Source organism: Streptomyces sp. NPDC051576, assembly GCF_040681835.1.
Taxonomy (GTDB): Bacteria; Actinomycetota; Actinomycetes; order Streptomycetales; family Streptomycetaceae; genus Streptomyces.
Genome location: NZ_JBFAZO010000007.1, coordinates 1 through 57,671 on the forward strand (window position 1 = coordinate 1; position 57,671 = coordinate 57,671).

46 protein-coding genes and 2 pseudogenes (1 of these 48 running past the window's edge) are annotated in these 57,671 nt (G+C 71.1%); 26 read left to right on the top strand and 22 right to left on the bottom strand.

The window, feature by feature from the left end; all coding sequences use genetic code 11:
• Both AB0M63_RS23290 and AB0M63_RS23295 read left to right on the top strand, forming a co-directional pair.
• Positions 1-1,041, top strand: a 1,041-nt coding sequence (locus tag AB0M63_RS23290) for a cbb3-type cytochrome c oxidase subunit I (protein WP_366020713.1), incomplete at its 5' end; no start/stop codon positions are given.
• Positions 1,042-1,046: 5 nt separating this feature from the next.
• Entirely contained in the window at positions 1,047-1,388 is a 342-nt protein-coding gene (locus tag AB0M63_RS23295; RefSeq protein WP_366020714.1) for a hypothetical protein, read from the top strand.
• 397 nt (positions 1,389-1,785) lie between these two features.
• On the opposite strand, the gene AB0M63_RS23300 is transcribed toward AB0M63_RS23295, so the two are convergent.
• Entirely contained in the window at positions 1,786-3,744 is a 1,959-nt protein-coding gene (locus tag AB0M63_RS23300) for a ricin-type beta-trefoil lectin domain protein (protein WP_366020715.1), read from the bottom strand.
• Between the two features lie 188 nt (positions 3,745-3,932).
• Between AB0M63_RS23300 and AB0M63_RS23305 the strand changes: the two genes are divergently transcribed.
• Positions 3,933-5,159, top strand: coding sequence for a glycosyltransferase (locus AB0M63_RS23305; protein WP_366021012.1), 1,227 nt, complete (start codon positions 3,933-3,935; stop codon positions 5,157-5,159).
• On the opposite strand, the gene AB0M63_RS23310 is transcribed toward AB0M63_RS23305, so the two are convergent.
• Positions 5,156-5,554 carry a VOC family protein gene (locus tag AB0M63_RS23310; protein ID WP_355911353.1) on the bottom strand — a complete coding sequence of 133 codons (399 nt, stop codon included), beginning with the start codon at positions 5,552-5,554 and terminating at the stop codon, positions 5,156-5,158. The two genes, AB0M63_RS23305 and AB0M63_RS23310, sit on opposite strands and share 4 nt — an antisense overlap.
• A 101-nt stretch (positions 5,555-5,655) precedes the next feature.
• Here AB0M63_RS23310 and AB0M63_RS23315 point away from each other — a divergent pair, with 101 nt between their 5' ends.
• Positions 5,656-6,633, top strand: coding sequence for a YafY family protein (locus AB0M63_RS23315; protein WP_366020716.1), 978 nt, complete (start codon positions 5,656-5,658; stop codon positions 6,631-6,633).
• Here the strand turns inward: AB0M63_RS23315 and AB0M63_RS23320 are convergent.
• Positions 6,630-7,283 (bottom strand): TetR/AcrR family transcriptional regulator, encoded by a 654-nt coding sequence (locus AB0M63_RS23320; RefSeq protein ID WP_355911329.1) that lies wholly within the window; start codon positions 7,281-7,283, stop codon positions 6,630-6,632. The two genes, AB0M63_RS23315 and AB0M63_RS23320, sit on opposite strands and share 4 nt — an antisense overlap.
• Before the next feature lie 319 nt (positions 7,284-7,602).
• On the opposite strand from AB0M63_RS23320, the gene AB0M63_RS23325 reads away from it, so the two are divergent.
• On the top strand, positions 7,603-8,373 hold the full coding sequence (locus AB0M63_RS23325) for an SDR family oxidoreductase (protein WP_366020717.1): 771 nt from the start codon (positions 7,603-7,605) through the stop codon (positions 8,371-8,373).
• Positions 8,374-8,391: 18 nt separating this feature from the next.
• Here the strand turns inward: AB0M63_RS23325 and AB0M63_RS23330 are convergent.
• Positions 8,392-8,564: pseudogene (locus AB0M63_RS23330) on the bottom strand (PPOX class F420-dependent oxidoreductase); the annotation flags it as partial.
• Positions 8,565-8,748: 184 nt separating this feature from the next.
• Here AB0M63_RS23330 and AB0M63_RS23335 point away from each other — a divergent pair.
• Positions 8,749-9,288 carry a GNAT family N-acetyltransferase gene (locus AB0M63_RS23335; protein WP_366020718.1) on the top strand — a complete coding sequence of 180 codons (540 nt, stop codon included), beginning with the start codon at positions 8,749-8,751 and terminating at the stop codon, positions 9,286-9,288.
• Positions 9,289-9,362: 74 nt separating this feature from the next.
• On the opposite strand, the gene AB0M63_RS23340 is transcribed toward AB0M63_RS23335, so the two are convergent.
• Together AB0M63_RS23340 and AB0M63_RS23345 are read right to left on the bottom strand one after the other, a co-directional pair.
• The gene (locus tag AB0M63_RS23340) at positions 9,363-11,219 is read right to left on the bottom strand and encodes a cellulase family glycosylhydrolase (RefSeq protein WP_366020719.1); all 1,857 of its coding nucleotides are present in this window, start codon (positions 11,217-11,219) and stop codon (positions 9,363-9,365) included.
• 85 nt (positions 11,220-11,304) lie between these two features.
• Positions 11,305-13,275, bottom strand: a complete 1,971-nt coding sequence (locus AB0M63_RS23345) for a translation factor GTPase family protein (protein WP_366020720.1) — start codon at positions 13,273-13,275, stop codon at positions 11,305-11,307.
• Between the two features lie 178 nt (positions 13,276-13,453).
• On the opposite strand from AB0M63_RS23345, the gene AB0M63_RS23350 reads away from it, so the two are divergent.
• Positions 13,454-14,554: an XdhC/CoxI family protein gene (locus tag AB0M63_RS23350; RefSeq protein WP_366020721.1), complete on the top strand. Its 1,101-nt coding sequence runs from the start codon at positions 13,454-13,456 to the stop codon at positions 14,552-14,554.
• 586 nt (positions 14,555-15,140) lie between these two features.
• Here AB0M63_RS23350 and AB0M63_RS23355 read toward each other — a convergent pair.
• Together AB0M63_RS23355 and AB0M63_RS23360 are read right to left on the bottom strand one after the other, a co-directional pair.
• Complete coding sequence (locus tag AB0M63_RS23355; protein ID WP_366020722.1) at positions 15,141-16,553, bottom strand: MFS transporter; 1,413 nt, start codon at positions 16,551-16,553, stop codon at positions 15,141-15,143.
• Between the two features lie 38 nt (positions 16,554-16,591).
• Positions 16,592-17,095, bottom strand: coding sequence for a metallophosphoesterase (locus tag AB0M63_RS23360; RefSeq protein ID WP_366020723.1), 504 nt, complete (start codon positions 17,093-17,095; stop codon positions 16,592-16,594).
• 87 nt (positions 17,096-17,182) lie between these two features.
• Here AB0M63_RS23360 and AB0M63_RS23365 point away from each other — a divergent pair, with 87 nt between their 5' ends.
• The 5 genes from AB0M63_RS23365 to rfbC all read left to right on the top strand — a co-directional run bounded on the left by AB0M63_RS23365 (position 17,183) and on the right by rfbC (position 22,439).
• Positions 17,183-17,644 (top strand): MarR family transcriptional regulator, encoded by a 462-nt coding sequence (locus AB0M63_RS23365; protein WP_355911302.1) that lies wholly within the window; start codon positions 17,183-17,185, stop codon positions 17,642-17,644.
• A gap of 74 nt (positions 17,645-17,718) precedes the next feature.
• Positions 17,719-19,041 carry an MFS transporter gene (locus tag AB0M63_RS23370; protein ID WP_366020725.1) on the top strand — a complete coding sequence of 441 codons (1,323 nt, stop codon included), beginning with the start codon at positions 17,719-17,721 and terminating at the stop codon, positions 19,039-19,041.
• 28 nt (positions 19,042-19,069) lie between these two features.
• Complete coding sequence (locus tag AB0M63_RS23375; protein WP_366020726.1) at positions 19,070-19,663, top strand: hydrolase; 594 nt, start codon at positions 19,070-19,072, stop codon at positions 19,661-19,663.
• Positions 19,664-19,810: 147 nt separating this feature from the next.
• Positions 19,811-21,778: a glycosyltransferase family A protein gene (locus AB0M63_RS23380; RefSeq protein ID WP_366020727.1), complete on the top strand. Its 1,968-nt coding sequence runs from the start codon at positions 19,811-19,813 to the stop codon at positions 21,776-21,778.
• A gap of 52 nt (positions 21,779-21,830) precedes the next feature.
• On the top strand, positions 21,831-22,439 hold the full coding sequence (gene rfbC, locus AB0M63_RS23385; RefSeq protein ID WP_355911290.1) for a dTDP-4-dehydrorhamnose 3,5-epimerase: 609 nt from the start codon (positions 21,831-21,833) through the stop codon (positions 22,437-22,439).
• Here the strand turns inward: rfbC and AB0M63_RS23390 are convergent.
• From AB0M63_RS23390 to AB0M63_RS23415, 6 genes are all read right to left on the bottom strand, one after another.
• Entirely contained in the window at positions 22,429-23,232 is an 804-nt protein-coding gene (locus tag AB0M63_RS23390) for a class I SAM-dependent methyltransferase (RefSeq protein WP_355911287.1), read from the bottom strand. The two genes, rfbC and AB0M63_RS23390, sit on opposite strands and share 11 nt — an antisense overlap.
• Positions 23,229-24,110, bottom strand: a complete 882-nt coding sequence (gene rfbD / locus AB0M63_RS23395) for a dTDP-4-dehydrorhamnose reductase (protein ID WP_366020729.1) — start codon at positions 24,108-24,110, stop codon at positions 23,229-23,231. Before rfbD ends, AB0M63_RS23390 begins: the two co-directional genes overlap by 4 nt.
• Positions 24,110-25,081 (bottom strand): dTDP-glucose 4,6-dehydratase, encoded by a 972-nt coding sequence (gene rfbB, locus AB0M63_RS23400; RefSeq protein WP_366020731.1) that lies wholly within the window; start codon positions 25,079-25,081, stop codon positions 24,110-24,112. Before rfbB ends, rfbD begins: the two co-directional genes overlap by 1 nt.
• The gene (locus AB0M63_RS23405; RefSeq protein WP_355911279.1) at positions 25,078-26,145 is read right to left on the bottom strand and encodes a glucose-1-phosphate thymidylyltransferase; all 1,068 of its coding nucleotides are present in this window, start codon (positions 26,143-26,145) and stop codon (positions 25,078-25,080) included. Before AB0M63_RS23405 ends, rfbB begins: the two co-directional genes overlap by 4 nt.
• 103 nt (positions 26,146-26,248) lie before the next feature.
• Positions 26,249-26,533, bottom strand: coding sequence for a hypothetical protein (locus AB0M63_RS23410; protein ID WP_355911276.1), 285 nt, complete (start codon positions 26,531-26,533; stop codon positions 26,249-26,251).
• Between the two features lie 81 nt (positions 26,534-26,614).
• Positions 26,615-29,059: a SpoIIE family protein phosphatase gene (locus AB0M63_RS23415; RefSeq protein WP_366020732.1), complete on the bottom strand. Its 2,445-nt coding sequence runs from the start codon at positions 29,057-29,059 to the stop codon at positions 26,615-26,617.
• A 207-nt stretch (positions 29,060-29,266) separates the two neighbouring features.
• Here AB0M63_RS23415 and lanKC point away from each other — a divergent pair, with 207 nt between their 5' ends.
• The 4 genes from lanKC (at position 29,267) to AB0M63_RS23435 (ending at position 36,996) form a co-directional block, all read left to right on the top strand.
• The gene (lanKC, locus tag AB0M63_RS23420; RefSeq protein ID WP_366020733.1) at positions 29,267-31,891 is read left to right on the top strand and encodes a class III lanthionine synthetase LanKC; all 2,625 of its coding nucleotides are present in this window, start codon (positions 29,267-29,269) and stop codon (positions 31,889-31,891) included.
• A gap of 60 nt (positions 31,892-31,951) precedes the next feature.
• Complete coding sequence (locus tag AB0M63_RS23425; protein ID WP_355911267.1) at positions 31,952-32,068, top strand: SapB/AmfS family lanthipeptide; 117 nt, start codon at positions 31,952-31,954, stop codon at positions 32,066-32,068.
• A gap of 90 nt (positions 32,069-32,158) precedes the next feature.
• On the top strand, positions 32,159-34,150 hold the full coding sequence (locus AB0M63_RS23430; RefSeq protein WP_366020734.1) for an ABC transporter ATP-binding protein: 1,992 nt from the start codon (positions 32,159-32,161) through the stop codon (positions 34,148-34,150).
• Between the two features lie 683 nt (positions 34,151-34,833).
• Positions 34,834-36,996 carry an ATP-binding cassette domain-containing protein gene (locus AB0M63_RS23435; protein ID WP_366021013.1) on the top strand — a complete coding sequence of 721 codons (2,163 nt, stop codon included), beginning with the start codon at positions 34,834-34,836 and terminating at the stop codon, positions 36,994-36,996.
• Here the strand turns inward: AB0M63_RS23435 and AB0M63_RS23440 are convergent.
• Positions 36,919-37,221: pseudogene (locus AB0M63_RS23440) on the bottom strand (LuxR C-terminal-related transcriptional regulator); the annotation flags it as partial. The gene AB0M63_RS23435 and the pseudogene AB0M63_RS23440 overlap by 78 nt on opposite strands.
• 565 nt (positions 37,222-37,786) lie before the next feature.
• On the opposite strand from AB0M63_RS23440, the gene AB0M63_RS23445 reads away from it, so the two are divergent.
• Positions 37,787-39,865, top strand: a complete 2,079-nt coding sequence (locus tag AB0M63_RS23445; RefSeq protein ID WP_366021014.1) for a SpoIIE family protein phosphatase — start codon at positions 37,787-37,789, stop codon at positions 39,863-39,865.
• A gap of 122 nt (positions 39,866-39,987) precedes the next feature.
• Here AB0M63_RS23445 and AB0M63_RS23450 read toward each other — a convergent pair whose 3' ends face one another.
• Complete coding sequence (locus AB0M63_RS23450) at positions 39,988-41,364, bottom strand: S1 family peptidase (RefSeq protein ID WP_355911258.1); 1,377 nt, start codon at positions 41,362-41,364, stop codon at positions 39,988-39,990.
• Positions 41,365-42,025: 661 nt separating this feature from the next.
• On the opposite strand from AB0M63_RS23450, the gene AB0M63_RS23455 reads away from it, so the two are divergent.
• The 4 genes from AB0M63_RS23455 to AB0M63_RS23470 all read left to right on the top strand — a co-directional run bounded on the left by AB0M63_RS23455 (position 42,026) and on the right by AB0M63_RS23470 (position 48,179).
• Complete coding sequence (locus AB0M63_RS23455; protein ID WP_355911255.1) at positions 42,026-42,241, top strand: type A2 lantipeptide; 216 nt, start codon at positions 42,026-42,028, stop codon at positions 42,239-42,241.
• 94 nt (positions 42,242-42,335) lie between these two features.
• Positions 42,336-43,142 carry an HlyD family efflux transporter periplasmic adaptor subunit gene (locus AB0M63_RS23460; RefSeq protein ID WP_355911252.1) on the top strand — a complete coding sequence of 269 codons (807 nt, stop codon included), beginning with the start codon at positions 42,336-42,338 and terminating at the stop codon, positions 43,140-43,142.
• Positions 43,139-45,361, top strand: coding sequence for an NHLP family bacteriocin export ABC transporter peptidase/permease/ATPase subunit (locus AB0M63_RS23465; RefSeq protein ID WP_366020735.1), 2,223 nt, complete (start codon positions 43,139-43,141; stop codon positions 45,359-45,361). The genes AB0M63_RS23460 and AB0M63_RS23465 overlap by 4 nt, the downstream gene beginning before the upstream one ends.
• 1 nt (position 45,362) lies before the next feature.
• Positions 45,363-48,179, top strand: a complete 2,817-nt coding sequence (locus AB0M63_RS23470; RefSeq protein ID WP_366020736.1) for an NHLP bacteriocin export ABC transporter permease/ATPase subunit — start codon at positions 45,363-45,365, stop codon at positions 48,177-48,179.
• Positions 48,180-48,183: 4 nt separating this feature from the next.
• Here the strand turns inward: AB0M63_RS23470 and AB0M63_RS23475 are convergent, their stop codons facing one another.
• The 3 genes from AB0M63_RS23475 to AB0M63_RS23485 form a co-directional block, all read right to left on the bottom strand.
• Entirely contained in the window at positions 48,184-48,711 is a 528-nt protein-coding gene (locus AB0M63_RS23475; protein WP_366020737.1) for an SRPBCC family protein, read from the bottom strand.
• A 6-nt stretch (positions 48,712-48,717) separates the two neighbouring features.
• Positions 48,718-49,059 carry a metalloregulator ArsR/SmtB family transcription factor gene (locus AB0M63_RS23480; protein WP_366020738.1) on the bottom strand — a complete coding sequence of 114 codons (342 nt, stop codon included), beginning with the start codon at positions 49,057-49,059 and terminating at the stop codon, positions 48,718-48,720.
• Positions 49,060-49,163: 104 nt separating this feature from the next.
• Positions 49,164-49,556 carry a hypothetical protein gene (locus AB0M63_RS23485; RefSeq protein WP_366020739.1) on the bottom strand — a complete coding sequence of 131 codons (393 nt, stop codon included), beginning with the start codon at positions 49,554-49,556 and terminating at the stop codon, positions 49,164-49,166.
• A gap of 123 nt (positions 49,557-49,679) precedes the next feature.
• On the opposite strand from AB0M63_RS23485, the gene AB0M63_RS23490 reads away from it, so the two are divergent.
• Positions 49,680-51,182 (top strand): MFS transporter, encoded by a 1,503-nt coding sequence (locus tag AB0M63_RS23490; RefSeq protein ID WP_355911234.1) that lies wholly within the window; start codon positions 49,680-49,682, stop codon positions 51,180-51,182.
• Between the two features lie 239 nt (positions 51,183-51,421).
• Positions 51,422-51,811: an STAS domain-containing protein gene (locus tag AB0M63_RS23495; RefSeq protein WP_366020740.1), complete on the top strand. Its 390-nt coding sequence runs from the start codon at positions 51,422-51,424 to the stop codon at positions 51,809-51,811.
• Positions 51,812-51,947: 136 nt separating this feature from the next.
• On the opposite strand, the gene AB0M63_RS23500 is transcribed toward AB0M63_RS23495, so the two are convergent.
• Positions 51,948-52,385 (bottom strand): protease inhibitor, encoded by a 438-nt coding sequence (locus tag AB0M63_RS23500; RefSeq protein WP_356060238.1) that lies wholly within the window; start codon positions 52,383-52,385, stop codon positions 51,948-51,950.
• 369 nt (positions 52,386-52,754) lie between these two features.
• On the opposite strand from AB0M63_RS23500, the gene AB0M63_RS23505 reads away from it, so the two are divergent.
• From AB0M63_RS23505 to AB0M63_RS23515, 3 genes are all read left to right on the top strand, one after another.
• Positions 52,755-53,306: a hypothetical protein gene (locus tag AB0M63_RS23505; RefSeq protein ID WP_366020741.1), complete on the top strand. Its 552-nt coding sequence runs from the start codon at positions 52,755-52,757 to the stop codon at positions 53,304-53,306.
• 80 nt (positions 53,307-53,386) lie between these two features.
• Positions 53,387-54,082, top strand: a complete 696-nt coding sequence (locus AB0M63_RS23510) for an alpha/beta fold hydrolase (protein WP_366020742.1) — start codon at positions 53,387-53,389, stop codon at positions 54,080-54,082.
• A 49-nt stretch (positions 54,083-54,131) separates the two neighbouring features.
• Positions 54,132-55,109, top strand: a complete 978-nt coding sequence (locus tag AB0M63_RS23515) for a 2-hydroxyacid dehydrogenase (RefSeq protein ID WP_366020743.1) — start codon at positions 54,132-54,134, stop codon at positions 55,107-55,109.
• Here AB0M63_RS23515 and AB0M63_RS23520 read toward each other — a convergent pair.
• Both AB0M63_RS23520 and AB0M63_RS23525 read right to left on the bottom strand, forming a co-directional pair.
• Positions 55,102-56,742, bottom strand: a complete 1,641-nt coding sequence (locus AB0M63_RS23520) for an RICIN domain-containing protein (protein ID WP_366020744.1) — start codon at positions 56,740-56,742, stop codon at positions 55,102-55,104. The two genes, AB0M63_RS23515 and AB0M63_RS23520, sit on opposite strands and share 8 nt — an antisense overlap.
• A gap of 388 nt (positions 56,743-57,130) precedes the next feature.
• Positions 57,131-57,671, bottom strand: the 3' portion of a protein-coding gene (locus tag AB0M63_RS23525) for an oxidoreductase (RefSeq protein WP_366020745.1). 323 nt of this gene lie beyond the right edge of the window; only the last 541 of its 864 coding nucleotides appear in the window; its start codon lies off the right edge, out of view; its stop codon occupies positions 57,131-57,133.

Sequence of the window (57,671 nt, forward strand, 5' to 3'; positions counted from 1 at the left end):
CTGACCGCCGTCCTGGTCCTGCTCGCCTTCCCCGTCCTGGCCGCCGCGCTCTTCGCGCTGGAGGCGGATCGAAAATTCGGGGCACACGTCTTCGACGCCGCAAACGGCGGGGCGTTGCTGTGGCAGCACCTCTTCTGGTTCTTCGGCCATCCAGAGGTGTACATCATCGCGCTGCCGTTCTTCGGCATCATCTCCGAGGTCATCCCGGTCTTCTCCCGCAAGCCGATGTTCGGCTACATGGGCCTGGTCGCCGCGACCATCTCCATCGCCGGCCTCTCGGTGACGGTGTGGGCCCACCACATGTACGTCACCGGCGGTGTCCTCCTGCCGTTCTTCTCCTTCATGACGTTCCTCATCGCCGTACCGACCGGCGTGAAGTTCTTCAACTGGATCGGCACCATGTGGAAGGGGTCCTTGTCCTTCGAGACCCCGATGCTCTGGGCCACCGGCTTCCTCATCACGTTCGTGTTCGGCGGCCTCACCGGCGTGATGCTCGCGTCCCCGCCCCTCGACTTCTCGACCTCGGACTCGTACTTCGTGGTGGCGCACTTCCACTACGTCGTGTTCGGCACCGTGGTGTTCGCGATGTTCTCCGGCTTCCACTTCTGGTGGCCGAAGATGACCGGCAAGATGCTCGACGAGCGCCTCGGCAAGATCACCTTCTGGACGCTGTTCATCGGCTTCCACGGCACCTTCCTGGTCCAGCACTGGCTGGGCGTGAACGGAATGCAGCGCCGGATTCCCGACTACCTGGCGGTGGAGGGCCTGACGACACTCAACACGGTGTCGACGATCTTCTCCTTCCTGCTCGGCCTGTCGATCCTGCCGTTCCTCTACAACGTGTGGAAGACGGCCAAGTACGGCAAGAAGGTCGAGGTCGACGACCCGTGGGGCTACGGCCGCTCCCTGGAGTGGGCCACGTCCTGCCCGCCCCCGCGGCACAACTTCCTCACTCTCCCGCGCATCCGGAGTGAGTCCCCGGCGTTCGACATGCATCACCCCGATGTCCCGGCGCTGGAACGAAAGTTGACGCCACGGTGACCGCCATGGACGAACACCCCCCGGACCAGGGGGCGTTCCTCAACGAGATCGAGGGGCACCTGCTGATCGCAGCCGCCCGCACGGAGAGCCGTATGGCGGCCGTGCGTTTCGCGGCCCGGCTCGACTGGCTCACCGACAGCCAACGGGACGAAGTGGAGCGGCAGTTCGAGGTGGAGTACCTGGCCCTCACCCGGCTGTCGTGGCAACGCACGGCTGAGCGGGGCCGTCAACTGCGGGACGAATATGAGGAGAGGTATCGGCGACTGCGGCAACGCGTCGTCGCCTGTTGCCTGTTGGCATGCGCCGTGCTCGTGGCGACGGGATTGGTCGTCGGCGCGTTCGCCTAAGCCGTTTCCTTCGAGTGGTGGCGTGATCACCGTCAAGTGATCGACACGATCGCGTTCAAGTACCGACAGGACCTCGATGCAGCCTTTGGCACAATGATCGCGTGCTGCCTCCTCCCCAGGCGCACGACCGCTTCTACCGAGGCGCGGCTTGCGGAGAGGGACCGCATCTTGTGGCTCTGCACTGTGAGGAGCACGGGCCCGAAAGCATGTGGCCACAGCCACTCACTCTGATGTTCCCGGGCGGTTTTGAGCCTCCGCTCAGCGAGGAGCAACTCCGCCGGCTGCAAGCAGAGTGGGATGCCACCCAGTCATGATCTGGCAGAGGCGCCCTGCGGCGCCTTCGTCCCGCCGGTCCTGAGGACCGGCGGGACGAGATGTCACACGGAAGCCGGTACGGCTAGGTCAGCGTCCACTTCTGGTTGTTCGCCGTACCGCAGGTCCACAGGATGAGCTGGGTGCCGTTGGCCGTGGCGGCGCCGTTGGCGTCCAGGCAGAGGCCCGCGTTGACGTTGGTGAGGGTGCCGTCGGAGTTGGCGGTCCACTTCTGGTTGTTCTGGCCGTTGCAGTCCCAGATGACGACCTTGGTGCCGTTGGTGGTGCCGTTGTTGTAGGCGTCCAGGCACTTGTTGCCGTACACCACGAGTTCCTTGCGGGAGGTGTAGGTCCAGGCCTGGTTCTGGCCGCCGTTGCAGTCCCAGATCTCGGCCTGGGTGCCGTTGGTGATGGTGTTGTTGTAGACGTCGGCGCAGCGGCCGGACTGGGTGCCGACGATCAGGGAGCCGTTCGTGCCCGGGATGGGCTGGACGTTGACCGCGCCGAGGGTGGGGAGTGAACTGCCGGTCAGGGTGAGGGAGTTGGCCGATCCCTTCGACAGGTCGGCCTGGACCGAGATCGTGCCGGGGCTGGAGCCGGTCGGCGGGAAGGAGACCGTCGTCGCGGTCTGGCCGTTGACCTGGAGGGTGCCGGTGACAGCGGTGGAGCCGGTGTTGGTGTAGGTGACGTCGACGACGTTCAGGCCGGTGCTCGCCGCGCTGATGCCGGTGTACTTGCCGGTGGAGGTGGCGGTGTAGTTGGTGCTCGCCGCCTCGGTACCGCCGCTGATCTTCAGGAACACGGAGCCGCCGGCTGGAACACTCGTCGTGTAACTCGTGCCGTAGGTACCGATGTTGGAGCGGGACCACAGGTCACGGACGGTGGCGGACGCGGTGGTCAGGCCGAGGTCGGACCAGCGGACGGTGATGTTCTGGGCGGAGGAGGTGCGGTTGAGGAGGGTGACCGCGCGGTTGCCGGTGCCGGACAGGACCTTGCCGTAGACCTGGAGTCCGGTGGTGTCCTCGGCGACCTTGACACCCTGGAGGCCACGCGCGTCCTGGTCGACGGCGATGACTTCGGGGTTGGTGAGGATGCCGGTGGTCTCGGAGGTGAGGGTCGTCAGGTCGTTGCCGGCCATGAGGGGGGCGCCGGAGATGGCCCAGAGCGCCATGTGGGTGCGGTTCTGCGCGGCGGTGAGGCCGGACATGCCGACCATCAGCATGTCGGGGTCGTTGTAGTAGCCGGTGTGCTGGGCGGCCGGGTGCAGACCCTGGTCGAAGTTGGAGAGCATGTTCGTCGTCGACGGCGAGTTGCCGTAGTAGATGATGTCCGTGCTCGTCCGGTACATGGGGGCCAGGCCCGGCGCCCAGTTCCAGGGGTTCTGATAGCCCCAGTTGCAGACCGAGAGGGTCAGTGCGCGACCCGTGGAGGCGGTGGCCTTCGTGACGGAGGCGCTGATCGCCTTGTACGCCGTCGCCGCGTCGAGGCCCTCGGCGTCGCCGCCGCACCAGTCGACCTTCACGAAGTCGAAGCCCCACTGCGAGAACTGGAGCATGTCCTGGTCGTAGTGACCTTCGCTGCCGGTGTTCGCGGCGGCGGGGCGGCCCGTCGGGTAGTAGTAGCCGCAGCCGTTCGCGCCGGCGTCGGTGTAGATGCCGGCCTTGAGGCCCTTGCTGTGGATGTAGTCGGCGATGGCGCTCATCCCGCCGGGCCACTCGCTGGTGTCGACGGTGATGTTGCCCGCGCTGTCGCGGGTGCCCTGCCACCAGCCCTCGTCGATGTTGATGTACTTGTAGCCGGCCGCCGGGAGGCCCGAGGCGACGAACGCGTCGACCTGTGCCTTGATGACGCTGTAGTCGATCTTCGCGGCGAAGCTGTTCCAGGAGGCCCAGCCCATCGGCGCGGTGGGCACGGCTATCTGACGGGTCGCTGAGGCGACGGGGGCCGCCTGGAGCGGGTCGGCGGGCGCGGGTCTGGTGAAGAGAAGCAGGGTGACTGCCGCTGCGGCCGTCGCGAGGGCGCGCAGGAGGGGGGTGCGGAACATGCGGCTCCTTTGCCGATTATCCGAAATATCGAACATGGATCGGTTAGCCGAACGAGACGGCGCGCTGAAAAGTAGAGCCGCCGGGGACGGAAGTCAACGGTTGTGACACACGCGGCAGTTGGAATCCCGCGCGTCCCGCCCACCAGCGGGATACCGGCGGGATACTGACCGTCGTGCGAGTAGCGATCATGACGGCGGGCTCCCGGGGCGACGTGGCCCCGTACACCGGTCTCGGGCATGCCCTGGCCCTGGCGGGGCACGAGGTCACGCTCGTCACCCACGGCTGCTTCGCACCGCTGGTCGCGGGGTCGGGTGTCGACTTCCACCCCCTTCCGGTGGATCCCCGGGCCGAGTTGGAGTCCTCGCGGGGGCGCGGGCTGCATCGCAGCTCCTCCGGGGCCGGCAAGTTGCTGCGGCTGGCGGGCATGGCGCGGGCGGTGGTCGAGCGCATGACCGACGACCTCCTGACGGCCGCCCGGGCGAGTGAAGTCCTGCTGGTGGCCGCCTCGTTGGGACCACTGGGACACGCCCTCGCCGAGGGGTTGTCGCTGCCCAGCATGGGTGTGTATCTCCAACCCGTGGCTCCGACAAGGGAGTTCGCGCCACCGCCGCTCGGTGGAGGTTCCTGGGGTGGGGTCGGCAACCGTATCGCCGGGCACGGGGTGAACCGGGCCGTGGAGCACGTCTTCGCAACTGCCGTACCCGATGTTCGGGCCCGTCTCGGCCTGCGGCACACCCGGTCCGGTTCGGCGCTCCGTGCCCGGGAGCGGCAGAACTGGCCCGTCCACCACGGCTTCAGCCCGCTCGTCGTACCCCGACCGGCCGACTGGCGGCCGGGGCTGACCGTGGCCGGCTACTGGTGGCCGTACGACGGCGACGCCCAACTCCCCCACGAACTACGGGACTTCCTCGACTCCGGGCCCGCCCCGGTGTTCGTGGGCCTCGGCAGCGCCACGGTGCCCGACCGGGAGCGGTTGAGCACCGAGATCGTGCGCGCCCTGCGCCGGGCCGGGCTGCGCGGGGTGATCCAGCGCGGCTGGGGCGGCCTCGAAGGGGCCGGTGACGATGTCCTGACCATCGGCGAGGTGCCGCACTCTGCGCTGTTCCCGCGGATGGCGGCGGTGGTCCATCACTGTGGGGCGGGCACGACCGCAGCTGGGCTGCGCGCCGGGGTGCCGGCCGTGCCGGTGCCGATCCAGTTCGACGAGGGGTTCTGGGCCTCGCGGCTGGTCGCCCTTGGCGTGGCCCCGGCGGTCGTACCCCTGCGCGACCTGACCGCCGACGCCCTCGCCGCCGCGCTCGTACGGGCCACTCGTGAACCGGGCTACGCCCAGCGCGCGCGGGTCCTCGGCGCCCGGGTACGCGCAGAGGACGGTGTCACACCCGTGCTGACCGCCCTGGACGAGCTGGTCTAGCGCTGCTGCCGTGCCACCGCCTCGGGAGTGACCGGCGTGAAGAGGTTGACCAGGTTGCCGTCGGGGTCGCGGAAGAGGAGGGAGCGGTTGCCCCAGGGCATCGTCGTCGGCTTCTGGACGAACTCGCAGTCCAGGGAGGTCAGACGCTCGTATTCGGCGTCCACGTCGGACACCCGGAACTCGGTGATCACCGAGCGGTTGGCGGCGGGCCGCGCGGAATCGGTGCCGAACAGTGCCACCGTGCGGGTGCTCGCGATCGCCACCGTGCAGGCGGGCGTGACGAGTTCGGCGAAATCAGGGGTCGACCAGGTGGCCGGGACGCCGGTGACCTGTTCGTAGAACCGGACGAGGCGGGCGACGTCGTCGGTGATGACGCGGATCGAGACGAAGTTCATGAGCGTTTCCTGTTCGGAGGTGGTGCCGGAGGCAGGGGCGTCTCTCACGCTAGGAGCAATACCGGGCAGGATCCGCCCGGTATCGGGGGCAGACTTTCCGGGTGACCACATCGACCGCGCGGGTGCTCGCCCTGCTGGAGATCCTCCAGGGCGGCGGCCTCCGTACCGTCCCCGACCTGGCCGCCCGGCTGGGCGTCGACGAACGTACGGTCCGCCGCTACGTCGGTCACCTGCTGGACCTGGGCGTCCCCGTCGACTCGGTACGCGGTCGCTACGGCGGCTACCGGCTCGCTCCCGGCTATCGGATGCCCCCGCTGATGCTCACGGACGAGGAGGCGCTGGCCGTGGTGCTCGGTCTGCTGGCCGGGCGAAAGGCCGGGCTGGTCACCTCGTCGGCCGCGGCCGGCGAGAGCGCCACGTCGAAACTGCTGCGCGTCCTGCCCGCCGCCCTGCGCCGACGGCTGGACGCCCTGCTGGACACCGCCGACTTCACCGCGCCCTCCCGCGCCGCCACCGCGCCCGAGACCGGGGTGCTGCTCGAACTCGCCGAGGCCGCACTCCACCGGCGCCCGGTGGCGATCGGCTACACCGACCGGAAGGGCCGCGGCAGCACCCGCACCGTCCTGCCGTACGGTCTCGTGGCGCATGCCGGACGGTGGTATCTCACCGGCGCCGACCCCGCCGACGGGGAGGTGCGCACCTTCCGCCTGGACCGGATCGCCGCTCTGAGCGTGCGGTCCGGCTCGTTCGACGTCCCAGCGGATTTCGACCCGGCGGCCACCGTGCTGGACGGTCTGGCGCGCACACCCTGGGCTCATGATGTGTCCCTGCGGATCCGGGGCAGTGTGCAGCACATTCGCGGGCATCTCCCCGCCGGGATCGCCACCCTGACCACGCCGCCCGACGGCGCCGCCGACTGGGTCCACGTCCGGATCCGGGCCGAGCGACTGGACTGGATCCCGCCCGTGCTGGCCGCCCTCGACCGCCCGTTCGTCGTCGAACACCCGGCCGCCCTGCGCGACCTCGTCCGCGCGCTGGCCCGCCGCCTGGACGAGTACGCCGGCGACGACTCGCCCTAGCCGCTCCAGCCCGGCGGCCGCATGATGCCGAGCAGTTGGCGGACCAGTTCGTCCACGACCTCGTCCAGCGTGGCGTCCACCCAGCCGGCGCTCCAGTCGTGGAGCAGGCCGTTGACGCTGCCGATGAACGCCGTCGCGGCGATCCGGTAGTCGCGCCGGGCCGCCTCCCCGCGCTCGGCGGCGGCCTTCGCCTCGGAGCAGATGAGGTTGATCCAGCGGGCGCGGCGGGCCAGCCGCTGTTCCTCGAGGCGCGGGCTGACCCCAACGATCTCGACGAAGGTCATGCGGATGCGGCGCGGGTCCACGGTCACGTTCTCGGCGTAGGCGTGGAAGATCGCGCCGGCCCGCTCGGCGAGCGGCAGCCCCTCGGCGGCGGTGAGCGCGGTCAGGACGGCTTCCTCGGCCCAGTCGTTGACCTGGAGATGGAGTGCGGCCAGGACGTCCTCCAGGCTGCGGAACTCCTCGTAGAACTGCCGGGTGGACAGGCCCGCGGCCTCACTGAGCGCGGCGACGGTCGTGCCGCGGTAGCCGGGGGTGTCGCCGAACAACTGGAGCGCGGCGTCCAGGAAGCGTCCGCGCCGCTCGGCCTGCCGCTCCTGGGCGGACTTGCCGCCGTAACGACCGGTCGGCGCCTTGAGCCTGCCCGTCACTGTCGCACCCCTGTCTCTTTGACCATCGGGCCAATCTTGTCGTGTCCGAGGTCTTACGGAAAAGGCTGCTCCTTCATCACTTTTCGTCAAGTAATGCGGCGGAGGGTGTCCGAGTGGGCGCTGACCTGCGCGAACGATCGGAGCGAGCGGAGAGGGTGCACATTGTGTGCGCATCGGCGCGGACAAAGTTAACCGTTGGGCGGCTGTGCGGCCTCCCCCTCCGGGTCCCAGCTTTCTGGACTTGCTAGTCCATTATTTGCGGCGCACAGTGGTCCGCGGCCCCACACAGGGGACGGCACGGACAAGGGACACATGAGCCATGACGGAACGGCTGCGGAACAAGACGGCGCTGGTCACCGGATCGACCAGCAACATCGGGCAGGCCATCGCGGAGGCGTTCGCCGCCGAGGGCGCCCATGTCGTGGTGTCCGGACGGAGTCAGGAGCGGGGCGCCGAGGTCGTGGCGGGGATCCGCGCGTCCGGCGGCCGGGCCGACTTTCTCGCGGCGGACCTGGACGGCAGCGCTGAGGCCTCCCGGGATCTGGCCGCGCGGGCCCGTCAGGCCCTGGGCGGGCGGATCGACATCTTGGTGAACAACGCCGGCGTCTACCCGGCCCCGAGCACCGTCGACACCGACGAGAAGACCTTCGACCAAGTCTACGGCGTGAACGTGAAGGCGCCGTTCTTCCTCACCGCCGCCGTCGCCCCGGTCATGGCGGAGTCCGGCGGCGGGGTGGTCGTCAACCTCGGCTCATGGATCGCGCGCCTGGCCGTCCCGCTCGGCGCGCTGTACAGCTCGACCAAGGGCGCCATGGAGACCCTCACCCGGGCCTGGGCCGCCGAGTTCGGCCCGCAGGGCGTGCGGGTCAACGCGATCTCCCCCGGCGTGATCCTGCCCCCGACGCCGGAGGGCGGCGAGCCCCACCCGGGCGAGATCATGATGAAGGGCACCCCGGCCGGCCAGGTCGGCACCCCGGACGCCATCGCCCACGCCGTGGTCTGGCTGGCCAGCGACGAGGCGGCCTTCGTCCACGGAACGGTGGTGGACGTCGACGGAGGCAGGACCGGCGTCGCGGTCGTCGCGGCCTAGGCGTCAACCGGTGAGCGGCTAGCCGTCGATGTCGAGCGCCGTGCCGTACAGGCGATCCGCCTTCAACCGGATGACCACCCGGCGTTCGGCGACCAACTGCTCCAGGAACGCGCCTCGCCCTCGGCGACAGCGAAGGACCAGACGTCGCCGCCCTGCACATGCGGCGCCACACGCGGGTTGCGCCGCACATGCCCGGCCTTGAGGGCTTCGTCGGACAGGGGGCGAGGTGCTGGTCCTTGGGCCCTGTCGTGGGCAACGGCCAACAGCGCCCGGCCATTTCACGGACGTGGACGCGGGTGGAGTGGGCAACAGGGAACACGGCGAGGAGGGCACCAGGTGAACCGGCCGCCTGCGCACACCAGTTAGCGTGCGTGGATGGAAGATCTGACATCCGTGGCCTGGCCGCCCGAGCCGACCAGGACCGAGCGGCTCGTGCTCCGTGAGTCCGAGAGCCACGACCGTGCGGCGTTCGTCGAGCTGTTCGCCTCGTCGGAGGTGCACACCTACCTCGGCGGCGCCCGGCCGCGTGACGACATTGAGCGCGAGATCCCTGAGGTACCCGGGCGCAGGCCCGGAAGTTTCGTCGTCGAGCGCGACGGGTCGATGATCGGCCTGATCCTGCTCAGGAGAACACCGGAGCAGAGTCGCCCTGCTGCTGCGGGGAAGGCCGATCTCGGCTATCTGTTCCTGTCGCGGGCGTGGGGATTCGGGTACGCCGCCGAGGCGTGCGCGGCGGCACTCGGCTGGCTCGCCGACGTCCTTCCCGGCGAACCCGTGATGCTCACCACCCAGACCGCCAACACCCGCTCGATGCGACTCGCGGCGAAGCTCGGGTTCGCCGAGGTGGAGCGGTTCGTGGCCTGGGACGCCGAGCAGTGGCTCGGGATGTGGACTCCGGGCACGTCGGACAAGTGAGTCAAGGGCCGTGGCCCGCTTGGTGGTTGGGGCGTCGGCCATCGGTACGGCCGATGGCCGACGCCCTCTACCGCTCAGCTGTGCGCCGCCGCCCACGCGGCCAGTTCGGACTTGGCCGCGCTCAGCAGTGTCGAGGAGGGGCTCGACGCGCCGTTGGTGATGAGGGCGTAGTGCAGGGTGCCCGAGCCCGTGGCGGAGAGCAGGACGCGGTGGCTGCCGGTGCCGCCCGGTTCGTTGGCGTAGCCGATCGGGGTCGAGGCGCTGTACGCCGGGAGGCCCGAGACGGCTCCCAGGTCGGAGACCACGGTGGTGGACGCCGCCGGGAAGGAGGCCGGGAGGTGGAGTTCGGTGGGGGCGGTGGAGCTGTTGGAGCGCCAGAGCAGCAGGCCGTACTGGCCGGAGCCGACCAGTGACGACACGTTCGGGAGGGTGCTGGGGACGGGGTTCCAGGTGAGAGTCGTGGAGCCGTCGCGGGAGCGATCCTCGTAGGTGAAGGCGACCGTGGTGCCGGCGGTCGCGCTCGGGTAGATCCGGTCGAGGAGACGGGCGTCCTGACGGAGTGTCACCGTGCCGGAGTCCGTCATATTGACGGCGGAGAGGTCCTCGTCGTTCCAGGCGTCGCCGGAGGTGAGCACCTTGTCGGGGTTGTCGTTCATCACCTCGTCGTGGCGGCCGTTGTAGATGTCCCACTGCCACTGCGTACCGGACAGGACGGGTCCCGAGCCTGTCGGGTTGGACCACCAACTCGCGCCCGGCAGGCGGGAGTCGAGGGCCTGGTACATCGCCTTGAGGACGGTCGGCGCCTTGCCCGCGACCGTACCGGACAGCGGATGCCCGAACTCGCTGACGATGGCGGCGGTGCCGGCCGCCGAGGCCCGGTCTCGCACCGTGCCGAAGTCGGTCGCGTACTGGCCGTCGGCCGCGTTCCCCCACATCAGGATGCCGGAGATCGCCTTCTGGTCGTAGAAGTGGGTGTTGAAGACGTACCGCGAGCCGAGCGTGCCGGCGTCGAGGAGTCCGCCCTCCTGCACCTGGCTGGAGATGTTGGAGTTCCAGAAGAGGTTCGGTTCGACGAGGGCGGGCTTGGCCGTCCAGCCCGCCGCGTCCATCCGGGCGCGGAACTTCACATAGAACGGCCAGAGCAGGTTCTGCTCCCAAGTGCGGCTGGTCTGGCCGGAGTCGTAGGTCCCGGCGAAGGGTTCGTTGTACGGGTCGAAGCCGACGACACCCGCGAACTCGTCGGAGCTCAGGTGCTGTTGGATGTACGTCATGGTCGACTGGGCGGTGGTGAGGAAGGAGTCCTGGAGGCCGTAGTTGTTGTGCCAGAAGTCGTACTGAGCCTTGGTCACCGCCGAGTTCTGGGTGATGTTCTGACCCCAGAAGAGGCAGATCCCGCACGACTCCTGTGGATAACTCCCCAGCGCCACAGCCCACTTGGGGGCTCCGTCGCCCGTGTACCAGCTTCCCGTGTTGAACAGGTACCGGGAGTAGAGGTCCTGGTGGAAGTCGGGGTAGACGCGGATGCCGGCGTCGAGGAACGCCTGCATCTGGGCGGTGGCGGCGGCCAGATAGGTGGTGTCGACCTGGCCGCGTACGGGTTCGGCGTGGGCCCAGGAGAGCAGGAAGCGGACCGAGTTGCCGCCGCCGAGGGCGCGCAGCGCGGTCGCGGACTTCTTCGCGTCGGCGACCGAGGCGAAGGGGAGACCGCTGTTCTCCTCCAGCTTGGTCTCGCCGGAGACGTTGTAGCCGCGCAGTACGACCTGGCGGCCGTAGCCGTCGACGAAGCTGCCGTTCTGCACGGTCAGCGGTGAGCCGTCGAACCAGAGGGAGTCGGTTGGGGTGGCGGCGGTGGCGGGCCCGGCACCCGCCACCGACAGGAATCCGCAGAGGACAACCAGGACAACGATCAAACGCGCCCGGATATTCGTCATGTCCACTACAGTCCGGTGATTTCCGGACACTGTCAACACTTCTGACTCATGAGTAAGTTTGCCCTCTACCTGCCCTGTTGACACATCAGGCGACCCGGCGCGCGACGTTCAGCAGGTACTCCTTCCGGTTCAGCGGGTTGTGGTCGGTGCGCGCCCGCTCCGGAACGGCGCCATGGGCGACGGGCGCGTAGTGGTCGAAGACGCTCTCCCACTCACCCTCCCCGCGCGTCAGCCCCGGCAACTGCCGCTCCAGCCCGTGCACTTGAGCCGCGGGCACCATCCCCGCCAGCACACAGCGCGACCCGTGCGTCTCGGTGGTCTGCGGTACGGCGCGCAGCGCGGCGAACACCGGCAGCAGGGCGCCGAGGGTGTCGGCCGGGGCCTCGACGCGGAACCGGTGCATCGGCTCGTACACCTGGCTCTCCGCCCGCCGCAGCGCCTCGACCAGGACGAGCGGGGTCAGCCCGCGGAAGTCGGCCCCGGTGCTCGACATGCTCTTGTCAAAGCCCTGGTGGGCGTGGCTCTGCCGGGGCGAGTAGCCGGAGTGCGTCATGGTGACCACGCAGTCGGTGACCCGCCAGCCGTGCAGCCCCTGACCGAGCGTCTCGCGCACGGTGTCCTCGACGGCCTTGAAGAAGGCGTACGGCATCGCGCCCAGCTCGACGTCGAGAGCGAACCGCACACCCGAACCGACCGGGGTCGGGTCGATGCGCAGGCCGACGGTGGCGAGGAAGGGGTTCGATCCCTTCTTGTTGAACTCGGCCGCCGCGCCCGTGCCGACCGGCCGCTCGACGCACAGCGGTGTCGTCTCGCGGAAGGTGACGTGCACCCCGAACTCGTCGGCGAGCGTGGCCTGGATGACCTCCTTCTGGACCTCGCCGTAGAGGGAGACCGCCGTCTCCTGGCGCACCTCGTCCTGGCGCAGGCCGATCAGCGGGTCCTGCTCGGCGAGTCGGGTGAGCGCGAGGTGCAGGGCGCGCCGATCGGTGCCGGGGCCCGGGACGACGACGGTCTCGAGGGTCGGCGGCGCGAAGAAGTGCTCGTACGCCGCCTTCCTCGGTACGCCGATCGCGTCGCCGATCCTGATCTCGCCGAGTCCCCACAGCCTGCCGATCCGGCCCGCCGGGACGGAGTCGGAGCCGACGTCCGCCCCACGGTCGAAAACGCCGACCGCGGTGACCTTGCCCTCCGCGCCCGCATCGCCGAAGGTGATCCGGTCGCGGGTGCGCAGGGTGCCGGAGAAGATCCGCGCGTAGGCGATCTTCTCCCCCGCCGGACCGCGCTCGACCTTGAACACCGTGCCGGAGAGCGGGCCTTGGGGGTCGCCGTCGGCGGCGGGGAGCAGTTCCCTGATGCCGGTGATCAGCGCGTCCACGCCGGCGCCGGTGATGGCGGAGCCGAAGTAGACCGGATGCACGAGGGCCTGGCGGGTCTGGGTGGCGAGGGCCGTGCGCAGGCGGTCGTAGGAGACGGTGTTCTCGACGTATGCGGCGAGCAGGTCGTCGTCGTGGTCGGCGAGGACGGCCGCCGCGCCCGGGCCCAGGCCCGGCAGGAAGCCGGCCTCCGGAGTGCCGAGGTCCTCGACCGAGCCCATCGGTACGACCGCTGCCCTGAGCCGCTCGGAGATCGACGACAGGAGATCCCCGTACCGCGCCCCGCGGCGGTCGATCTTGTTGACGAAGAGGAGCGTCGGGATACGCAGCCGTTGGAGCGTGCGCATCAGGACGCGGGTCTGCGGCTGGACGCCCTCGACGGCCGAGACGACCAGGACCGCGCCGTCGAGCACGCCGAGCACGCGCTCGACCTCGGCGATGAAGTCCGGGTGGCCGGGGGTGTCGATGAGGTTGACGGTCACGTCGTCGACCGGGAACGAGACGACGGCCGACTTGATGGTGATGCCCCGCTGCCGCTCCAGCGCGAGGGTGTCGGTGCGGGTGTTCCCGTCGTCGACGCTGCCGATCTCGTCGATCACACCGGCCGAGTGGAGCAGCCGCTCGGTCAGGCTGGTCTTACCCGCGTCTACGTGCGCGAGGATTCCGAGGTTGAGCAAGTGCACCTGGGGTCATGTCCTTCGATGAGGGGGGCCTTCCTTCCTGGGCGGACATGAACGGTGCGCGCATCTCAGGGCTCCTCGGTCGTCGTCGACTGACGCCCCTCAGTGCAGCAGAGCGGCGGGAGCGGCGCCAACGGATTAACGTCCGTACAGGGAACTACGGCGGTGAGAGGAGCGCATCGTGCGGGAGATCCTCCCGGAGCTCGGCCGCTGGTACGCGGCGCGGAATCCGTTCGGCCTGGCCACCGTCGTCGCGGTCAGCCGCAGCGCGCCGCGCGATCCCGGTGCGGCGATGGCCGTGGGCCCGGACGACGAGGTCGTGGGCAGTGTGTCCGGGGGCTGTGTGGAGGGGGCCGTCTTCGAGCTGGCGCGAGAGGTCGTGGCGAGCGGCGAGGCCCGGCTGGAGACCTTCGGGTACAGCGACGAGGACGCCTTCGCGGTCGGGCTCACCTGCGGCGGCGAGATCACCGTGCTGGTACGGCCCGTCACACCCGAGGCCGATCCCTCCTTCGGGGCGGTCGCGCAGTCGGTCGCCGCCCGGGAACCGGTGACCGTCGCGACCGTGATCGACGGTCCAGCCGCGCGCGGTGCCACCCTCGCCGTCTGGCCCGACCGGGTCGGCGGCACCCTCGGCGCGACCGGCCTCGACGTGGCGGTCACGGCCGACGCCCGCGGTGAACTCGCCCTCGGCGCAACGGGGTTGCGCCACTACGGCCCTCGCGGCGAGCGGCGCGAGGACTCCGTCACCGTGTTCCTGCACTCCTTCGCGCCACCGCCCCGGATGCTGGTCTTCGGCGCGATCGACTACGCGGCGGCGGTCGCCCGGATCGGCGACTTCCTCGGCTACCGGGTCACCGTGTGCGACGCCCGCCCGGTGTTCGCCACGCCGAAGCGGTTCCCTGCGGGCGTGGAGGTGGTCGTGGACTGGCCGCACCGCTATCTGCGGGGCACGGACACCGACGAGCGGACGGTGATCTGCGTTCTGACCCACGACCCGAAGTTCGACGTACCGCTCCTGGAGGAGGCGCTGCGCCGGCCGGCCGCGTACATCGGGGCGATGGGCAGCCGCCGCACCCACGAGGACCGTATGCGGCGCCTTCTCCAATCCGACCTGAGCGAGCCCGAGTTGGCGCGCCTGCGCTCACCGGTCGGGCTCGACCTCGGCGCCCGTACCCCCGAGGAGGTGGCCGTGTCCGTCGCCGCCGAGATCGTCGCGCTGCGGTGGGGTGGGACGGGGGTCGCGCTGACGGGGGCGGCGCGGGCTATTCATCGGGCAAGGTGAGGTGGCCGGTCCGGCGGGCTGGGCGGGCGAGCAGTGACGGGGGTGGCAGGGGTATTCATCAGGCACGGTGACCTGGCCGGTCCGGCCGGCTGGGCGGGGGCGGAGGCGCACGGGCTGGTGGGGGTGGCGGCGGTCGTAGTGGGCGTCTTGGACAGCGGGGCTGCGGAGACGGACGGTTTGGGCCGCTGCGGAGACCCAGGCGACCGCGGGGGCGGGGGTGTCCATGAGCGAACACGCCGTCCACCTGACGCGGGTACTTGCCTCCTCGGCGGTCGGGGCGGGGCGAGGGGAGCGGCGGTGCAGTCGCCGTCTTGGACGACGGGGCCCGGGTGACGGACCGCTCGGGCCACTGCGGGGACCTCGGCGGCCAGGGCCTGCGTGCGGCCGGAGCATCCATGAGCGAGCGCGCAGTGCGCCTGGCACAGGCGCTCAACTCCGCGCCGATTCCCCGGAGTTCTCAGCGCGACCAGATGAGCCCGCGCAGGAAGCAGCAGGCGTCCTGCGGTGACCCGACAACCACTCACGCCACTCGGTCGCACACGGCGCCCGGCCTATCGCCCAACTCCCCAACCGTTCCCCGGAGTTCTCAACCCCTGAACCACCGCACACTCCCCGGCAACAACATCACCGCCACCAACGCCGCCCCGCCGTACAACCCCGCCGAACCCAACGCGACCGCATGAAACCCGCGCAGGAAGCGGCCGACGTCCTGCGGTGGCCCGGCGACCGCGCCCGCCACCGCGATGCCGATCGCGCCGCCCGTCTGGCGGGCGGTGTTGTTGACGGCGGAGGCCAGGCCGGCGCGGTCGGCGGGGACGGTGGCGATGGCCGCGGCGACGACGGCCGGGGTGAGCAGGCCGCAGCCGATGCCCCACAGGAGGAGGGCTGGGAGCAGGGCCGGGAGGCCGGAGTGCGGCTGTGCGCGGGTCAGCAGGGCGAGGCCGGTCGCGGCGATCAGCAGGCCCGCCGTGGCCGGCAGCCGGGACCCGATGCGGCTGGTGATCCGGCCGCCGAAGGGGGCGATCACCGCGAGGGGCGCGAACAGGGGGAGGACGGCCAGTCCGGCGACCAGTGCCGAGCGCTGCTGCACGGACTGCAGGTACAGCATCAGGACGAACAAGGTGCCCAGGGTGCCCAGGTTCATGATCCCGGCGGTGGCGTTCGCCGCGTCGAACGCCGGCCTGCGCAGCAGCGCCGGCGGCAGCATCGCCTCGTCGCCGCGCCGGAGTTCGGCCGCCGTGAGCGCCACGAGGGCCAGGACGGCGACGGTCGCGGCGATCAGGACGGGCGGGGAGCCCGCACCGCCGCGTCCGCCCTCGATGAAGGCGTACGTCGTCGCGAGCAGCAGCAGACCGCCGAGCAGCAGTCCGGGCACATCGAGCCGTCGGGCCCGTGCCTCCCGGCTCTCCTGGACGACGGCCGCGGAGCGGACCAGTGCGAACAGGACGACGGGCACGTTGATGAGGAAGATCGCCCGCCAGCCGAGCCAGTCGGTGAGCGCCCCGCCGAGCAGGGGTCCGGCGGGCAGCGCCAGGCTGCCGACGCCCGCCCAGACGCCGATGGCACGCGCGCGTGCCGCGTCGTCGGGGAACGCGCGGCTGATGATGGCCAGCGTTCCCGGCAGGAGGAGGGCGGCGCCGATGCCCTGCACCACTCGGGCGGCGACGAGTACGGCGACGTCCGGTGCCAGTCCGCAGGCGAGGGAACCCGCGCCGAAGACGGCGAGCCCGGCCAGCACGACGCGTTTGTGGCCGTAGCGGTCGCCTGCCGTGCCGCTGGTGAGCATGAGGGCGGCGAGGGCCAGGGCGTAGCCGTCGACCACCCACTGGAGGCCGCCGATGTCGGTGTGCAGGCCGGAGCCGATGCGGGGCAGGGCGACGTTGACGACGGTGACGTCGAGCAGCACAAGGAAGTAGCCGGCGCACATGACGAGCAGGACGGTGCGGGGCGCTGCGTCCTGGCGGGCGGGCTGCGGCCGGGCCTCTCGTGTATCAGCCATGCTGTTTCGCCTACCCCACTGGGCGCAGGCGATCCCGGTCAGCTTCTGGGCGGCAGCCGGTGCAGTACGAGGTCGGTCAGAGCGCCGTCAGCCACCGTCGCCGTGAGGTAGGTGCAGTGCGGCTGGCGTCGGCGGTCGGTCGGGGAACCGGGGTTGAGCAGGCGCAGGCCGGTGGGAGCCGTGGTGTCCCAGGGGATGTGGCTGTGGCCGAAGACCAGCACGTCCAGGTCGGGGAAGCGGTCCGCGCAGCGCGCCTCGCGGCCCTGGGCGGGGCCCGTCTCGTGGACGGCGCCGAAACGCAGGCCGCCCAGTTCGGCGTACGCCACCTCGGGGAGCCGGGCGCGCAGCTCGGGGCCGTCGTTGTTGCCGTGGACACCGACGAGTCGGCGGCTGCGGCTCTCCAGCAGGTCGAGGGTCGCGGTGTCGACCCAGTCTCCGGCGTGGAACACGACGTCGGCGCGCGGGAGTTCGGCGAGGAGCTGTGCGGGCAGTTCCCTGGCGCGCTTGGGGAGGTGGGTGTCGGACATCAGCAGCAGACGCACCACACCAGACTAGGCGGCACAGATCTTCAGGTCAGGCTGTTCAGTTCTGGCTGGACAGTTTCTGCTGACGGTTTTACGGTGGGGGTCATGGATCAGCAGCGCACCGGCGCACCCGCGGGCATCTCGGACTCGGCCGCCCGCTCCGCGCGCGATCTGCGCGTGGTGCTCAGTCGGCTGCGGCGCAGGATCCGGGAGGTCGCGACGGACGAGGACCTCACGCCCTCGCAGGAGTCGGCGCTCACCCTGGTCGGCAAGCACGGCGCGGCCACGGCCAGCGCCCTCGCCGCCGCCGAGGGGGTCCGGCCGCAGTCGATGGCCGCCACCCTCGCCGCCCTCGACCAGCACGGGCTGATCCGCCGCAGCCCCGACCCCGAGGACGGCCGTAGACAACTCGTCACGCTCACCGAGGCCGGACGCGAGCGGGTCGAGGACAACCGGCAGGTCCGCGAGGAGTGGCTGGCCCGCGCCTTCGAGGACCGCTACACCGAGCGGGAGCGGCGGACGATCCTCGACGCGCTGACATTGATGGAACGGCTGTCAGAGCAGTGATACCGAGGCTCGCCCACGCACCACGGACCATCCGCCCCGCACCGACCGGCTTCGACCAGCGTCTGATTGCGCCGATGGTTCTCGGCTCCGTACTGAACCCGATCAACTCCTCGATGATCGCCGTGGCCCTCGTGCCCATCGGCATCGCCTTCGGCGCCCCGCCCTCGCAGACGGTGTGGCTGGTCTCGGCGCTCTATCTCGCCACCGCCGTGGGCCAGCCGGTCATCGGGCGGCTCGTCGACATGTACGGGCCGCGTCGGCTCTATCTCATCGGTACGGCTTTGGTCGGTGTCGCCGGACTCATGGGCGCCCTCGCGCCCTCGCTGGGTGTGTTGATCGCCGCCCGGGTGCTGCTCGGGTTCGGCACCTCGGCCGCCTATCCGGCCGCGATGCAACTGACCCGGAGCGAGGCCGAACGCACCGGGCAGGACAGTCCGGCAGGCGTCCTCACCGCGCTCGCCGTCTCCGCGCAGACGGTGTCGGTGATCGGTCCCACGCTCGGCGGCTTCCTGATCGGCGTCGGCGGCTGGCGCGCCATCTTCACCGTCAACGTGCCCCTGTCCGTGGCCTGTCTGGTGCTGGGCGCGCTGCGCCTGCCGAGGACGGGCAAGGCCCCCACGGCCGGCACCCGGCGCGACGTCGACCCGCCCGGCATGCTCCTGTTCGCCGTCATGCTCGTCTCGCTGATGATCTTCCTGACCGCCCCACGGCTCGACCACTGGTACCTGCCGTTGCTCTCCCTCGCCTCGGCCTTCGGTTTCGGCGTACGCGAACTGCGCGTCCCGGATCCCTTCGTGGACCTGCGGGTGCTGGGCGGCAACCTCCCCCTGGTGACCACGTACCTGCGCCAGTTCCTCGGCTACACCACCTCGTACGCCTTCCTCTACGGCTACACGCAGTGGCTGGAGGAGGGGCGCGGGCTGCACGCCGCCGGCGCCGGACTCGTGCTGCTCCCCCTGTCGGTCAGCGCCCTCGCCGTCTCCTCCCTCACCGGCCGCCGTGAGGCGATCCGCGCCAAGCTGCTCATCGGCAGCGCCGTCCAGGTCGTCGGCTGCGCCGGGCTGTTCCTGGTCGGCTCCCACAGCCCGGTGTGGCTGCTGCTCGCCGTCGGCGCGGTGCTGGGCCTGCCGCAGGGCCTGCTCGGGCTGGCCGGGCAGAACGCCCTGTACCGGCAGGCCGAGCCCGCGCGCATCGCGTCCGCCGCCGGACTGCTGCGCACCTTCATGTACCTCGGCGCACTCGCCGCCTCAGCGGCCACCGCGGCCTTCTTCCCGCACCGCGCCGGCACCCCGGGACTGCACGACCTGGCCCTGTTCATGGCCGCCGGGTCGGCGCTGCTCCTGGCGATCACCCTGCCCGACCGTTCGCTGCGCACCCTCACCCCGAAGACCATCTGAGCCCCCTACCTTCTGAAAGGCCTCCCCCATGGCACTCACCACCCTCGACCCGCGCACCGCCCTCGTCGTGATCGACCTCCAGGGCGGCATCGTCGGCGCCCCGACCCAGCCGTACAGCGGCCCCGAGGTCGTCGCCCGTAGCGTTGAACTCGCCGACGCCTTCCGGGCCGCCGACCTTCCCGTGGTCCTGGTCCGGGTCTCCTTCGCCGCCGACGGCGCGGACGCGGTTCCCGGTCGCACCGAGCAGCAGCGCGCCGGCGGCGCGGCCCGCGCCGAGGGCTGGGACGTCGTCGTCGACGAACTGTCCGGGCACCCCGGCGACATCCAGATCGTCAAGCGCAACTGGGGCGCCTTCCACGGCACCGGCCTCGATGTACAACTGCGCCGCCGTGGCATCACGCAGATCGTGCTGACCGGCATCGCCACCAGCATCGGCGTCGAGTCCACCGCCCGCGCCGCCCACGAGCACGGCTATCACGTGACTCTCGCGACGGACGCGATGAGCGATCTGGACGCCGTTTCGCACGCCCACAGCATCGAGCGAATCTTCCCCCGTCTGGGCGAAACGGGCACGACCGCCGAAATCCTGGAACTTCTGGCCAAGACGCACGACGCGAGCTGACGTCGGTCCACGGCGGGTTAACCGTTGCCCAACACCAGCCCAATGGGCGGCATCGAGACAGACCGGGTTAGCATCACCCCACCGCGCCGTTCCACATCGGGAAACGGGCAGCGCAAACGCAGCGCGAACAAGGGGGCTAGAAGCCGGATGTCGGTCAAGGTCAGTGTCGTCGTCCCTGTGTACAACCCAGGGCCCTACATCGAGGATTGCATCTCCTCTCTCCTCAGGCAGTCCCTGCCTAACGACGAGTACGAGGCGATCTTCGTCAACGACGGCTCGACGGACGGCACGCCCGCGCGGCTCGACGAGGTCGCCGCCGAGCACCCCCACATCCGCGTCATCCACCAGGAGGCCTCGGGCTGGTCGGGCAAGCCCCGGAACGTCGGCATCGCCGCGTCCCGGGGCGAGTTCGTCATGTTCGTCGACAACGACGACTACCTCGGCGACGAGGCCCTTGAGCGGATGTACGACTACGGCGTGGCCAACGGCGCCGACGTCATCGTCGGCAAGATGGCCGGCAAGGGCCGCGGCGTCCCCGTGGAGCTGTTCCGCCAGAACCATCCGCGCGCGTCGGTCGAGACCGTGCCGCTGATGGACAGCCTCACCCCGCACAAGATGCTCCGCCGCTCCTTCCTCGACCGCATCGACCTGCGGTTCCCCGAGGGGCGTCGCCGCCTGGAGGACCACGTCTTCGTGACGGAGGCCTACCTCGCCGCGGACAACGTCGCCGTGCTCAGCGACTACGTCTGCTACTACCACATCAAGCGCGACGACGCCTCGAACGCCGGCTTCCAGCGCTTCGACCCGGTCGGCTACTTCAAGAACCTGCGTGAGGCCCTCGACGTCGTCGAGAAGTACACCGAGCCGGGCCCGGCCCGCGACCGGATCTACCGCCGCTGGCTGCGCGTGGAGATGATGGAGCGCCTCGGCGGCGGCCGGCTGCTCAAGGCCCCCGACGACTACCGCCGGGAACTCCTCAGGGAGATCCGCGGGGTCATGACCGAGCGCTTCGGCCCCGGCGTCGCGGCCGGTCTCGCTCCGCGACTGCGGGTGGTCGCCGCCCTCGCCGCCGCCGACCGCTACGACGACCTCGTCGACCTCGCCAAGTGGGAGGCGTCGCTCAAACCGCAGGCGGTCCCGGGCGAGATCGAGTGGCGCGACGGCAAGCTGCTGGTCCACTACCAGGCCGAGTTCGTCATCGACGGCAAGCCGGCGATCTTCCCGGCCAAGGGCGCCCCCTGCCCCAAGCACCCGGAGCCGAAGAACCTCGCCGAGGCGACCTCCATGCTCACGGCCGACGCCACTCACCTCTTCAAGAAGGCGACGGCCGACTTCGTCGTCCGTGAACGCGCCAGCGCCGCCTCGCACTTCCAGCCCGTCGAGATCACCCACGAGACGGTCGCCGACGGCGACGGCGTCCGCCTGGTGCTGCACGCCACGGCCACCGTCGACCCCGCCACCGCGGGCGGCGGCGTCCCGCTGAGCGACGGCCTCTGGGACACCTACGTCCGCGTCGTCATCGGCTCCTGGAACAAGGAGTGCCGCCTCGGCCCGGTCCCCCAGCACGGCGAGAACGCCGGGCACGCCGGTGTCGTCGCCGGCCAGGTGATGCTGCCGTACTACACCGAGCCGCACGGCAACTTCTCCCTCGACGTCGACAAGGCGAGCAAGCGCCTCGGCCTCGGCGACCTCAAGCCCGGGGACTTCACGGTCACCGGCTCCCGCGTCGGCGTCCTGCTCCCCTTCCACGTCGCCGCCGCCACCGACGTACTGCTGCGCCTGACCCACAAGTCGTCCGGTACGACCCTGGACGTGCCCGGCACGGTCTCCCCCGAGTCCTCCGGCGCACGGCTGGCCGCCGAGGTTCCCGCCGCCGATCTGAAGGACCTGGCGTGGACCGCGTCGGTGTGCCTGACCCCGGTCGCCACCGGGCAGCGCTTCCTCGCGCTGCCGGTGCGGGTGAGCGCTGACGCCGGTGGCATCCGGGTCGCGTCGGTGCCGAAGAGCGCCAAGCCCGCCGAGCCCAAGCCGGCCCCCAAGCCGGTGGCCGCCAAGCCCAAGCCGGGGCTGGCCCGCCGGGTGGCGCGCAAGCTGAAGCGCGCCCTGAACAAGTAACACCAGCGGAACGAACAGCACTGCCCGAGCAAGTCATGGAGGACGGAAGAACGTGCGAGCACTGGGGATAGAAGGCGCCTGGGTCCTGGAGCCCAAGGTCTTCCCTGACGACCGGGGCAGTTTCCACGAGTGGTTCCGGGGCGAGGAGTTCCGCGAGGCCACCGGCTACGACCTGGATCTGGCGCAGGCCAACTGCTCGGTGTCGCGGCGCGGTGTGCTGCGCGGAGTGCACTTCTCCGATGTGCCGCCGGGCCAGGCCAAGTACGTGAAGTGCGTGCGCGGCGCCGTCCTCGACGTGATCGTGGACATCCGCGTCGGCTCTCCCACGTTCGGTCAGTGGGAGGCCGTCCGGCTGGACGACGACACCAAGCACGCGGTGTTCCTCGCGGAGGGGCTGGGGCACGCGTTCATGGCCCTGACCGACGACGCGACGGTCGTGTATCTGTGTTCGACGGGCTACGCGCCCGGACGTGAGCACGGGATCAACCCGCTCGACCCGGCGCTGGGCATCGAGTGGCCCGAGGGCTTCGAGCCGGTGCTGTCCGAGAAGGACGCCGAGGCGCCCACATTGGCAGAGGCGGAGCAGTCAGGACTTCTTCCGTCCTACGCGGACTGCTCCGCCTACTACGAGCGACTGCGGGGTGGGCAGGTCAGCGGCTGACGCTGAGCTGTTCCACCGAGCGGCGCAAGGGCTCCCAGCCGCGGGACCGCTTGGTCCCGCGGTCGCGGGCTTTGGCGAGGGGGCCCCAGAATCCGGCGTTGAGCAGCGCCTCGGGCTGCACCGCGGTGGTGCGCTCCAGGATCGCCTCGGGCACCTTCTGCGGGTCCGGGACCTCGAACTCGGCGACGATCTCGTCGTACTTGTCCTTGAGGACGGTGCTGCTCGGATCCGCGCCGAAGACGACCAACTGCCCGGTGGGCTGGGTGTCGACGAGGACCGTCACCAGGTCGGGACGGTAGCGGGCGAGGATCTCGACGAGCTTGTAGACGTCGCCGGTCCAGGCGTCGGTGTGCCGGTCCCGGGCCGCCTCGTCGATGCTGCGCGGCAGCATGTCGTCGAAGACGATGACGCTGGCCCAGTCCGAGTGCTTCTCCACGTTGATGAAGTCGCGCAGCGCGTACTCGAAGAGGTGCATGCCGTCGATGAACGACAGGTCCAGCGTGGTGGTCTTCCACCAGCCCAACGGGCTGCGGTTGCGGGCCAGTTGACGCAGCGGGTGACGGCCGCCCCGAAGGTGCACCAGCGGGTTGTCCCGGGCGAAGAAGTCGTCACTGGTCGCCTTGGCCAGGTGGACGTCACAGCGGATCTCCGTGACCACCTTGAACGCGGGATCGATCGCGACGCTGGGCACCCGGGAGAGCGTCAGGCTGCGGCCGTCATTGACGCCGATCTCCAGGTAGTTGCGGTTCGCGGTTGACTTGTGGAGTCCCCGCAGGAACTCATGACGTTTCACGAAGAAATCTCCTTGCGGATATGCGGAAGTGCTTCGTGCAGGGCGGACCGCCAGTCCCTGGGCGGTTCCAGGCCGACCTCCCGCCACCGCTCGTGCCCGAGGGCGCTGTAGGCGGGGCGGGGAGCGGGACGGATGAAGGCCGCGCTCGTGGTGGGGCGGACGCGCTCCGGGTCGGCGTCGATGAGCCGGAACACCTCCTGCGCGAGACCGTGCCAACTGGTCTCACCGGAACTGGTCGCGTGGAACACCCCGTGCGCGCCCTCGACTTGGCCGATACGGGCGCCGAGATCGGCGATCCGCACGGCGACGTCGGCGGTCCAGGTCGGCTGACCGCGCTGGTCGTCGACGACGTCGAGAGTGTCGCGACGTGCCTCCAGCTCGATCATCGTGCGGACGAAGTTACCCCCACAGGCGCCGTACAACCAAGCCGTGCGCACAACCGCGCTGTTAACCGGGAGTTCCTCCAACACGGCTTGTTCGCCCGCCAGTTTGGTTCGGCCGTAGGCGGTGCGCGGGGCGGTGGAGTGGTTCTCCGGGTACGGCGTGCTGCGGGCCTCGCCGTCGAAGACGTAGTCGGTGGAGACATGGACCAGCCGCGCGCCCGTGGTGGCGCAGGCGCGGGCCAGGAGCCGGGGCCCCTCGCCGTTGATGCGAAGGGCCCGCTCCTCGTCGGTCTCGGCGTCGTCGACGGCGGTGTACGCCGCGCAGTTCACCACCACGTCGGGGTGGTGCTCCGCGAACGCCCGGTCCACCGAATCGGGGTCGGTGATGTCCAGGTCGCCATGGCCGAGACCGACGAACTGCTCACCGCGCCGGGCGAGTTCCTCCAGCACATCGTGGCCGAGCATCCCGCCGGCACCGGTGACCAGCCACTTCATCAGGCGCGCTCCACCCGTGCCTTGAGGGGCTCCCACCAGGCCCGGTTGTCGCGGTACCAGGCGACGGTGTCGGCCAGCCCGCTGGTGAAGTCGCGCTTCGGGGAGTAGCCGAGCTCGTCGTGGATCTTGGACCAGTCGACGGAGTAGCGCAGGTCGTGGCCCTTGCGGTCCTCGACGCGCTCGACCCGGTCCCAGTCCGCGCCGCAAGCCTCGAGGAGCAGACCGGTGAGTTCCTTGTTGCTCAACTCGGTGCCGCCGCCGATGTTGTAGACCTCGCCCGCGCGGCCCTTGGTGCGGACCAGCTCGATGCCGTCGCAGTGGTCCTCGACGTGCAGCCAGTCGCGGACGTTGAGGCCCTCGCCGTAGAGCGGGACCTTCTTGCCGTCGAGGAGGTTGCTGACGAACAGCGGGATGACCTTCTCTGGGAACTGGTGCGGCCCGTAGTTGTTGGAGCAGCGGGTGACGCGCACGTCCAGGCCGTGGGTGCGGTGGTAGGCCAGCGCGAGCAGGTCGGAGGAGGCCTTCGACGCGGAGTACGGCGAGTTGGGCGCCAGCGGGTGGGTCTCGGGCCAGGAGCCGGTCTCGATGGAGCCGTAGACCTCGTCGGTGGAGACGTGCACGAACGGCACGTCGTAGCGCAGGGCCGCGTCCAGCAGGACCTGGGTGCCCACCACGTTGGTGCGGACGAAGTCGGCGGCGCCGTTGATCGAGCGGTCCACGTGGGACTCGGCGGCGAAGTGGACCACCTGGTCCGCCTCGGCCATCAGCTTGTCGACCAGTTCGGCGTCGCAGATGTCGCCCTGGACGAACTCAAGGCGCGGATGGCCGAGTTCGAGGTTGTCGAGCGTGCCGGCGTACGTGAGCTTGTCCAGCACCGTGATGCGGGGCGCGTCGGCGGCGTCCGAGGCGAGGAGCGTGCGGACGTACGTGGAACCGATGAAGCCGGCGGCGCCGGTGACGAGGAGATTCATGAACGGATCTGCACCTTGCTGTGGTCTCCGAGAACGAGGCGGTGGGCGCTGGGTACCCCCGGAGCGGGGGTCACTTCGACGTGCTTGCCGATGAGCGAGGACTCGATCCGGCCCACCCCGGCGATGGACGAGTCCTGCAGCACGATGGAGAACTCCAGCTCACTGTCGGTGATCCGGCAGTTCTCCGCGACCGAGGTGAACGGTCCGATGTAGGAGTTGCTCACGACCGTGCCGGCGCCGATGACGACGGGTCCGACGATGCGCGAATTGTCGATGCGCGCGCCCTCTTCTATCACCACGCGGCCGATGGTCTCGGAGGCGTCGTCGACCTCGCCGTCGATGCGGCGGTCCATGCTCTCCAGGACGGTCCGGTTGACTTCGAGCATGTCGACGACGTTGCCCGTGTCCTTCCAGTAGCCGTGGATGACCGAGGAGCGCACGTCGGCGCCGTCGTCGATCAGCTGCTGGATGGCGTGGGTGATCTCCAACTCGCCGCGCCAGGACGGCTTGATGGCGCGCACCGCGTCGTGGATGGCGGGCGTGAACAGGTAGACACCGACCAGGGCGAGGTCGCTCTTGGGATGCTCGGGCTTCTCCTCCAGGCCGATGACCTGGCCGGAGTCGCTGAGTTCGGCGACGCCGAAAGAGCGGGGGTCGGGCACGTGGGTGAGGAGGATCTGCGCGTCGGGCTTGTTGTCCTGGAAGCCCTCGACGAGTCCGGTGATGCCACCGACGATGAAGTTGTCGCCGAGGTACATCACGAAGTCCTCGTCACCGAGGTACTCGCGCGCGATGAGGACGGCGTGGGCCAGTCCGAGGGGACGATCCTGCGGGATGTAGGTGATCTGCAGGCCGAACTTCGACCCGTCGCCCACCGCCTCCTCGATCTCCGCCGCGGTGTCGCCGACGATGATGCCGACCTCGGTGATGCCTGCGTCGGCGAGTGATTCGAGCCCGTAGAAAAGGACGGCCTTGTTGGCCACCGGGACGAGCTGCTTTGCCGATGTGTGTGTGATCGGCCTCAGGCGGGATCCAGTGCCGCCGGAGAGAACGAGAGCCTTCATCGCTTCACCTTAGCGTCATCTTTGGACGTTCATCGTTCCTCCCCTTGTTCGTTTGTTACGACAGTCCAACGATAGGTGGGCGTCTAGGTGTACAGCGGGACGCCTAGGCGCCTCCGGGATCGGACATACCGCCCGCGGTCCGCTGTACGTCCGCCTCGACCTCGGCCCTGTCGAGACCCTGCTCCTTGGCGTACTCGTTCACCGCGGCCTGGGCGTCCCGGGCCAGGTCGCGCCAGGCCCGCCAGGCGGTCTCGTAGACGTCGGTCTGGGCCTCGGTCCAGGGTTCGTGGGCCGGGGCTCCCAGGGCGTCCCGCATCTCCTGGACCCGGGCGCGTGCCTCCTGGGCCGCGCGCTGCTTCTCGACCAGTTCTTCGAAGGTGTGTGCCACAAGGACGCACCCCATCACGGCGGGCGTGCGCGGCGGCCTCGACCTGCCGTCACGCGCCCGGGCAGGCACCCGTGCGGCGGTCTACGCGTCGAGCGCGATGTCGGCCCACACCTGTTTTCCGCCGCTCACCGGCACGGTTCCCCAGGCCGCCGACATGGCCTCGACGAGGAGGATGCCGCGGCCGCCGGTGGCCTCCCAGCCGATGCTGGTCGGTTTGACCGGGGTGCGCGGCGAGGAGTCGGCCACGGAGACGCGGAACCGGTGGTTGACGAGGGTGAGGTCCAGGCGGACCGGTCCGTCGGTGTGCACCAGGGCGTTGGTGACCAGCTCGGAGACGACGAGGAGGATGACGTCGGTCTCCTCGGTGACGCCCCACAGGCGCAGGGTGCGCTTGGTGAAGCGGCGGGCGTGCCGGGCCGCCTCCGGGACGCGCCACACCGTCCAGTTCTCCCGCCGGGGGCGGGTGGCGAGGCCGTCGTAGCGCATGAGGAGCAGGGCGACGTCGTCGTCGCGGCGGGCGTTGCCGAGCAGGGCGTCGGCGACGAGGCCGAGGTGGGCGGGGTCGGAGAGGGCGAGGCCGTGGGCGAGGCGGTCGATGCCCTCGTCGATGTCGGCCTCCTTGGACTCCACGAGGCCGTCGGTGGTCAGGGCGATGACGGTGCCGGGCTGGAGCCGGAGCGGGCTCATCGGGAAGTCGGCCTGCGTCACCACACCGAGCGGCGGGCCGCCGTCGGCCTCGGGGACCTCGGTTCCGCCGTCCGGGTGACGCAGCACGGGCGGCAGATGGCCGGCCCGCACATACCAGGCCGAGCCCTCCTCCATGTCGACGTCGACATAGCAGCAGGTGGCGAAGAGATCCGTCTCCAGGTCCATGAGGAGCCGGTTGGCGTGCGAGACGACGACGTCCGGCGGGTGCCCCTCGACGGCGTAGGCGCGCAGCGCGGTGCGCATCTGGCCCATGAGGGTGGCGGCGCCCGCGTTGTGGCCCTGGACGTCGCCGATGACGAGAGCCACGTGGTTGTCGGGCAGGGGGATCACGTCGTACCAGTCGCCGCCGACCTCAAGACCGGCCGTGGTCGGCAGATAGCGGGCGACGGCGACCGCGCCGGGCAGCTTCGGCAGCCGGCGCGGCAGCAGTTGGCGCTGGAGCATGCCGACGAGTTCGTGCTCGGCGTCGAAGGCGTGGGCGCGCATCAGCGCCTGTCCGGCGAGGCCGGCGGAGGCGGTGAGCAGGGCGCGTTCGTCGGGGCCGAAGACGTGCGGGTCGTCCCAGCCGATCAGACAGGCCCCGGACACCCGGCCGCCGGCCGACAGCGGCAGCACGGCGAGGCCGCCCGGTCCGACCTCGGCGAGGGCGGGTTCCAGGTCGGTTCCGGCGGGCCGGATCGCGGCGCGGCCCTCGCGCAGGGCGGCGGCGAGGGTGGGCATGGCGCGCACGGGGGCGTCGGGCCACTCGCTGCGCCACTCCTGGCGCCACAGCTCGGGCCAGGACTCGGGTTCGGGCGGGTCCAGGACGGTGACGACGAGCCGGTCGCCCTCCAGTTCGGCGAGCGCGATCCGGTCGGCGCGCAGCGGCTTGCGCAGGGCGGCGACGACGGCCTGGCTGACGTCGTGGACCGTCGGGGCCATGGCGAGGGCAGCGGCGAGGCGCTGGACGCGGGCCACGTCGTTGACGCCGGAGCGCAGTTGGGAGGCGTCGCCGACGGTGCCGACGAGGCGGGCCGGCCGGCCGTCACCGCCGGGCAGCAGCCGGCCGCGCAGCCGCAGCCATTTCGGCGGTCCCGAGGGCTGCAGGACGCGGAACTCCAGCTCGCGGTCGCCGATGGCCATGTGGTCGGCCTCGACGACGGACATGAGGGAGGGCAGGTCCTCGGGCACGGTCAGTCCGAGCAGGGTCTCGACCTTGCCGTCGAAGTCGTCGGGGCCGAGCCCGAACAGCGCCAGGATGTCGCCGCCGACCTCGACCCGCCCGGTGTCCATGGCCAGGTCGAACGAGCCCGCGGGCAGCTCCTCCCCCGCCACGGCCTCGGCCGGGACCGGGATCGCGACCGCCTCGGCGATCAGCGTGAGGCACGCGCGGTCCTCGGTGTCGAACCCGGCCGGGCGCTCGCTCACCGCGAGCAGACAGCCCCCGCCCCGCTCCCCGCGCACCGGCAGCGCCGCCAGATGGAACTCCCCCGACGGCAGCCGGCGCGAGTCGCCGCCGGCCGCGAGTTCCTCGGGCCCGAGCCACACCGCGTGCCCGGCCCGGCGCACCTCGGCGGCCGGTGATCCACCGGAGGCCGGATAGCCGTCCCGCAGCCCGTACAGCGTCCGCGGCACACCGACCGACTCGACCAGGCACAGCAGGTCGGCGTCGTCACCGGGCGTGTACACCCCGGCGAAGCTGGCGCCGGCGAAGACGAGGGCCTGTTCGAGGATCCGGCGCAGCCGTTCGCGGGCGTCAAGATCGGTCGTGAGCGTCTTGAGGGCAAGTTCGGCACGCAGAGTTCTCGTTCTGCGTCCAACAGCGCCCTCACTGACCACGTCCGCAATTACAGCGCTTATGCAGCGACTGCGCAGCCCCTGTGACCGTTCCGTGGAGATGAGGGACCGGATGGCCCTCGGCCTGCTCGAAACACGCCGAACAAATCTTTACGCGTGCGTTCCGCACGGCGATCTCGTGACAGCCGTGACTGTCCGCTGCCTCGGCGCGGCTGGGAGATTCGAGCCGGGCCACGGAGGGGGACGACCATGGACAAGCGGTACGAGGTGCACGCGCTCGCCGACCGGCATTTCTACGAGACACCCGACCGCCTGTCCGCGGCCGGTCCGGGCGCCGCGCCCACCCTGTTCGGGACCGCGCGCCGCGAGGTCCCCGCCGGCTGGACCTCGGCGCGGATCGGCGACTGGCTGACACTGACCCCGCTCGACGACGACGGCGACCCGCTCCCGGGACCGCCCCAGGGCTGGAAGATCCACGCCTCGGCCACCCGGGCGAACGCGGACAAGATCGCCGCCCTGGTGTGGGAGTACTGCGTGCCGCGCCGCATCCCGTTCAAGTTCGTACCGGGCCCGCACCTGCTGCATCTGCGCAACACCAAGTACGCGGGCCGGGACACCAGCGGCAAGTTCGTCACCGTCTACCCCTCCGACGAGGAACAGCTCCACCAGATCCTGCGCGAGCTGGGCAAGCTCCTGGAGGGCTTCGAGGGGCCGTACATCCTCACCGATCTGCGCTGGTACGACGGCCCGCTCTACGTCCGCTACGGCGCTTTCGCGCGCAGCTTCGTCGTCGACGAGCGGGGCTCGCTGGTGCCGGCGGTGCGGGACGGCGAGGGGCGGCTGGTGCCGGACCGGCGGGCGCCGTCCTTCCAGGTCCCGGAGTGGGTGACGCTGCCCGCGTTCCTGGAGCCCCATCTCGCGGCCCGCAACACCACGACGGTCGGCGAACTGCCGTACCGCATCGAGAAGGCGCTGCACTTCTCCAACGGCGGTGGGGTGTACGCGGGCACCGACACCCGGGACGGGCGCAAGGTCGTCCTCAAGGAGGGGCGTCCGCACGCGGGGCTGGCCTCGGACGGCGCCGACGCGATCGCCCGCCTGGAGCGCGAGAAGCTCGCGCTGGAACGGGTCGCCGGGACCGGGGTCGTGCCGGAGGTGCGCGACTGGTTCATGCTGGGCGAACACCGGTTCCTGGTCATGGACTTCGTCGAGGGGCAGCCGCTCAACTCCTTCTTCGCGCAGCGCCATCCCCTGCTCACCCCGGACCCCGACCCGGCCGCGGTCGCCGCGTACACGGCGTGGGCGCTGAAGATCCACCGGGCGGTCGAGCAGGCGCTGGAGGCCGTGCACGCGCGCGGGATCGTCTTCAACGACCTGCACATCTTCAACGTGATCGTCGCGCCCGACGAGGAGTCGGTGTTCCTCATCGACTTCGAGGCGGCGGCACCGGTCGCGGAGAACGGCCGACAGGTCGTCGCTCACCCGGGCTTCTTCGCCCCGCCGGACCGCAGAGGCGTCGACGTCGACCGGTACGCGCTGGCCTGTCTGCGGCTCGCCCTGTTCCTGCCCGTCACCACCCTGTTCGTGGTCGACCGCGCCAAGGCGGCCCATCTGGCCGAGGTGATCGCCGGTCAATTCCCGGACGTACCAAGGGAGTTCCTGGACGAGGCGGTCGCGGAGATCACGCGGGACGTGAGCAAGGAGCGGCCACGGACCCGGTCGGTTCCACCCGCCTCCGTCGGCCTCGTGGAACCCGGCGACTGGCCCTACAGCCGTGACTCGATGGTCAAGGCGATCTGGGCCTCGGCGACTCCGGAGCGCGCCGACCGGCTCTTCCCCGGCGACATCGCGCAGTTCTCGGACGGCGGCGGGCTCGGTCTTTCGCACGGCGCGGCCGGTGTGCTGTACGCGCTGGACGCGGTGGGGGCCGACCGCCACGAGGAGGGCGAGCGCTGGCTCCTGGACCACACCGCCCCGCCACCGGTCGGCACCCCGCTCGGCCTCTACGACGGTCTCGCGGGCGTCGCCCATGTCCTGGGCCGACTCGGCCACCGGCAACGGGCCCTCGACCTGATCGACGGCATCCTCCGGGAGCGCTGGCAGAACCTGTCCTCCGATCTGCACGGCGGCCTCGCGGGACTCGGCCTGGTCCTGGGCCAACTGGCCGCCGACACCGGCGAGTCGGAGCTGCGCGAGCGGGCGGCCGAGGCCGCGGACATCGTCGTACGACGGCTCGCCGAGCCGCGCCCCGAGACGCCCCGACGGCGTGCCGGGCTGCTGCGGGGAGCGAGCGGGCCCGCGCTGTTCCTGCTCCGGCAGTACGAACTGACCGGCGAACGACGGCTGTTGGACGCCGCCGCCGGAGCGCTGCGCCGCGACCTGGAGTGCTGTGTCGTGCAGCGCGGCGGCGGGCTGGAGGTCGACGAGGGCTGGCGGACGCTGCCCTACCTCGGCGACGGAAGCGTGGGCATCGGGATGGTCGTGGACGACCTGCTGGCCCATCTCCCGGACGGGACCGGGGAGTTCGAGCGAGCCCGCGCCGGCATCCTCACCGCCGCCACCTCCCGTTTCTACGCGCAACCCGGTCTCTTCCAGGGCCGCGCAGGCATGATCCTGCACCTCGCGCGAACGGACGCGGACGGGCGGAGGCTGACCGAGCAGGTGGCCGGCCTCGCCTGGTTCGCCATGGCCTACGAGGGCCAACTCGCCTTCCCCGGGCACCAGATGATGCGCCTGTCGATGGACCTGGGCACCGGCACGGCCGGGTGCCTGCTCGCGCTCGGCGCGGCCCTCGGCGACACCGAAGCCCCGGCCGGGCTGCCCTTCCTGCCGCCCACACCCGGGCGGCCCACACAACGCGGCTCCGCGATCTGAGATCCGACGGAGTCGTGACACCAAGAACACCACCCCGTCCCCACAACGAAAGGACACGTCATGGCACTTCTCGACCTGCAGACGATGGAATCCGACGAGCACAGCGACGGCGGCGGCGCGAGCACCGTCAGCCTGCTCTCCTGCGTCAGCGCGGCGAGCGTTCTGCTCTGTCTCTGACGATGCGGTGAGCCCACGGCTCCGGGCGGCCCGCTCCCACGAGGGGCGGCCGCCCGGAGCCTCCGTCACGTCTCCGCAAGGGGCTGCCGTATGAGGACTCGCGCCGAGGACGACCCCGGGGCCGCGGCGACCCGTGCGCTGCTGCGGTCGGCGCTCCGCGACAGCGGACCGCGCTGTGCGGCGCTGTGCGTGGTGAGTACGGCGGCCACGGCGGCGGCGCTCGTGCTGCCGGCCGTCCTGGGGCGGACCCTGGACCTGCTGCTGGCGCACGCCCCGGCCGGCCGCTGGGTGGGTGCGTGTGCGGGGCTGGTGCTGCTGACCGCGTTGCTGGACGCGTGCGGGACAGTGCTGGGCGGCACGGTCACGGCGGGCTCAACTGCCTGGCTGCGCAGTCTGGTTGGCGGACATGTGCTGGCGGTGGGTCCGCGAGCCGGCACCCGTTTCGGTTCCGGTGAGCTGGTCGCCCGGCTGGTCGGGAACGCCGCGCAGGCCGGGACGGCGCCGGGCGCGCTCGCCGCGCTGCTGGCGGCCCTGGCGGGCCCGGTCGGCGGTGTGGTCGCGCTGGCCCTGATCGATCCGTGGCTGGCGGCCGTGTTCCTGGCGGGGGCACCGGTCCTCGCCCTCCTGCTGCGCGCCCTCGCCCGGGACACCACCGAGTGCGTGACGCGGTACCAGCGGGCGCAGGGGCTCATCGCGGCGGCGCTGGCGGAGGCGATCGACGGCTCCCGCACGATCCGGGCGGCGGGTACGGCGGACCGGGAGACGGCACGGATTCTGCGGCCACTGCCCGACCTCTCCCGCGCGGGGCACCGCATGTGGGGGGTGCAGGGGCGGGCCGCCGCACAGGCGGTGACCGTGGCGCCGCTCCTTCAGCTGGCCGTCGTGGCCGTGGCGGGCTGCCTGCTGACCACGCACCGCCTGACGGTGGGCGATGTACTGGCCGCCTCCCGGTACGCGGTGCTGGCGACCGGCGTCGGCGTGCTGGTGGGACAGCTCGCGGGCCTGATGCGCGCCCGGGCCGCGACCGGACGCCTCGCAGAGATCCTGACGGAACCCGCCCCGACGTACGGACACCACCAACTGCCTTTGGGTGAAGGACAGTTGGAGTTGCGCGGGGTGACCGCGCGGCGCGGCGGACGCCCCGTACTGGACGGGATCGACCTGGTGGTTCCCGGTGGCACGACACTCGCGGTCGTGGGCCGCTCGGGTGCGGGCAAGTCGCTGCTGGCGGCGGTGGCGGGCCGGCTGACCGACCCGGACGAGGGTGAGGTCCTCCTCGACGGAATCCCGCTCCGCGACCTGCGCCACGCCGACCTGCGCGGTGCGATCGGCTACGCCTTCGACCGCCCGGTGCTGCTCGGCACCACCATCGAGGACACGATCGCCTTCGGCGTGCCGACCCCGTCCCCCACCACCGTCCGCGCGGCGGCGCGCACAGCCCAGGTGGACACCTTCATCCGCCGCCTCCCCCACAGCTACGCCACCCCCTGCGCCGAAGCCCCCCACTCCGGCGGCGAGGCCCAACGCCTCGGCCTGGCCCGGGCGTTCGCCCACCCCGGCCGCCTCCTGATCCTCGACGACGCCCTCTCCAGCCTCGACACGGTCACAGAACACCATCTGACGAAGGCCCTCACCGACCCCACCACACCAGGCACCCGCCTCCTCGTGGCCCACCGCGCGACGACGGCGGCGCGCGCGGACCGGGTGCTCTGGCTGGACGGCGGGCGGGTGCGGGCGGTGGGGACCCATGCGGAGTTGTGGGGGACGCCGGGTTATCGGGCGGTGTTCGGGGTCGGGGACGAGGGCGCCCCGGCGGGAGCGCGGAAGGGCGGCGCGAGGGCGTTGGGCGGCACGGCGAATTCCGGGAGCGACGGCGTACGCGAGCTGCACGGCACAGAGGACGAGCCCGGGGTGACGACGGGCACGGAGCCGATGGCTTCCGGGGGCGATGGTGTGCGCGCCGCAAGACACAAAGAGCAAGCCAGGCCAATGACGCGCACCAAGCCAGGCACCGAGCCGACAGATTCCGGAAGCAATGGCGCACGCGCACCGCGACGCACAGAGAGCGGGTCGGAGCGATGACCGGCACGGAACCGACGGTTTCCGAGGGCGATGGCGTACGCGCGCCGCAAGACACAAAGAGCAAGCCAGGCCAATGACGAGCGCCAAGCCGGGCACCGAGCCGACAGATTCCGGAAGCAATGGCGCACGCGCGCCGCAAGACACAAAGAGCGAGCCAGGCCAATGACGGGCGCCAAGCCGGGCACGGAACCGACGGATTCCGGAAGCAATGGCGCACACAGGCCGCGACACCCAGAGAGCGAGTCGGGCCGATGACGCGCACGCAGCCGGACAGGGAGCCGGGCACGGAGGACCGGGCGGACCGGCGGCGGACCGTACCGATGGCGCACGGGAACGATCGGGCACGCCAGGAACCACCTGGCCGCCACGACGAGACCGGCGGTCACCCCGATGCGAACCCGCCGACGCGCAAAGGCGCGTGGCGGCGTCGGCGCAGGGATACGGTCCGGACCGGAAGGTATGGCGAGGGCCAGGTCGACGGCGACGTCCGTCGTGACGACCTACCCCTCGCGCCCCTCGCGCACGGACAACGGCCGACTCCAGTGAGCCCCGACAGCAGTTCGGCCGAGCCCACGCAGTACGCCGAACCACGCAACCTCCATGAACGACGGCAGACCCCCACCCCGCCCCACGACGAACCCACCGAGACCACCCAGCACACCCAACCGCCCGACAACAGCGGTATCCCCCGACGCGGCCTCCGTTTCCTCGCCGCGCGATGGCGCGTTCTCGTCCGGCTCGCCAGCTGGTCGGTACTGGAGACCGGGCAGACCTTTCTGGTCGGGTACGGGCTCGCGCGGTCGCTGGACGCCGGGTTTCTGGCCGGGCGGGCCATGGTCGGACTCGGGTGGCTCGGTGTGGCGGGGGTCGGGGTCCTCGTCGGTGCCGTGGGGACCGGACGGGTGTACCGGGCTGTCGCCGCGCTGGTCGAGCCGCTGCGGGACCGGCTCGTCGAGCGGGTGGTCGCGCGGGGTGTGGCGGAGGCCGACCGGAGTGCCCTGTCCGGACTGACCCAGCAGGTGGAGCTGGCCCGGGACACCTTCGCCGGGCTGGTGATGGTGTCCCGATCGTTCGTGTTCACCGCCGTGGGCGCGCTCGCCGGGCTGTGCTCGCTCGTGCCTCTGCTCCTGCTCGTCGTGGCGCCGCCACTCGTGGCCGGAGTGGGCCTGTTCGCGGCGACCCTGCGCCCGCTGGCCCGGCGGCAGGAGGTCTTCCTGCGCGCCGACGAGGCCCTCGCCGACCGGCTGGGCACCGTCTGCCCCGGACTGCGGGACATCACGGCGGCCGGCGCCGAGGAGCAGGTCGCCGCCGACACCAGGCACCTCGTCGACGCCGAACTACGGGCCGCGCGCTCGCTCGCCCGCTGGGGCGTCCCGCGCGTGGCGTCCCTGGCGATCGGCGGCCAACTGCCGGTCCTGCTGCTGCTCGCCACCGCCCCCTGGCTCCTGGGCCACGGCGTCACCCCGGGCGCCCTGGTCGGAGCCCTCGCCTACGTCACCCAGTCCCTGCTGCCCGCCCTCCAGAACCTGGTCCACGGCCTGGGCACCAGCGGCTCCCGCCTCGCGGTCGTCCTGCGCCGCCTGACACCCGACCCACCAGCCACTCCCCGCCCGGACCGACCCGCCACACCACCCGACGACACCCCAGCCCACCCCCTGCCCACCCCCCGAAACCTGGCCCACGGCCCAGGCACCAGCGGCTCTCACCCAACACCCCCGCCGCCCACCACACCCCGATCGGAACAGCCCACCCCACCACCCGACAACACCCCAGCCCACCCCCCGCCCACCCCCCGAAACCTCGCCCACAGCCTGGACACCAACAGCTCCCACCCAACACCCCCGCCGCCCACCACACCCCGATCGGAACAGCCCACCCCACCACCCGACAATCCCCCGCCCCTCTCCCCCGCCCCCGTCACCCAGAACCTGGCCCACGGCCCGGGCACCAGCGGCCGCCGCCTCACACCCCCGCCGGACACGCCCCCAGCCCTCTCCCTCACCTCCCTCACCTTCGCCTACGGCCCCGCCAGCGAGCCCGTCCTGCGCGGTCTCGACCTCGACCTTCCGCCCGGCGCCCACCTGGCCGTCGTAGGACCGAGCGGTATCGGGAAATCCACGCTCACCGCACTCGTCGCCGGGCTGCTGCGGCCCGGTGGGGGCGCGGTCCGGGTGTACGGGCGGACGGTGGGCGAGGCGGCTGCCCTGCGGGTGTTGATTCCGCAGGAGGCGTATGTGTTCAGTGGCAGCCTCGCCGAGAACCTCGGGCAGTTGCGGCCGGACCCGGTGCCCGAGGCGGAGTTGCTGGCCGCGGCCGAGGCCGTCGGGCTCACCCCGCTCCTGGAAGCCCTCGGCGGGCCGCACGCCCCGGTGCAGCCCGCGCAACTGTCCGCCGGGGAGCGGCAGTTGATCGCGCTGACCCGGGCCTATCTCTCGTACGCCCCGCTCGCCCTCCTCGACGAGGCGACCTGTCATCTGGACCCGGACGCGGAGGAACGCGCGGAGCGTGCCTTCGCCGGGCGGGAGCGGCCGGGGGGCGCGCTGGTCGTCGTGGCCCACCGGATCAGCTCGGCCCGCCGGGCGGAACGGGTGCTCGTCATGGACGGGCGGGAGACCGCGCTCGGAACGCACGACGAACTGCTGAGCCGCTCCCCGCTCTACCGGGACCTGGTCGGCTCCTGGGCCTCAGAGCCAGCCCTCCCCCTGCGAGATGCGGATCGCGTCGACGCGGTTGCGGGCCCCGGTCTTGCGGGTGATGGCCGCCATGTAGTTGCGCACGGTCCCGTGGGACAGGTGCAGGCTCCCGGCGATCTCCGCGACGGAGGCGCCCTCGGCGGCGAGGGTTAACACGCTCAGCTCCCGCCGGGTCAGCGGCATCTCCGCGGCCTTCAGAAAACCAAAACCCAGCGAATCGTCGACGAAACGTTTCCCCTCCGCGACGCGCCGGATTCCGTGCAGCAGGTGTTCCGGCGGGCTCGCCTTGTCCACATAACCGAGCGCGCCCGCCTCGATCGCCCGTCTCAGCAGGCCGGGCCGGTGCGCGGTGGCCAGCACGAGGAGGCGCGGCGGCATGCGGCCGGCGCCGCGCGGGCAGAGTTCGCCGAGCGGCGGGATGCCGTAGGTGTCGGAGCAGTCCAGGTCGGCCGCGCAGATGTCCGGCCGGGCGGACCGGACGCGTCCGGGTGCGGTGCGCCACGGGGTGTCGTGGACCTCCAGGTCGGGTTCCCGGCGGAGCCACTCCGCGAGGACCGATCGCACCAGGCACGCGTCATGCACCAGAAGTAGCCGGATCACTGCCGCCCCTTCGACTCGCCGTTCGCCGGTTCCAGGTGGTTTCGCGCGAACCCATTGTTCGCGACCGCGACCGTCAGCGGGCCTGGAGAACCGGCCAACAGGGTGCGCGGGGGCGCACGCGGGGCGCCCGTACGCCGCCGCGCGCTTCGATCAGGGGGGCTTGGGTCGGAGCCCCGGGGGTACGGCGACGCGCCGCACCGCTCGGAGCCGGCGGTGCTCGCCGTGCGCGTGCGGCTCCCAGGGTGGAGCCTGATCCCTGAGGGACGCGGGGCCGGGCGAGGAGGTGGTCGGCGTGTCGGACAGGCAGACGCCGACGGTCGCCGGGACGCCGGTCGGCCGTCCGATGCTGTCTCTCGCGCTGGCCGCGATGATGGACGGCGTCCACGCGCACTCCGGCGCGGTGTATCTGCTGACGCCCGACGAGCCGGTGCTGGAGATGGCGGTGATGGCCGGGCTGCCCCGCGCCTTCGCGGCACCCTGGGAGCGGGTCGGGCTGAGCGCGCCGATCCCGGTCGCCGAGGCCGCGCGCGAACGGCGGCTGATCTGGATCGGCGGCGAGGAGGACATGGCCCGCCGCTATCCGCGCATCGCGGTCGTGCTGCCCTACCCCTTCGCGCTGGCCGCGGTGCCGATCGCCACCCCGTCCAGGGTCTACGGCTCGGTCTTCGTGACCTGGCCCGGTTCGCATCCGCCGGTCCTGTCCGACCGGGACCGGGACCAGCTCACGGCCGCCTGCGAGCGGCTCGCGGTCCGGCTGGAGCGGGCCGTGGAGGAGCGGCGTCCGGTGAGCGCGGAGCCCGATCTGCTCACGACGGGACCCGCGACGAGTGTGGCCGGGACGCTGGGCACGGTCGAGGCGGCCCGGATGGTGGCCCGGCTGCCGTACGGGCTGTGTTCGCTGGATCTGCACGGCCGGGTCGGCTTCGCGAACACGGCGGCCGGAGAGCTGCTCGGCATGTCGGTGAGCCGGCTGCTGGGCACCCAGTTGTGGGCGGCGGTGCCCTGGCTCAACGACCCGGTGTACGAGGACCGTTACCGGGCCGCGCTGCTCAGTCAGCAGGTCACGTCGTTCGTGGCGCTGCGACCGCCGGGCGAGTGGCTGTCGTTCCGGCTGTATCCGAACACGACCGGGCTGAGCGTACGGATCAGCCGGGCGCGGGCGGTCGCCGAGCTGGCCCGGGCGGGGCCGCAGCCCGGCGACGGGTCGTCGCGGCTGGTGACCATCTCGCAGGTGCTGAGCCTGGCGGGGGCGCTCACCGAGGCGGTCGGGGTGGAGGACGTGGTGCAGCTCATCGCGGACGAGGTCGCCCCGGCCGTGGGCAGCCAGGCGCTGGTCGTCCTCGGTTCGCGGGGCGGGCGGCTGCATGTGCTGGGGCACCGCGGCTATCCGGATCCGCAGGTCGTCGAGCGCTTCGACGGGATGGCGCTGACCGGGTCGACGCCGGGGACGGCTGCCCTGAACAGCGGGGTGCCCGCGTTCTTCGACTCACGCCAGGAGCTGGAACGGCTGTATCCGAGCCGGCACTCCACGCCCGACGGCTTCGCGGCCTGGGCGTATCTGCCGCTGATCGCCTCCGGGCGGCCGGTCGGCACCTGTGTGCTGGCGTACGCGGAGCCGCACACGTTCCCCGCGGACGAGCGGGCCGTCCTGACGAGTCTGGGCGGGCTGATCGCGCAGGCGCTGGAGCGTGCGCTGCTCTACGACGCGAAGAACCGGCTGGCGCACGGGTTGCAGGCGGCGTTGCTGCCGCACTCGCTGCCGCCGCTGCCGGGCATCGAGGCCGCCGCCCGCTATCTGCCGGCCACCCAGGGCATGGAGATCGGCGGCGACTTCTACGACCTGGTGACCACCGCGGGCCTGGCGGCGGTGATCGGCGATGTGCAAGGGCACAACGTGACGGCGGCCGGGCTGATGGGGCAGATCCGGACCGCCGTCCGCGCGTACACGACCGTGGGCCAGGCCCCGGAGGAGGTCATGCGCAGTACCAACCGGCTGCTGATCGACCTCGGTTCCGAACTGTTCGCGAGCTGTCTGTATCTACGGCTCGATCCCGCACGCGGTACGGCCGTGATGGCGCGGGCCGGGCATCCGCCGCCGTTGCTGCGCCGTCCGGACGGGCGGGTGCGGGTGCTCGACCTGGCCGGTGGCCCGTTGCTGGGCATCGACGCCGAGGCGACCTATCCGACGACCCAGGTCGATCTCGCGCCCGGTTCCGTGCTGGCCCTCTACACCGACGGGCTCATCGAGTCGCCCGGCGTGGACATCGAGGACGCCCTGGCCGAACTGGGTCAACGCCTCGCCGATGCCGGGGAGTTGCCGCTGGAGGAGATCGCCGACGCGCTCGTGCGGGACAGCGCGGCGGCGCGGGAGCGGATCGACGACGTGGCGTTGTTGCTGCTGCGGGCCCGGGGCCCGGGGTGAGATGTGGCGCTGCTGTCGCGGGCCGGAGCCCGGATGACCTGGACAACGCAGGGCGGTCCGGCCCTCCCGCCGGAGGGCCGGACCGATCCACCGCCGACCTTGTACCGCTGGAAGGGGTCGGGTCAGTGGCTTGAGGTGAGCGAGGAGCCGTCGTCGGCTCCGGTGCCCGTCCCGTCGCCGGTGCCGTCGGTGGCGGACGGGTCGACCGCTCCGGACTGGTCGCCCGTGCCGTCGGTGGCGGACGGGTCCACGGCTCCGGACTGGTCCCCGGTGCCGTCGGTGGCGGACGGGTCGGCCGCGGTCGCCGACGGGTCCGCGGTGGCGGTGTCGTCGCCCGCGCCGGCACCGGCGCCCGCGTCACCGAGGGTGGCGCCGGTCGCCGTGAGCGCGGCGGTGACCGGCTGGAAGAAGGTCTCGCCGCCGCTGGTGCAGTCGCCGCTGCCGCCGGAGGTGAGGCCGACCGCGCCGCCGTCCTGGGTGAAGAGCGAGCCGCCGCTGTCACCCGCCTCGGCGCAGACGTCCGTCTGGATGAGGCCGTTGACGGTGTCGACACCGTTCGGGTCGGTCTCGCTCTGGAAGTTGACGGTCGCGTCGAGTCCGGTGACCGTGCCGTCGTGCAGACCGGTGGTGGAGCCCATCCGGAAGACCTGGGTGCCGACCGTGGCGTCCTCGGCCTGGGTGATCTGGACGGTCTGGCCGTTGCCCACGTTGACGTCGCTCGTGGTCTGGGTGGCCGGGTCGTCGTACTTCACGAGTGAGAAGTCGTTGCCGGGGAAGGTGGCCTGGTCGACCGTGGCGATCGGCTGGCCGTCCTGCGTGTCGGACCACTCCTTCGCCGCGACACCGCAGTGTCCGGCGGTCAGGAAGGCGGGGGTGCCGTCGCTCGCGGTGACGTTGAAGCCGAGGGAGCAGCGGACACCGCCCTGGTCGGTCTGGGCGAAGATGGCGTCGCCGCCCGAGACCAGCGTCTTGAAGGAGCCGGCGGTCTTCTTGACGGTGGCCATGTTCGTGCCGAGGCTCTTGACCGTCGACAGCACGGTGTCCCAATTGGAGCCGGTGACGGTGCTGTCGGCGAGGACCTGGATCTTGTTGGTCTTCGGGTCGACCGACCAGGCCGTGCCGGGGACGGTGGCCTTGGTCTTCAACACCTGGGCGGCGGCGGTGAGTTCGGCGGTGCTGTTCTGCACCTCGCGCACCTTGGCGCCGGCCTTCTCCGCCTGGACGACCACGTTGTTGTTGTCACCGGGGATCACGTTGACGACGAGCTGCTTGGCGGCGCTGTCGTAGTAGGACCCGGCGAAGGCATCGCCCAGCAGTCCGGCGAGCTGCGAGGAGAGGTCGGAGGCGCCCGTCGCCTTGAGGGTCTTGGGGGTGGCGGCGCCTGCCGAGTTGTCCTGGGACGCGTTGGCGTTCGGCAGCAGGATCGCCGCCGCTCCGAGTGCAGCGACACCGCCGACGGCTATCGCGGCCTTGCGCTTCGGAATTCGCTTGTGACTCAAACTTCTCGACCTCCTGGGGACCGGGGTCTGTGGCCGCTGTGCGGCGGCCGATGGGGGCGCCTGGATGCCCGTTGATACGCACGTGTCACGTGGGGCGTTCAATTCCGTTTCCCAACTTCCTTTGCAAAACCGCGAATCGGCCATGACCCACAGCGCAACGGTCGCCCCGACCTGCTCACGCACCGACCCGGCCCGCAACCCCCCGATCCGACACAGAACGCGATCGGTCGGCAACGGTCGGTCGAGAACAGCGAGCGGAATCCTCACTTCAGGGAATCTGCACAGCGCGCACCCAACCAAGTCACCGACTGCGGCGGATCTGCACATGTGCACACCCCCCGGAACGCCTTTGGTACGGAGTGCCTGATTCCACATCCAGGCGGCAAGCCCTCCTGCGGAACGATGCCGTGCAGGGTGTGAAGAAGTCGCCGACATGCCGTGCGCGCGCCTGCACGGTTCGGGACTCCTGGGACTCAAGTGCCCTGGTGGGACAGGAGATTGATTGGCTGCGCCCACCCGCAGCGTGCTTTGATCCATCGCACCGCAGGAGCCACCACGGCTCCGGTGAACGGCGCCCGGCGCCTGCGGCCGCGGCCGTCGCTCTGTCCCCAGAGGGGGCCGCTCCCCCCTTGTGAATATCCATATGAAGGGAAGTTCCACCATGAACTCCACCCCCCAGGTTGAGACCGTCGAGATCTCCGACGCCGAGCTCGACAACGTCTCCGGCGGTCTGTCCGTGAACGCCCTCGGCACCGTCACCGGCCTGGTGGACGGCGTTGTCCCGGTCTCCGGCCTGGTCGACTCGGTCATCGGCACCGTCCAGGGCGCCACCGGCCTGAACGTGACCCCGGTCACGAACCTGGTCGCCGGTCTCTGACCGCACCTTGTTCCACCGAGTCCCGGAGCCGTTTCCCGGCTCCGGGACTCTCGGGTTGCCGTAAAAGATCTCTCCCACAGGTGAGGGAAGTCCCGTGCAGTTCCGCCAACAGGCCCTCGCCAAGCTCCAGTCGCCCGAAGAGCTCGATCTTCCGGTGCGCTTCGCGCGTCCCCAGGGCTGGCTCGTGCTCTCCGTGACGGTGGTCGTGGTGGCCGCCGCCTCCGTGTGGGCGGTCACCGGCTCCGTGGCGTCCACGGTCGGGGCGTCCGCCATCCTCACGCACGGGGAGGGCAGTTACATCCTGCAGAGCCCCGTCGCCGGACAGGTGACCGCGGTCCTCGCCCAGGAGGGCGAACGGCTGCCCGCCAACTCCCCGGTCCTGAAGGTCCGTACGGCCGACGGCGACTCCGTCGTGCGCACGGTCGCCGCGGGCCGGATCACCGCGCTCGCCGCCACCATCGGCCAGATCATCCAGACCGGCGCGAACGTCGCCGCCGTGGAGAAGGTCGCGCACGCCGCCGACCCGCTCTACGCGACGGTGTACGTCCCCGCCGAGAACGCGGCCTCCATCCCCGCGAACGCCGCCGTCGACCTGACCGTCTCCTCGGTGCCGACCCAGACGTACGGCGTGCTGCGCGGCCAGGTGAAGGCCGTGGACCGGTCCGCCGAATCGGCGCAGCAGATCTCCGCGTTCCTCGGGGACAGCCAGTTGGGCGAGCAGTTCACCAAGAAGGGCAGACCGGTGGCCGTGCTGGTGAAGCTCGACAAGTCGGCGCGCACGAAGAGCGGTTACAAGTGGTCGTCCCAGGACGGACCGCCCTTCGCCCTCACCTCCATGACCATGGCCTCGGCCTCGATCCGGCTGGCCGATCAGCGTCCCCTCGATTGGCTGCTGCCGTGAGCCGCGCACAGGACACCCGTTCGCGACGCCGCTCCACCCCGCCGAAGCGCCCGGTGCCCAAGGGCCGCGCGAAGACGGTCCGTTCACCCACGGTGCTCCAGATGGAGGCCGTCGAGTGCGGCGCCGCCTCCCTCGCGATGGTCCTCGGCTTCTACGGCCGCCACGTCCCGCTGGAGGAACTGCGCATCGCATGCGGTGTCTCCCGCGACGGCTCGCGCGCCAGCAACCTCCTGAAGGCGGCCCGCAGTTACGGCCTCACGGCCAAGGGCATGCAGATGGACACCGCCGCCCTCGCCGAGGTGCGCTCCCCCGCGGTCCTGTTCTGGGAGTTCAACCACTACGTCGTCTACGACGGCATGGGCCGCCGCCTCGGCCGGCGCGGGGTGTACATCAACGACCCCGGCAAGGGCCGTCGGTTCGTGCCCATGGAGGACTTCGACTCCAGCTTCACCGGAGTCGTCCTGGTCATGGAGCCGGGCGACGGTTTCGAGAAGGGCGGGCGCAAGCCGGGCATCCTGGGTGCGATGCCGGCGCGGCTGCGCGGTACCGCGGGCACGATGCCGGCCGCCGTCCTGGCGAGCCTGCTGCTGGTCCTGGTCGGCGCGGCGATGCCCGCGCTCAGCCGGACCTACATCGACATGTTCCTGATAGGTGGTCAGACGTCCCTGCTGGGCGTCCTGTTCGCGTCGATGGGCACCTGCGTGCTCCTCACGCTGCTGCTGACCTGGCTGCAACAGGCGAACCTGCTGCACGGCCGCATCATCTCCTCCACCCTCTCCAGCGCCCGTTTCCTGCGCCATCTGCTGCGGCTGCCGGTGACGTTCTTCTCCCAGCGCAGCCCGGCCGACCTGGTGCAGCGCCTCCAGTCGAACGACTCGGTGGCGGAGACCCTGGCCCGCGACCTCTCGGCGGCAGGCGTCGACGCGGTGGTCGTGGTGCTCTACGCGCTGCTCCTCTACACCTACGACCCCCAACTCACGTATGTGGGCATCGGGGTGGCGCTGCTGAACGTGGTGGCGATGCGGGTCGTCATCCGGTTGCGCGCGACCCGTACCGCGAAACTGCGCGCCGACTCCGCCCGGCTCACCAACACCGCTTACACCGGGCTCCAGTTGATCGAGACGATGAAGGCGACCGGCGGCGAGGACGGCTACTTCCGCAAGTGGGCCGGACAGCACGCCACCACTCTGGAGGAACAGCAGCGGCTCGGGGTGCCGAGCGCCTGGCTGGGTGTGGTCGCGCCGACGCTGGCCTCGCTCAACAGCGCGCTGATCCTGTGGATCGGCGGAATGCGGGCGGTCGAAGGGCACATCTCCGTCGGCCTGTTGGTGGCTTTCCAAGCGCTCGTCACCCGCTTCACCGCGCCGATCACCCGGCTCAACGGCGTCGCGGGCCGCGTCCAGGACTTCGCGGCCGACGTGGCCCGCCTCAAGGACGTCGAGAACTTCCAGGCCGATCCCCTCTACTCCCGGGCCGGCGGCGCCGATTCGACGCGCCGGCTGCAAGGACACGTGGAGCTGGAGAACATCACCTTCGGCTACAGCCCCCTCGACAAGCCTCTCCTCACCGGCTTCTCACTGACGGTCGGCCCGGGCCAGCAGGTGGCACTGGTCGGCGGCTCCGGCAGCGGCAAGTCGACGGTGTCCAGGCTGATTTCGGGTCTCTACACGCCCTGGGAGGGCGTGATCCGTATCGACGAGCACCGGCTGGAGGACATCCCGCGCGGCGCGCTCGCGGCCTCCGTCTCCTTCGTCGACCAGGATGTGTTCCTCTTCGAGGGCTCGGTCCGCGACAACGTGGCGCTGTGGGACCCGTCCATCCCGGACGAGGCCGTGACGGACGCGCTGCGGGACGCGGCCCTGTACGACGTGGTGATGCGGCGGCCCGGCGGCATCCACAGCCGGGTCGAGCAGGACGGCCGGAACTTCTCCGGCGGTCAGCGTCAACGCCTGGAAATCGCAAGGGCGTTGGTGCGCAGGCCCAGCATTCTCGTCCTCGACGAGGTGACCAGCGCCCTGGACGCGGAGACCGAGCAGGTGGTGATGGACAACCTGCGCAAGCGCGGCTGCGCCTGTGTGGTGATCGCGCACCGGCTCAGCACCGTGCGCGACAGCGACGAGATCGTCGTGCTGGAACACGGCACGATCGTGGAACGCGGGCGGCACGACGCCCTGGTGGCGGCCGGCGGCGCGTACGCCACGCTGGTCAAGGAGCGGTGAGATGACGTCCGTTCACGAGGGCGACCTGGTCCTCGGCGCGCTGGGATCCCTGGGCACGCCGATCGACTGCGCCGGACTCAACCGCCTCGACCTCGAAGGCCCGCAGGTGCTGTGGCTGGTCGCGTCGGGCGCCATGGACCTGTTCGCGGTGGACGCCGTGCAGCAGGGCCACTGGCACCACCTCGGGCGTCTGGAGGCGGGCTCGCTGCTGCTCGGCCCGGTCTCCGGTCCCCAACACACGTTGGTGGCCCGCCCGTTGCGGGACTGCGTGGTGCACCGCATCGGCCTGCGCGAGCTGTACCAGCCCGCGAACACCCAGACCTGGTCGTACGACGAGTACGGCAACCCCCAGTACGTGCCGCCGACTTCGAGCCCCCTCGAATACGCCCTCGCCCTCGGTGTCGGTCGCGGTCTCTCCATCCTCTTCCAGGCACCGATGGCCGGCGAACGGGCCGCCGCACTCACCGACGACGACGTGTTCTGGATGCAGGTGCCGCCGGGCAGCGTGCAGTACGGGTCGATGTACGGCGCGGAGGCGGCGACCGATCTGCTGATGGACCCGGGTGTCTGGCAGGGCATGGTCGACCAGCAGTACCGCCTGCTGTCCACGCTGGACAAGTGGATCGAGCAGGTGGAGCGCACCCACGAGACGCGAACGGCCGCCGGAATCAAGGCCGGTGAGGCGGTGCGCGTCCAGGCCGACCGGACGCTGCTGGCGTCGATCGGCAAGTCCTCGGCGCGGCGCACCACGGCCGCCGACGCCGACGCGTCGTACGCGGCCTGCAAGGTGGTCGCCGAGGCGGCCGGCATCGCGCTCGCCGAGCCCGCGCAGAGCGGCAGCGAGAGCGAGCGTCTCGATCCGGTCGAGCGGATCGCCCTCGCCTCCCGGGTCCGGGTGCGGGCCGTACGTCTCGACGGGCGCTGGTGGCGGGACAACGTCGGTCCGCTGGTGGGTCATCGGGCGTTGTCGGGGGCACCGGTCGCGTTGCTGTGGCGGCGCGGCGGCTATGTCGCCGTGCATCCGGCGACCGGGCGCGAGACGCCGATCGAGAAGGCGAACGCGGAGGAGTTCGAGCCGCGCGCGGTGATGTTCTACCGTCCGCTGCCCGAGCGGCGGCTCAGTCCGCTCAGGCTGCTGCGGTTCAGCATGCAGGGCACCGGCGGCGACCTGTCGAACCTGCTGATCAGCGGGCTGGTCACGGTCGCGATCGGGGCCCTGGTGCCGATCGCCACGGGCAAGGTGCTCGGCGAGTTCGTACCGAAGGCCCAGACGGGACTGATCGTCCAGGTGTGTCTGGCCGTGATGGTCACCAGCGTGGTCGCGGCGGCCTTCATGCTGCTGGAGAACCTCACCATCCTCCGCCTGGAGGGCCGTATCGAGGCCACCCTCCAACCCGCCGTCTGGGACCGGCTGTTGAGGCTGCCGACCAAGTTCTTCACCGAGCGCTCGACGGGCGAACTGGCGAGCGCGGCGATGGGCATCAGCTCGATCCGCCGTCTCCTGGCGGGAGTCGGACCCGTCGTCGCCCAGTCGGTGACGGTCGGCGTGATGAACCTCGGGCTGCTGTTCTGGTACAGCTCCTCGATGGCGCTGGCGGCGATCGGCATGCTCATCGTGATCGCGGCCGTGTTCCTCGGTCTCGGCCTGTGGCAGGTGCGCTGGCAGCGCCGACTGGTCGTCCTCAACAACAAGCTGAACAACCAGGCGTTCCAGACCCTGCGCGGGCTGCCGAAGCTGCGGGTGGCGGCGGCCGAGAACTACGCCTACGCGGCCTGGGCCTCCGAGTTCGCGCGCAGCCGTGAGCTCCAGCAGAAGGTCGGCCGGATCAAGAACCTCACCACGGTGATGGGCGCGGTGTATCTGCCGGTCTGCACCCTGCTGATGTTCATGCTCCTCGCGGGCCCGGCGCGCGGCTCGATGTCGGCAGCCGCCTTCCTGACCTTCAACACCTCGGTGACGATGGTCCTGACCTCCGTCACCAGCCTGACCGGCGCCTTCGTCTCCGCGGTGTCCGCGCTGCCGCTGTTCGAGGAGATCAGGCCGGTCCTCGACGCGGCCCCCGAGGTCCGCACCGCGAGCACCCGCCCCGGGCAGCTGTCCGGCGCGATCGAGGCCCGCCGGGTGTCCTTCCGCTATGCCGACGACGGCCCCCTGGTCCTGGACGACGTGTCCTTCGAGGTGCGCGCGGGCGAGTTCGTGGCGATCGTCGGCCCCAGCGGCTGCGGCAAGTCGACCCTGCTGCGCCTCCTCATCGGCTTCGACAAACCGGTCTCCGGCAGCGTCCTCTACGACGGCCAGGACCTCGGCGCCCTCGACCAGTCGGCGGTGCGGCGACAGTGCGGGGTGGTGCTCCAGCACGCGCAGCCGTTCACCGGTTCCATCCTGGACGTCATCTGCGGCACCGAGCCGTTCACGCCGGAGGAGGCGATGGCGGCGGCCGAGATGGCGGGGCTCGCGGAGGACATCAAGCGGATGCCGATGGGCCTGCACACCATCGTCGCGGGCAGCGGCGCGGTCTCGGGCGGCCAGCGTCAACGCCTCATGATCGCGCAGGCGTTGATCCGCAGGCCGCGCATCCTCTTCTTCGACGAGGCGACCAGCGCACTGGACAACGAGACCCAGCGCACGGTGATCGAGAGCACCAAGGCGCTCAACGCCACCCGGGTCGTCATCGCGCACCGCCTCTCGACCGTCCTGGACGCCGACCGCGTGGTCGTCATGGAGGACGGCAAGGTCGCCCAACAGGGGCCGCCCGCCGAGTTGTTGGCGGACACGGGCGGCCGACTGCACGAGCTGGTGCGGCGGCAGATGGCGTGAGGGGTCAGTCCTGGCCGGGGACCGGCGCGCCGGAGGGGATCCCGGCCGCGAGATAGCCGTCGTAGAACTCCTTCCAGGGCGCGCCGGCACCGGCGTGCGGCCCCTCGAACCGCTCGCCGCGGGCCTTCGCGTCCAGGGCGGTGAGGCACACCTCCCAGCCGGCGCCGTTGCGGGAGGCGGTGTCCGCGGCGCTCAGGACGTTGGTGAGGGTGAAGCGGGTGCGCTTCTCCTCGATCTCCTCCAGGTCGAAGTGCAGCTCGTCGCCGCCCCATTCGAACGAGAGGTGCCGGGGCGCGTCGACGGCGAGGACGCGGCCGGTGGACTCCGGCATGTTGGGGTCGCCGCTGAAGGTGACCGTGCCGCCGGGGCGCAGTTCGAACTCGGCGCGCGAGGGGAACCACTCGGCGAGTTCGTCGGGATCGGTCACGAACTGCCAGACGCGGTCCGCGGGTTGGTCGTAGGTGCGGCTGAACCGGACGGCGGGGCGGCCGTCGTCGAGGGTCAGATACGTTCCGGTGAGGTCGACGGACATGGCGGATCAGTCCTTCGGGGTGGGGTGCGGGGTGTCCTCCGACGCCTCGTCGAGGCGTCGGCCCAGCCTGTCCAGGCTGTGGTTCCACAGCTCGCGGTAGGGGGCGAGCCAGGCGTCGAGTGCGGCGATCGGCGCGGGGTCGAGCGCGTAGACCCGGCGCTGCGCGTCCTGCCGTACGCGGACCAGGCCCGCGTCCCGCAGGACCCGCAGATGCTTCGACGTGCTGGGCTGGCTCAGACCGCAGGCCTCCACGATCTCACCGACGGGCCGGGGCCGCTCCAGGAGCAGGGCGACGATGGCCCGCCGGTGGGGATCGGCGAGGGCGGTCCAGAGCGGGGCGTCGGACATGACTCCAATATGCCTCTGTGGTTATATGCCGGTCAAGGCATTCACACGGATCCCGGTCGGGAGACCGGGCTGCGGCCGGCGTTGATCAGATAGCCGCTCGGTCATCACTGACTGACACCCTCCCAGAGTGGGGGAACATCCCCGCCACGGCTGTCCATCTGGGTCGCCAACACCCGGACCGCCGCCACGAATCGGGCCGGGTCACGCAGGAACTCCATGCGAATACCGGGGAATTCGACCCACGGCGCGCCGATCCGGCGGCCGATCTCGATCGACGGCCGGGCGTAGTACGTGCCCCGATCCTCCACTCCCGCGCCCAACACCACGGGAAACGGGGCCGACTTGAGCGCGTTCTCGTCGGGCCGGAAGGCGGCGAAGCCGGACCACTCGATGCCGAAGCCTGCCGCGGGTACACCGCCCCGCTCGTACAGTGCGGCCAGTTCGACGAAGAAGCCGCGTCCGGAGTCCCCGTCGACCTCGAACACGCCACTGCGCATGACTGACCCCCCTCCTCAGCGAAACGTTGCCGTTTCGCTGAAAGTGCTCTAGTGTCGATGTGTACGAAACCGTTTCGTTTACGTTTTGGTAAACCCCGAACGACTTCCCTGGAGTGGTTCCCGATGTCCCAGAAGACTCTGACCGAAGACACCCGGTCGGGTGCCGGGGAGGCGCAGTCCGCGGCCTCCTCGAAGCGGTGGTGGATCCTCGCGATCGTCGCCGTCGCGCAGTTGATGGTCGTCCTCGACGCCACCATCGTGAACATCGCCCTGCCGTCGGCCCAGAAGGACCTCGGCTTCTCCGACGGCAACCGGCAGTGGATCGTCACCGCGTACGCCCTGGCGTTCGCCTCCCTGCTGCTGCTCGGCGGCCGGATCGCCGACCTGTTCGGCCGTAAGACCGCCTTCCTCGTCGGTGTCGTCGGATTCGCCGCCGCCTCCGCCGTCGGCGGTGCCGCCACCAGCTTCGAGATGCTGGTCACCGCACGCGCCCTCCAGGGTGTCGCGGGCGCGCTGCTCGCACCGGCCGCGCTCTCCCTGCTCAACACGACCTTCACCGACGCCCGCGAGCGCGCCCGGGCCTTCAGTGTCTACGGCGCCATCGCCGGCGCCGGCGGTGCGGTGGGTCTGCTGCTCGGCGGTGTGCTGACCGACGCCTTCGACTGGCGCTGGACGCTCTACGTCAACGTCGCCATCGCCTTCGTCGCCTTCGCGGGCGGCTGGGTCCTGCTCACCAACCACCGCGACGCGGCGGGCTCCAAGCTGGACGTGCCGGGCACGGTACTGGTGGCCGGCGGTCTGTTCTCCGTCGTCTACGGCTTCTCCAACGCCGAGACGCACGACTGGAGTTCACCCCAGACCTGGGGCTTCCTGATCGCGGGCGGTCTGCTGCTCGCGGCCTTCGCCTGGTGGCAGACGCGTGCCGCGCACCCGCTGCTGCCGCTGCGCATCCTGCTCGACCGCAACCGGGCCGCCTCGTTCATCACCGTGCTGATCACCGGTGCGGGCATGTTCGGCGTGTTCCTCTTCCTGACCTACTACCTCCAGTTGAACCTGGGCTTCAGTCCCACGAAGACCGGTGTCGCGTTCCTGCCGATGATCGGCGCGCTGATGGTGATGGCGCAGGTGGGCACCACCGTCCTGGTGCCGCGGCTGGGCCCGAAGACCATCATTCCGCTGGGCTTCGCGATCGCCATGGTCGGCATGGCCTGGCTGACCGGCATCGGCGTCGGCTCCTCCTACGCCAGCCATGTGCTGCCCCAGTTGATCGTGATCGGTGCGGGCCTCGGCATGGTGATGCCGCCCGCGATGCAGCTCGCGACGGGCGGTGTGGCCGCCGAGGACGCGGGTGTCGCCTCCGCGACGGTCAACGCCATGCAGCAGGTGGGCGGTTCGGTCGGCACGGCCCTGCTGAACACGCTGGCCGCGAGCGCCGCGACCGACTACCTGGCCGGGAAGGACGCGACCAGCAAGCTGGTCCAGGCCCAGGCGACGATCGAGAGCTACACGACCGCGTTCTGGTGGTCGGCCGGCCTCTTCGCCGCGGGCGCCCTGATCGCGTTCGGGCTCTATCGCCGCGGGGTCCCGCAGCAGGACGCGGACGCCGCCCCGGTCGTCCATATGTGATCCACCACGTCCAAGCCTGAGCCGCACAGACCGAGGGGCCGCCGTCCGCAGGGAGACGGCGGCCCCTCTTCACTTCAGGCGACCACACGCCTGAACTACTGACAGAAAGTCAACCCTTCGGACCGGAATTCACCATGTCGAGTGAACTAGATCTTGCGGGCGGCGAGTTCAGGGATGCCCGGGACCTCAGCGGGGTAACTACCGAGACCCGAAGCGCCCCATGCCGAGGTGGAGCGGCCATGACTGCCGAAGCGGACGAACGCGACAGGCCCGCCGCCAACTCCTGTGCCCGGACCCGGTCGAGCGGTCCCTTCACCGTGGTCGAGGTCTCCGGGGAGATCGACATGGCGACCGCCGGTTTCGTCGTCGAGCACCTGGACGCGGCCACCGCGGTCGCCGAGCCCGACGTACTGGTCGATCTGCGGCCGGTGGAGTTCCTCGACTGCTCGGGGCTGCGCGCCCTGTGCCGGGCCGAGCGGCGGGCCAGGGAACGCGGCGGCCGGCTGCGCATCGTCTCCGACGGGCCGCGCATCGAGCGCCTGCTGCGCGCCTCGGGCCTGTTGGGCCGTTTCCCGCCGCTCCGCACCCTCCCGGCGCCTCCCGGTTCCGCCGACTGGCGGCGCACATGATGCCAGGGGCCGGCGGGCGACCCCACACCGCCCGGCCGACCCCTGGTGCGGGATCGCAGTCCTCCGTGACAGGGGCACGCACTCCCCAGCTACGGACCCTCCCTGGTGCTCACGGAGACTGTGCGACCCCGGTCTCTCAGAACGTGAAGACGCCTCCGTATCCGAAGGAGTCCTTCACGCACTCGTTGGAGAAGACGCGCTCGTAGGAGACGCGTCTGCCCTGCCACACACCGTCGACGGTGACGACGACGGGGCGGTAGAGCTTGTTGCAGAGCACGTCGTCCCGGGCCGCCAGGGCGTCGAAGTCGCCCCGGACACCGCGCAGTTCGGCGCAAGCCTCGGCGGCGGCCGGGTGGGTGCCCGAGGAGGTCGGCGCGCAGGTGAGGGTCACGGCGCGTTCCGGTGTGGCGAGGGCGGCGTCGTCGCCGTGGCCCATGGTCAGCACCAGGGCCGAGGGGGCGTAGAGCGCGGACGGGCCGGTGCCGTGGGCCGCGAGGGCGGTCCCGGTCAGGGGCCCGCAGACGGCGGTGGCCGTCAGGCCCAGAGTCGCTGCCCAGCGCGCGGTGTTCCGCATTGTGTGCATCCTTCCGCTCGATGCGGACCGATCACGAACCATCGGTTCGTGGTCGGTCCGACGTGGTGCCGGTCCCGCTCGGTCGGTGCCGGACCGGCGGGCGCCACTCTGCCGAGTCCACCGCCGAAACTCACATCCGACCCACAGGTTTCAGTAACCTTGCGTGTTGAATCAGTGGCGTGAAGTCACAGAATTCGAACGCGTGGGCCCCGGAACCGTGGGCTTGTCGATCGCCGGATCGAGCCGGATGGCCGGATTACCCGTGCTCGCCAATCGTCCTGAAACAGTCCCGAAACATTCCGCTTCAGCTCTCGGCGCACTCCGCCGCAGCCCCTTGCGTTCGCGCTGCTACCGAGTAATCGTCATTACATGATTACGACAGAACAGCAGGAGAAGCTTCGCGGCTGGTTCACCGGCCGTCTGCCCGACGACCTGTTCGAGGAGCTGGTCGAGGTCACGGTCGACCGCGAGGAGGTCACCGTGATCGGCCGCATTCCCGCGCCCCGGCTCGCCGAGGACGTGTCGGACGCCGAGAAGGAGGCGGCCGTCCAGGGCCGGGTCCAGGAGTTCCGCGAACGCACCCGGGAGAACCGGATCGCGGTCGCCCGCGAGGCCGAGCACCGGTTCCGCAAGAAGGTCTCGTGGGGTGTGGAGTGCGCCGGGGAACGCTCCCTGTTCACCCACATCTCCGCACCCGTCATGACCCGGCTGCGCCAGCCCGAGCGCCAGGTCCTCGACACCCTCATCGCCGCCGGCGTGGCCCGCAGCCGCAGCGACGCCCTGGCCTGGTGCGTCCGCCTCGTCCAGCGCCACACCGACGACTGGCTCACCGAACTCCGCGACTCCCTCGAACACGTGCAGCGGGTCCGCGCCCAGGGGCCGGACGCCGAGCCTGAGGACGCGCCGGGCGACAGCGAGTAGGAGTGGCCGGCCCGCCCGCCCATCGTGTGCTGTGCGGCACGGGCGGTCCGATGTCAGACCCGGCCGTTAGGTTGGGCGACATGACTCGATTCGTTGTGGTGGCAGGGGCGTGGCTCGGCGCGTGGGCGTGGGACGAGGTGGAGTCCGAACTGCGCGGGGCCGGGCACGAGGTGCATGCGCTGACCCTCTCGGGGCTCGCGGAGAAGCAGGGGGTGCCGGCCGGACAGCGGACCCATGTCCAGGACATCGTCGACGAGGTCGAGCGTCTCGATCTGCGGGACGTCGTCCTGGTCGGACACAGCTACTCGGGTGTGCCCGTCGGTCAGGCGGCCGAGCGGATCGGTGACCGGCTGGCCCGGGTGGTGTTCGTCGACGCCAACGTGCCGGTGGACGGGGCATCGTTCCTGGACGGCTTCCCGAGCGACCACATCAGGAAGTCGCTCGACGAGCACGGCGGCGACTGGCCGCCCCTGGACCCGGCCGACTACACGGGACAGGACCTCACGGACGAGCAGATCGCCCGCATCGTGACCGACGGGACCGCGCACCCGGGTGCCACACTCACCGAACCGGCGATCCTGACCCGCCCGCTCGGCGAACTGCCGGCCACCTACGTCAAGTGCCTGCTGGACGGCGACGAGTTGATGGACCCGGTGGACGAACTGGTCGCGAGCGGACGCTGGGAGCTGGTCCGGATGGACACGGGCCACTGGCCGATGTTCTCCCGTCCCGGTGAACTTGCCCGCATCCTGGCCGAGTCGGCCACCCGCCCCTGACACGCGTGCGGATCCGTACCCGCCTCCCCCACCTCGACGAGGATTCCGCATGAGCCCCACGAAGAACGTCCTGGCCGTCGTCCCACCCCACATGGGCGGCCGCACGGCAGGAGCCGGACTCGCGACACTGCTGCCCGACGGGGTCGACGTCACCGTCGTGGAAACCGTCGACGAGGACCCTGCGGCCCTGCGCGCGGCGCACGTCGTCATCACCGCGCTCTCCCCGGTGACCGCCGAACACCTCGCCGCCGCACCGGAGTTGAAGCTGGTGCAGTGCGCCAGCCACGGCTTCGACTACGTCGATGTGGATGCCGCGCGCGCCCGGGGCATCCTTGTCTGCACCATCGGTTCCAGCGGCGCCGAGGCGCAGAACGTGGCCGAGCAGACCTTCGCCCTGATGCTCGCCCTGGCCAAGCGCGTCGTCCCCGCGCACACCGCGCTCGCGGCGGGCGACTGGGCGCTGCCCCGGCTGCAGCGCTCCCTGACCGAGCTGTCCGGCAAGACCCTCGGCATCGTCGGTCTTGGCTCCATCGGGCAGCAAGTGGCCCGCCGCGCGGCCGCGTTCGACATGACCGTCGTCTACGCCGGCCGGCGCGCCGTGCCCGAGGAGACGGCGGCCCGGCTCGGCGGCGCCCGGCATCTCCCGCTCGACGAACTGCTGCGCCGCTCCGACTACGTCACCCTGCACGCGCCTCTCACGGACGAGACCCGGCATCTCCTGGACGCGGACCGGCTCGCGCTGCTCAGGCCGACCGCGTTCGTGATCAACACCGCGCGGGGTGCCCTGATCGACCAGGACGCGCTCGCCGACGCCCTCGAAGCGGGCACCCTCGCGGGCGCGGGCCTCGACGTCTTCGACCCCGAACCGCCGACACCGGCCCTGCGCCTGCTCAAGGCCCCGAACGTGGTGCTCTCGCCGCACGTCGGCGGCGTGACCCGCGAGACGGTCGTCCGGATCGCGCTGGCCGCCGTAGAGAACGCCACCGACTACCTGACCGGCAAGCCCCCGGGCGATGTCGTCAACTGAGCCGGTCGGAGATCTTCGCGGGGCGCTGTGACGGGCCTCCCGTGCCGGAGATCGACAGCGAACCGGGGCTGGCCGACACCGAGTCGGTCAGCCAGCGCTGCGCGGCGGCACCGTCGCGGACCTTCAGGACGATGTCGGCGCCCGGGTCCTTCGTGGTCGAGGTCAGGGCGAGCCCCGACTCCCAGCGGGGCAGCAACTCGCCCTGCACGGTGAGGTCGTAGCGGACATCGTTGCCACGCTCGGCCTTCGCGTCGGCGCAGGTGCCGAGGACGACGACACCGGCGTCCGCGTGCGAGTCCAGGCAGAGCGCGGGGTTCGCCGCACTGCGCAGCAGCCCGTCGGTCTCGTACGACCACTGCTGGGTCTCGGCAGACGAGCACACGGCCAGGCTGGTCCCGGCGCCGGCCTTCACGGTGCCCTTGATGTCGAGGCACAGGTCGGCGGCGGCGTTGCGCAGCGTCGTCCGCTGGGGTGCGGCGGGGAGTCGCGCCGTGCCGGGCGCGGAGGAGGACACGTGTCCGGAGCCGCCGTTGGCGCTGCCGGAGGCGGCCGGGTCGGCGGCGCCGTCGTGGTCCGGCCAGAGACTGACGGCGAGCACGAGCGCGACGACTCCGGCGCCGATCAGGCCGACGCCGACCAGGAGCGACCGTGACGACCGCGTGGAGCGCGCCGACCGGGCAGCGTCCACGATCCGGCGGCCCGGTGCGGGGAGCCGGGAGAGCAGCCGATGCCGCCCTGCGGGGCCGCCGCCGTGCGCACCGTGGCGGGAGGAGGTCCTCGTCCGCGCGTCGGGCCGGGCGCGGCCGGGACGCGATTCGAGGTAGGGGCGGGCACCCCAGCCGAGCACCGCCTCCGCGAGCAGGACGCCCAACCCGCCTTCGAAATAACTCAGTTGTTCGGCGGCGAAACGGCAGTAGCGGCACTGGGCCAGATGCTGCTGGACATCCGGCAGCAGTACGCCACCGCGTCGAATCGGGACGTCGAGGAGCCGGTTGTAGAAGCGGCAGTCCTTGGTCGGCGCGAGTTCCCGGTGGGCGCGTACACAGCCCTCCCGGAATTTGTCGTGTGCCTGTCGGAGTGCGGCCGACGCGGTGTCGGTGTCCATCCCGAGCAGTGCGGCCGGAACGGTTATCGGCTCCGCCTCGACCTCGGTGTGCCACAGCAGACACTGGGCGAGCGGTTGAAGGGTCTGGAAAGACCGCTCGGCAAGCTTGCGATTTTCGGCTGTCATGGACTTCGCGGCCCGCATGGCGCGACCCCCGGAGGGTTTCTCCAGGTCCGGGAGAACACCGGCTATTCGCTCTTCCGAGGACCACTCGCGGACCGTGTCCCGCACGGTCAGCAGCAGTCGGGGGCGCAGGGCCACGCCGTGTTCGCCGAACGTCAGCCGGTCGAACACCTGGTGGAAGGCGGCCGCGGTGGCCATCGCGGGGGCGCTGCCGGTGGTGTCGAGACAGACGCCCGCGTAATCCTGGACCGGCCGCCAGTGCCTGGCCATGAGCAGCGCGACGGAATGGACGGCCTCCCCCTCCGGCCGGCCGCGCAGCCGGGCGGCCAGTGTTTCGTCGGATTCCTCGGGCGCCCCGCCGTCCGGCGGAGGGTAAGGGGGACGAGGGGGGTGAGGGATGGACACGGAGTGGATTCCTCGGATTCGGTTCATCAACAGGCGAATGAGCCCCGGGCATTACCCCCGCGCGGGTGTTTCACCCTTGCACAACCCACCGAACCCAACAAGGCACTTGGGTAACATCCACATCGTTGAAAGAAAGTCAGACCCGGTGACAACTCGGTTCACCAGCACCGGCTTTCGGCTTTCCATGCGCCCCGTGTGAACCACACGCACACGCCGGTGCGTCACGCACGCTCCCGGCGCACGACACCGAGCGCTCCACTGGAACCGGCCTTTCTCGAAGGCCTCGCGCTGGACGGCGGCTCTCCCGCGCCAAACGGCCGCCGACCTTGCTCCTCCCGCCCTCGGTCGGCGGCCCCGAGGGCGGGGGCGGCCCACCCCCGCCCTCATCTCATCCGATGGTGTCGAGTTCGGCGACCGCGTCGGCCGGCAGTACCAGGTCGGCGGCGGCGATGTTGTCGCGCAGATGGGCGCGGGACGAGGTGCCCGGGATGAGGACGGTGGTGGCCGAGCGCTGCAACAGCCAGGCCAGGGCGACCTGTTGGCGCGAGGCGTCCAGGCGGGCGGCCACGTCGGAGAGCACCTGCGACTGGAGCGGGGTGAAGCCGCCGAGCGGGAAGTAGGCGGCGAACGCGATGTTCTCCGCCGCGCACCGCTCGACGAGGGCGTCGTCCTGCCGGTTGGCCAGGTTGTACAGGTTCTGCACGGTGACGACCGGGGCGATGGCCTGGGCCTCGGCCAGTTGGTCGGCGGAGACCGTGCTGAGCCCGAGGTGCCGGATCAGCCCCGCCTTCTGCAGCTCGGCCAGGGCGCCGAACTTGTCGCCGATCGACTCCTCGTCGGCGCGGTCGAGCCCGCCGACCCGGAGGTTGACCACGTCGAGCGCGTCGAGTCCGAGGTTGCGCAGGTTGTCGTAGACCTGTGCCTTGAGG

Excerpts from the sequence above, each read along its gene's own strand:
- AB0M63_RS23370 (WP_366020725.1), top strand. The coding sequence starts at position 17,719 with ATGGTTCTCGGCTCCGTACTGAACCCGATCAACTCCTCGATGATCGCC.
- AB0M63_RS23405 (WP_355911279.1), bottom strand. The coding sequence starts at position 26,145 with ATGAAGGCTCTCGTTCTCTCCGGCGGCACTGGATCCCGCCTGAGGCCG.
- AB0M63_RS23485 (WP_366020739.1), bottom strand. The coding sequence starts at position 49,556 with ATGCGCAGTGGCGTGTTCGAGGTCGACGGGGACTCCGGACGCGGCTTC.
- rfbB (WP_366020731.1), bottom strand. The coding sequence starts at position 25,081 with ATGAATCTCCTCGTCACCGGCGCCGCCGGCTTCATCGGTTCCACGTAC.
- AB0M63_RS23300 (WP_366020715.1), bottom strand. The coding sequence starts at position 3,744 with ATGTTCCGCACCCCCCTCCTGCGCGCCCTCGCGACGGCCGCAGCGGCA.
- AB0M63_RS23505 (WP_366020741.1), top strand. The coding sequence starts at position 52,755 with ATGATTACGACAGAACAGCAGGAGAAGCTTCGCGGCTGGTTCACCGGC.
- AB0M63_RS23500 (WP_356060238.1), bottom strand. The coding sequence starts at position 52,385 with ATGCGGAACACCGCGCGCTGGGCAGCGACTCTGGGCCTGACGGCCACC.
- AB0M63_RS23340 (WP_366020719.1), bottom strand. The coding sequence starts at position 11,219 with ATGACGAATATCCGGGCGCGTTTGATCGTTGTCCTGGTTGTCCTCTGC.
- AB0M63_RS23305 (WP_366021012.1), top strand. The coding sequence starts at position 3,933 with ATGACGGCGGGCTCCCGGGGCGACGTGGCCCCGTACACCGGTCTCGGG.
- AB0M63_RS23510 (WP_366020742.1), top strand. The coding sequence starts at position 53,387 with ATGACTCGATTCGTTGTGGTGGCAGGGGCGTGGCTCGGCGCGTGGGCG.
- AB0M63_RS23480 (WP_366020738.1), bottom strand. The coding sequence starts at position 49,059 with ATGTCCGACGCCCCGCTCTGGACCGCCCTCGCCGATCCCCACCGGCGG.
- AB0M63_RS23365 (WP_355911302.1), top strand. The coding sequence starts at position 17,183 with ATGGATCAGCAGCGCACCGGCGCACCCGCGGGCATCTCGGACTCGGCC.
- lanKC (WP_366020733.1), top strand. The coding sequence starts at position 29,267 with ATGGACAAGCGGTACGAGGTGCACGCGCTCGCCGACCGGCATTTCTAC.
- AB0M63_RS23380 (WP_366020727.1), top strand. The coding sequence starts at position 19,811 with ATGTCGGTCAAGGTCAGTGTCGTCGTCCCTGTGTACAACCCAGGGCCC.
- rfbD (WP_366020729.1), bottom strand. The coding sequence starts at position 24,110 with ATGAAGTGGCTGGTCACCGGTGCCGGCGGGATGCTCGGCCACGATGTG.
- AB0M63_RS23445 (WP_366021014.1), top strand. The coding sequence starts at position 37,787 with ATGCTGTCTCTCGCGCTGGCCGCGATGATGGACGGCGTCCACGCGCAC.
- AB0M63_RS23430 (WP_366020734.1), top strand. The coding sequence starts at position 32,159 with ATGAGGACTCGCGCCGAGGACGACCCCGGGGCCGCGGCGACCCGTGCG.
- AB0M63_RS23355 (WP_366020722.1), bottom strand. The coding sequence starts at position 16,553 with ATGGCTGATACACGAGAGGCCCGGCCGCAGCCCGCCCGCCAGGACGCA.
- AB0M63_RS23375 (WP_366020726.1), top strand. The coding sequence starts at position 19,070 with ATGGCACTCACCACCCTCGACCCGCGCACCGCCCTCGTCGTGATCGAC.
- AB0M63_RS23325 (WP_366020717.1), top strand. The coding sequence starts at position 7,603 with ATGACGGAACGGCTGCGGAACAAGACGGCGCTGGTCACCGGATCGACC.
- AB0M63_RS23470 (WP_366020736.1), top strand. The coding sequence starts at position 45,363 with ATGACGTCCGTTCACGAGGGCGACCTGGTCCTCGGCGCGCTGGGATCC.
- AB0M63_RS23515 (WP_366020743.1), top strand. The coding sequence starts at position 54,132 with ATGAGCCCCACGAAGAACGTCCTGGCCGTCGTCCCACCCCACATGGGC.
- AB0M63_RS23455 (WP_355911255.1), top strand. The coding sequence starts at position 42,026 with ATGAACTCCACCCCCCAGGTTGAGACCGTCGAGATCTCCGACGCCGAG.
- AB0M63_RS23295 (WP_366020714.1), top strand. The coding sequence starts at position 1,047 with ATGGACGAACACCCCCCGGACCAGGGGGCGTTCCTCAACGAGATCGAG.
- AB0M63_RS23310 (WP_355911353.1), bottom strand. The coding sequence starts at position 5,554 with ATGAACTTCGTCTCGATCCGCGTCATCACCGACGACGTCGCCCGCCTC.
- AB0M63_RS23490 (WP_355911234.1), top strand. The coding sequence starts at position 49,680 with ATGTCCCAGAAGACTCTGACCGAAGACACCCGGTCGGGTGCCGGGGAG.
- AB0M63_RS23495 (WP_366020740.1), top strand. The coding sequence starts at position 51,422 with ATGACTGCCGAAGCGGACGAACGCGACAGGCCCGCCGCCAACTCCTGT.
- AB0M63_RS23335 (WP_366020718.1), top strand. The coding sequence starts at position 8,749 with ATGGAAGATCTGACATCCGTGGCCTGGCCGCCCGAGCCGACCAGGACC.
- AB0M63_RS23425 (WP_355911267.1), top strand. The coding sequence starts at position 31,952 with ATGGCACTTCTCGACCTGCAGACGATGGAATCCGACGAGCACAGCGAC.
- AB0M63_RS23475 (WP_366020737.1), bottom strand. The coding sequence starts at position 48,711 with ATGTCCGTCGACCTCACCGGAACGTATCTGACCCTCGACGACGGCCGC.